Origin of the sequence: Pseudomonas sp. PvP089, assembly GCF_017875165.1 — a bacterium.
Taxonomy (GTDB): Bacteria; Pseudomonadota; Gammaproteobacteria; order Pseudomonadales; family Pseudomonadaceae; genus Aquipseudomonas; species Aquipseudomonas fortuita.
Genome location: NZ_JAGGME010000001.1, coordinates 1 through 56,382 on the forward strand (window position 1 = coordinate 1; position 56,382 = coordinate 56,382).

Consider the following 56,382-nt stretch of genomic DNA (forward strand, 5'->3'; position numbering starts at 1 on the left):
CTGATGCGGGCGCAGTTGCTGCAGTTGTTCTACTCGCTGCGCAGCGAGCGGATGCTGATGGAACAGCTGGGCTACAACCTGCTGTTCCGCTGGTTCGTCGGCCTGGCCATTGATGATCCGGTGTGGGATCACTCGGTCTTCTCGAAGAATCGTGACCGCCTCAATGCCCAGGCCGTGGCCACCGAATTTCTGAACGAGGTGGTACGCCTGGCGGAGAAGCAGGGGCTGATCTCGGATGAGCACTTCTCGGTCGACGGCACATTGCTGCAAGCCTGGGCCTCTCAGAAGAGTTTCCGTCCCAAGGACGATACGCCAGACGACCCGGGCCCCGGCCCGCGCAATGCCCAGCCAGACTTCAAGGGGCACAAGCGCAGCAACGACACCCACGCCTCGACCAGCGATCCGGATGCCCGGCTGTACCGCAAGAGCCACAACACCGGCGCGCAGCTGAGTTACATGGGGCATGTACTGATGGAACACCGCAGTGGCCTGGTGCGCAATGCTCATGTGACTCTGGCCGGTGGCCATGGCGAACGCGAAGCCGCGCTGGCGATGCTGAGCAAGCTGGGTGGTCGCCGTCGACGCACCTTGGCCGCGGACAAGGCTTACGACACGGCAGACTTCGTGGCCGCCTGTCGTGCCCTCGGCGTGACACCCCATGTTGCGCAGAACACCAATGGTCGGCGCAGCGCCATCGATGGCCGTACCACGCGCCACGCCGGCTATGGTCTGAGCCTGAAGATTCGCGCCTGGATCGAAACCCACTTCGGCTGGCTCAAGGCGGCGGCCGGGCTGCGCCAGGTGAAGCAACGCGGACTTGAGCGTGTCGACGCGCTGTTCCAGCTGGCCATGGCGGCAAGCAACCTGGTGCGCCTGCCGAAGCTGCTGGCTACAGGCTCAATGGCATGAGCGCGTTGACGGGGAAAGTGCGCCTGGAGCACGCCAAATCGGGCTATTTCCATCGATTGGCGCCCTAAACGGGAAGTAAACGAGCGCGACCGCTGCTGCCAGAAGCAGTGGATGTAATCATCGCGGCGAATTTCAACAGGCTGCTAGGTGGGTTTTACCGGTGCCTGGCCCACCGATCAGCACCACGTTCTGCGCGGTGTCGGTAAAGGCCAGGCTGGCCAGCTCGCTGATCAGGCGTGCGTCGGCGCTAGAGGCGTTGAAATCGAAGCTGGCCAGATCGCGGTGCATCGGCAGCTTGGCCATGTTCATCTGGTGGCTCACCGAGCGCATGGCGCGATCTGTGTGCTCTTGTTCCAGCAGGTGTTCGAGCAGCCACTTGGATGAGGCTGTGTTCGACTCACCCTGTGCAGTTAACTCCGCCCAGGCCGTGGCCATGCCGTGCAGGCGCAGCTCCTTGAGTTCCGCCATCAAATCACGCATGACCGACCTCCTCGGCCTGGCCACGCAGGCGGTCGTAGCGCGCCGTGTTAGCGACGGGGGCTTCCTTGAACGACAAGTGGGTTTCGACGCTGGGTGGTGGTTCGGATGCTGTCAGCCGTGCCACGACATTGAGGATGTGTTCGGCGCTCAGGCTGCCGCTCTCCAGTACCAGCTCAACGGCTACCAGCACGGCATCGAGTCCGGCGACCGGTACGGCAGCCCGGACTTGCGCCATGATCCGGTCACCGCCGGCATGACGCCCCAGACCGTGCTTAAGCTGACGCAGCGGCGCTGGCAGATCAGCAAAGGGCGCTCCGTTGCGCAGCGCACCGGGCTTGCGTTCGATCAGCGGGAGGTAGTGCTGCCAGTCATAGCTGACCTGGTCGCGATCCAGCAAGCGCGCATGGCTGGCTATCAGCGCATCATCGGCCACCACCTCGATGCGGGTCGGATACAAACGGCTGCTGACCCACTTACCCGCGTACTCACACGGCACCGAGTAGCGGTTGCGCCCGACGCTGACCAGGCAGGTGCTGGAGACCCGCGCAGGCCGCTCGACGTAACCGTCGAATGGCGCTGGCACAGGCATCAGTTCAGCGCGCTCCAACTCCAGCACTTCGGCCACACTCAGCCCGCTGTATTGAGGGTGCGTCAGCTCGTTCCAAAGCGCGCGGCAGCGCTGGCCCAGCCAGGCATTGAGTTCCTCGAAGGAGTGAAACTGGCAGTCCTGGGCGTCTAGCCAGATACGCCTGCGGCTGTCTTGCACGTTCTTTTCAACGATGCCCTTTTCCCAACCAGCGGCGACGTTGCAGAAGTCCGGATCGAACAGGTAATGCGCGCACATCACCGCAAAGCGTGCATTCACCGTCCGGCCTTTGCCCTTATTGACCTTGTCGACGGCCGTCTTCATGTTGTCGTAGATGCCCCGGCGCGGCACGCCGCCCAAGGAGCCGAACGAGCGTGTATGGGCGTCAAATAACATCTCATGGCCCTGGCTCGGATACGCCACAAGCCAGAACGCACGGCTGGCACACAGCTTCAGATGTGCCACCTGCATACGCCGGTAAATGCCGCCGACCAGCAAGCCTTCCTCGCTCCAGTCAAACTGAAACGCCTCGCCAAGAGCAAAGGTCAGCGGCACAAAGGCCTGCGACGCCTTGCCCTGTCCCCCTCGCCAGGCACGGATAAACGCGGTGAGCTGGCTGTAGCCACCGTCATAACCATCGGCTTTGATTTGCGCCAACAGCGCCTTGGCACTGCGCCGCTGTTGCTTGGGGCGCAGCGAATCGGCTTTTAGCGCCTGCTCTAGCGTGGCGTGAAAAGGGCTGAGTTTGTTAAAGATCGCGCGGCGTTGGTACACCGGCTGCTTGGCCTCAGGTGCTCTGACCCACTTGCGAATCGTGTTGCGCGCCAGCCCGGTGCGCTTGGCTATCTCATGCAGCGACAGCTTGTCGCGGAAATACATCCGCCGAATTTTGCCCATCATTTCCATACTGATCACCCTGTGTTCTCCTGCTCAAAAATTGAGCAGAAGCAGTTGAACACCTGGGTCAGTTTTCAGTCGGCAGAACAGCCTCTACTGGGTCAGTTTTCGGTCAGCGGCAACACCCTGGCCCGCTACTCGTCCCCCGAGGGACACCTGATCTGCGACTACCGCTATGGCCTGAGGGAGGCCATTGCCGACGGGGTGTGCCGCGCGCCCCGCATCGTCCTTCTCGATAACCAGAAGGTGAAGCTAACTGAAGAACTGGAGACCGAGAGCACCGTCAGGCTGTTCCCCAGCATCGCCAAGCTGCTTGGTGAATCCCCCGTCACCTTCGAAGAGCTGTTGCGCCATGACGAGGTGATCGACCAACTGCTCGGCCTGGGATGCGCCAAGCTGGATGAGCTTCGCCAGATCAAGCCGGATGCAGCCGGCCTGGTGGTCGCCACCGATATTGAGCACGCCCAGCAGATTGTCCAGGCTCTGGAAGCCAGCGGGGAAGGTTGCCGCGTAGTGACCAACCGGACTCCGAAATCCGCACCCAACAGGTGATCAATGCGTTCAGGCACAGTGATTGCCGCTGGATCGTCGCTGTTGGGATGATCAGCGAGGGTACGGATATCCCCCGCCTGCAGGTGTGCTGCTACCTCAGCCGCATCCGTACTGAGCTGCACTACCGGCAAGTCCTGGGGCGCGTGCTGCGGCGGATGGGCGAGTCCGATGATCAGGCTTGGCTGTTCATGCTGGCGGAGCCAACATTGCGGCGCTTTGCGGAGCGCATTGCGGATGATCTGCCGGATGACCTGGCAGTGCTGAGCCGGGTGAAGATGCCCGCTGCCTCTTCTGGTTCGATGGCTGGTGGGATGGGGGCTACCTGCGATATCGATGGCTGCGGTGGAGGCGAGGCCGGGCAAAGTCTTGGTGCAGGTTTGGCGGGTGCCTACTCGCTGGGGGATTTTGCTGCTGAGCCGAGCTATCAGGTCAGTTTTTCTCAGCACTATCGGCAGTTGTTGTTGGCTTGCCTCTGATGGTCGGTAAGCAGTTAGCCCCAACTAGGGTGAGGCTGCCCGAAGTCTGACCGAGCCAACACAGGCCAGTCACCAGCCTTTCACCAATTCCGCGCCGAGCGGCCCAATGCGCTCTCGGGGCGTTCAGCTATTCGCGAAAGGCATCTCTTGGCCGATAGCTGGTCCGCTTTGTGCCACAAGCGGACGTTAAGTCGGTGAGTTATCTGTCTTGGCAAATCGGTTTGGGCCTAAGCCCTCGCTACACAGGAAATGGCGGCAACAACCTGGCCAGCAATAAAAAGCCGCCTTGCGGCGGCTCTATCCCTAAAGCAGTCATGCCCAAACTGGACGGTCAAAGGGAGGGTTTCACTAAACAGGCTCTACTTATCGCTCCAGGGTTACCGGGGCCTGCGGGGCAATGTTCACCTTGAGTTCAAAGATGTCCGGCCGGGCATAATGGCCGACGACATCAAAGTCCAAGTTGGCTTGGCTAAGCAGATCCATATTGAGGTCTGCATAGATTTCTGTCTCGCAGTCGAACACCGGCCCTGCCAGTACTTCTCCGAGCGGACTTACAACCATGCTGCCCCCTCGCATCACGTAATCGTCCTCGTTGAACTCCAGGCCGAATGCATCGCGGTGCTGTTGTGGGTATTCACCAAGACGGATTGCCTGGCAGGCTGACAACACATAAACACGCCCTTCAAGAGCAATGTGCACCATGGAGCTGGCCCAGGACGGACGGTCATCTGCTGTCGGGGCGCAGTAGATCTGAACACCCTGGGCATACATGGCCTGGCGTAGTGCTGGCATGTAGTTCTCCCAGCAAATCACGCTCCCCAGGACGCCAAAATCAGTTTCTACAGGCTCGATTGTCGAGCCATCACCGAAGCCCCAAATTAGTCGTTCCTGGCCGGTGGGCATCAGCTTGCGGTGGTAACCGGCAATACCCCGGCCTGGGGCGATGGTGACCGCGGTGCAGTAAAGGGTGCGACCGAAGCGCTCGATTACACCAATCACAGTGGTAACCCCTGTGTGCTCGACACTTTCAGCAAGCAATGCCAGTTCCGGCCCATCCAGCGTCACAGCCCCATCGACATAGCGTTGGTACAGCTCACGCCCGCTGATGCTGCGATTACCCACTACGCTACCGAAAGCTATCCCCTTGGGATATCCGCCAATGAACGCTTCAGGGAATACGGCCAGCCTTGCACCTTGATCTGCTACGCGCCGCAGAATTGTGGAAGCCTTTTCAACGCTGGCTGCAGGATCATAAGGAACAGAGGCGGCCTGGATGACTGCAATTTTGGTCATGAAAAACTCCTGAGGGCAGTAAGAACCTAGAAACGTGTGATGTCGTTGTCGCGGGTTTCCGGCAAGGTCTTCCACAGCACGATGAGGCATGCCAGCGAGACGGCTGCTAGATAGGCGGCAGGGATGTTCGCGTCGCCAGTCTGGCTAATCAGGGCGGCGGCAATGAAGGGGCCTGGGCCTGCGAGTGTCGCCAGGGCCAGGTTGTGACCGAGCGCTGCTCCCGTGGAGCGGATGGACGCTGGAAAGACTTCAACCAGCAGCACCACATCCATCACCGCAGTTACAGCCACAAGTAGTCCCAGAACGATCAATCCTGCGAGGATTGCCACTGGGTTGCCGGTGTTGAGCAGCAGGAAGATTGGATAGGCCAGTACAGAGAGTGCGGCAGCAGCACTGAGCAGCAGCTTGCGTCGCCCGATGCTGTCGCTGAGCCGGCCGATCAGTGGATTGGCAATGACATAGACAACCAGCGCGATGCTGCACAGCCATAGTGCATTGCTTCGTGGTAGCCCAACGGTAGTGACCAGGTGGTTATTGGCGTAGGTGATGAAGTAGTAGAGCGAGACGCCGAACAGCGCTGAGAAGGCGAAAGTAGTGATGAAGGCGCGACGGTGTACAGACTTGCTCGGTGCTTCGAACTGTTGTGAATCGCGTTGACGTACCAGCTCTTCATACACGGGGGTATCACCCAGCTTCCGGCGGATGAAGATGGCGATACCGGTCATCACGATGGAGGCAACGAATGGGATCCGCCAGCCCCAGGACGCCAGTTGCTGGTCATCGAGTGTTGAGGTGAGGCTCGCGGCGGTGAACGTACCAAACAAGAAGGCCAAGCCAGCCGTTCCAGTGATAACGCTGGCTGCCGTCGCGCGGCGGTTGGACGGAGCACTCTCTACGATGTAGATACCTGCGCTAGACCATTCGCCCCCTACCATCATGCCTTGCACGAAACGCATGACGATCAGCAAGACAGGTGCAGCGATACCGATTGCCTCATAGGTGGGCAAAAGTCCGATGATCGTGGTGCACACACCCATACCGAAGACAGTGATGATAAGCACCGCGCGGCGACCGAGGCGGTCACCGATGGGCCCCAGAATCAATGCTCCAAATGGTCGCGATACGAAGCCTACGGCGAACACTGCCAGCGACGACAGCAGCGATACACCTGGGGCGCTAGAGGGGAAGAACAACATACCGATCACGGCAGCGAAGTAGCCGTAGATGGCGAAGTCGAACCACTCCATGAAGTTGCCGATACCCACCGCGATTGCACGCTTGCGAATGTCTGACTGCTCACCCTTGGTATGGATACTGCTTGGATTTACTTTTTTATTAATTGCGTCCACGGTGCTCCCCAGCTTTTCTTAGGTGTGTATGGGCAGCAGACTATGAATCCTCTCGGCCGCAGAGCAAACGATTAGAAAATATGAGCCGGATTAGTGTACGTAATATCTCGAGAATTGATCTGAACCTGCTGCTGACGTTCCACTGCCTGATGACCGAGCGCAGTGCCACCCGAGCCTCGGCCATGCTGCATGTGACCCAGGGGGCAGTTAGCTCGGCGTTGCGTCGTTTGCGTGAGCATTTCGGAGATGAGCTCTTTATCCGCACCGCTTCCGGAATGCAGCCAACCCGTAGGGCGATGGAGCTGGCGCCGAAGATCGCCGAGGCCCTTACGTCTATCTCAGGCGTGCTTGGGGCAGAGCCGGATTTCTCCGCACACGACTCGAGCTACATTTTCAACATCGGTCTGTCCGATGATATTGAGGCCTATCTCGCTCCGCGGATCGTTAACGCCGCAGCGGATCAGGGGCTGGGAGTGAGCTTTTCGTTCCATCAGAGCAACAGCTCACTGTGGAAACAGTCGCTACAAGATCCGGACATGGATCTAGTGATTTGCAGCGAGCCGAAAGACTTCAGCAGCGGGTATTCATCCAAGGTGCTGTTTTCCTCGTCATACTCCTGCTTGTACCTGCCTGGCGCAGACAACGCAGGCACACCTATCGGCCTGGAGGAGTACTTCGAGGCAAGCCATGTGCGAGTTTCCTATGACGGCCGCCGCGGCTTTATCGACGACATGTTCGAAGCGGCGGGCTATTCGAGGCGTGTTATAGCCTCATTCACCCACTTCAGTGGCGCGCTCACCACGTTGATCAGCAGCGGCGCGATAGCCACAATTCCCACGTTCGCCGCCGAGAGCTATTCGGCCATGACTCGGCTAAGTATTTGTCCGGCGCCGATTCCGGTTCCATCATTTCGATGCTTCATGGTTTGGGACATTGCCAAGAACAGTAAGCCTCAGCACGAATGGCTGCGGCTATTCATCGGGCAGCTGACACAGAAGCTTGCTTAGACTTGGTCGCAGGTAGCCAGGAGTTACGGGAAAAAGGGGGCGGATTTATTGGAATCATCGACCGCTTCTGACCGATTTGTGCCGGTCGTCAAGGACCGCTTCGGATCACTCTCAACCGGATCGCGGGCCAGCTGATTTGCTAAAAACCCGCGCCAAACTCAACGAAGGATTTCGCATGATCCGTTTTTTTTGGTTCTTCGCGGAGTCTGGGGGAAGAGCGAGTTGACAGTCAGGGAAGCAGGTAAATTGGCAGTCGCCAAACACACCCTTCACCTGTCCCTGCTGTCGCCGTGCATCCTATTGATCTTGCCGCTTTCTGGCCAGGCTACGACGCCGTTACCTGTCGCCCATCTACCGATAACACCCTCCTCATTGAGCTTGAACCTCAAGCCGGCTCTCTTCCTAAGTGCGGGCGTTGTGGCCAGTTCAGCCCGTTGATTCACGATCGCCGGATTCGTCTGGTGCGTGATCGTGATCTGTTCGATCAGCGCGTCCTGCTTCAACTACCAGTGCGCCGAGTCGATTGCCTGAGTTGTGGGCGGGTGACCGAGCGGATCGACTGGTTGGAGCCAGCATCTCGGCTGACCCAGCGGTTACGGATATGGCTCGAAAGCTTGCTGCGGCTGCTGCCGATCAGCCACGTCAGCCAGCTCACCGGCCTGCATTGGCACACCCTCAAAACGCTCGATAAACGACGCCTTCAAGCCGAGGTAGGCAACTTCGATTCAACCGGTGTCCGCCGCCTGGTGATGGACGAGTTCGCCCTGCACAAAGGGCATCGCTATGCCACGGTCATCATGGATGCCGAGCGAACGCGGGTATTGTGGGTCGGCCACGGCAACAGCCGCGAGGCGGTCCGCCCGTTCTTTGAATTGCTCGGCAAGCACTGCCAGCAGATAGAGGCGGTGGCCATGGACATGAACACGGCTTTTGATTTGGAGGTGAAGAAGCATTGCCCGCAAGCCGAAGTGGTGTACGACCTGTTTCACGTCGTCGCGCGCTACGGTCGGGATGTGATCGACCGTATCCGGGTTGACCAGGCCAACCTCCTGCGCGAAGACAAGCCGGCACGAAAGGCGGTCAAGCAAAGCCGCTGGCTGCTGCTGCGCAATCGCAACAACCTGAAGGACGGACAAGCCGTGCAGCTTCAAGAACTACTCGCGGCCAACCAGCCGCTGGCTACGGTCTATGTCCTCAAGGATGCGCTGAAGGATGTCTGGTTCGCCCCCAGCGTACGAGAGGGCTGGCGCCGCTGGCGAACCTGGTTGCGGCACGCCCGGGACAGCGGCCTCGCGCCGCTACAGCGCTTCGCTCGCAACCTGCGCAAATACGCCCGAGGCATCCTCGCCAGTGCCAACTTCCATATGCATACCAGCGTCCTTGAGGGCGTCAACAACCGCATCAAGGTGATCAAGCGTATGGCCTATGGTTTTCGGGACTCGGAATACTTTTTCCTGAAAATCAAGGCTGCCTTCCCCGGGAAAGCGCGATGAACCTTTTTTTTGGCGATCACGCTCGGCCTGATGGTTGGCTGCTCGTCGAGTTCAAGTGCGATCTGATCAGTGAGCGGTAGCGCAAGTGGATCGCCTCAGCCAAGCAGCGTTGTTGCCGGCGGCCGGAAGAAAGCGGCGGGAAAGCCTTGAACTAGTAGCGGAAAGGATGAAACTTTATTTTTACGATTCTCAGCATTTTCCAAGGTTGAGCGAAAATTAGGATGATACTTTAATGATTCCGGCCTCCATCCCCACAAAACGCTTGCAGATGGCAGAATTGAAATAAGTCATTGTTTTAAATGGATTTTTGCAGGAATTGCTACGTTGCAGGGTCCTGTAGTTAGGATGACACTTTATTTTCCTCCCACAAAAAGTGTTTTTAAAGAATAAAGGTTGTCACAAAAAAATAAAGGTTGTCACAAGTTAAGAAAGGTTGTCACAAGGCTCTGTCACGGCCCGTTTGTCGGGGCAGAGCCTTGTCCATGGATATAGGATCACAATCCCTTCTGCACCACAGTGACTGCTGTCCTGGCTGAGCCCGCTCTTGAATTTCTCCGCGCCACGACCTGTGTCGTTCCGATCCGATCGAGCGGGTCACTCAACGATGAGCGACTCGTGAAATGACATCTGTACCCACTGAACCGGTGAATCCAGCTAGCTCGAAGCTAATGACTCAGCGGAAAATTGATAGAAGAATACAATCGGGTCGCGGATCTGGCGTTAGAGAGTCCTATGAGCCTTGGATCAAGATTTGGGATATCCAGTCGAGCGGGGTGTCGCATCTTGTACCGGGTGTGAAATTTCATCGCAGTCATCATTTGCTATCCAACGCTGAGCGCGACTATCACCTGATCCTTGAGCATGATCCTTCCATCATCGACATTCGTGAGCAGTTCCCGCTCCTAACGCAAGCTGAGACTCAAGCGATCGCGTCAAGCCTGAATTACCGTCATCCTGTGTATCCAGGTACTCAAGTCCCAGTGGTTATGACCACTGACTTCCTCATAACTTTCATAGATTCGAAGGGCGAAGCAACCTTGGCCGCGCGCTCTGTGAAATACCGTAAGGAGTTCGAGGATGCCAGCCTCAAGGAGCAGAATCGGATGGCGGAAAAGCTTGAGATCGAAGCTAAATATTGGGCTATGAGAAAGGTAGAATGGAAACTGGTTCTCCATGAAAATCTCTCGCAAGTTAAAATAGCAAATCTTGTCATACTTAGAACTTACGCGGTCATCCATCCTTCGTTGCCGACGGAGAATAATATAAATAATCTGCTCGAATTTATAGCGGGATGTAAGACTAGTGAATTGCCACTAAAGGCACTGCTGCAAAAAGCCTCGAGGGTAATTTTTATAGAATATATTGGTGTTAAACGCCTCTTCCACCATCTTCTTTGGACGGGCAGACTGGGGGCGAGTCTAAGCGCTAAGGTAATAAGCTTATCTGAACCTTTGCATGTTTGGATTGCTGAGCCATCCTTTTCCAGCACATCAGAAATCGAGGTGCCTCGTCATGCTTAGTCTGGGAGTTAACTGCATCGTTTCTCCGGGTGAGGGATCTGAGCTGCTGAAGAAACCGGTCAGAGTTTTAGCTATAAAGGATGAGTTTGTCTTAGTCATTGAACTCGGTACAAGTCCGACGAAGCCATGGCGGGTTGGAAGCTCACTATTGATCGAAGAGATCAATAACGGAGCGGCGGTGATCAACCCTGAAATGGTACCTATGCACTTGCTTCGAAGTGACGACGAGATCAGTGAGAATGAAAAAGACAGCCGAGATAGGAACTGGGAGCTGGTACGTGGTTTGGTGGAGAATCATGGCCCCCTCGATATCTTGACGTCTAACTTTGGTTCCCTTGTTGCTAATCACGCAATGGTAGTGGGAGTTGACCGGAAGCAAATTTATCGACTTCTCTATCGGTATTGGAGCATGGGGCAGACACGAAACGCATTTTTGTGGAATACCAGCACGTGTGGAGGCCGTGGAAAGAAAAAAAGTCGGGCCTCAGGCATTGTTCCTGGCCGACCGCTTAAATATCGTGGCGTAGTTGTGGATGACGGTGGCGCAATTCTGCTCGAGTCACGGCACATCTCGCATATTCGCTTGGCCTATGGGCGCTTTGCCAGTGGCAGGTGTGGCAAGCTAAAGAAAGCCTATGATTGGATGCTCAATAAGTTTTATCGGTCGATCAAGTCCGACGGTTCAAAAGGTAACCTGGTTCGAGGTAGCTACCCGTCCATCAATCAACTGGAGTACCATGGAAAACTTTTCTTTGATGAACTCTATAGGTTGAAGAAGAGCGGCGGCGCAATCCGCTATAATAAAGACCATCGTGCGCTAGTTGGATCTGCCTCTCAAGGGTTAGTCGGTGCAAGTCATCGGTACGAAATCGATTCGACGATTGCTGATGTTTATTTGGTACATCGAGTCAATCGGTTATGGTTGATCGGCAGGCCAGTGCTGTATGTGTTGGTTGATACGTTCACCAGAATGATCGTAGGTATTCATGTCGGGCTTGAAGGGCCCAGTTGGAATGGTGCTCGACATGCCATTTATAATGCTTGCACGCCGAAGAAGGAGTTTTGCAAGCGTTATAATATTGAGATCGATGAGGTTGACTGGCCATGTTCTCATCTACCGGTTGAAATCGTCGCAGATCGCGCTGAACTTCTCAGTGAAGCTGGGGAGACGATGACAAAGACTCTTGGTACAGCCTTGAAGATTTTGCCACCGTTTCGGCCTGACTGGAAAAGTATCATTGAAAGCCGTTTCCGACTGCTCAACGAAAAGCTGGATTTGAAATTTGTCCCTGGCGGCGTAGATGCTCGGAAAATGGAGCGTGGTGATCGTGACTACCAGCTCGACGCAATTTTCGATATCGATGAGTTTACTGAGATGGTAATCCTCGGTGTTTTGGCTCACAACAAGAGCCTTCGAGTTCCTCATCTTCTGAACCGTGAGATGATCGCGGCAGAAGTGGAGCCCACGCCTATGGCCATGTGGAAGTGGTCTATGGCAAACAATCTCCTGAATTCGAAATTCGTATCACCAGCGGAGCTGAAGATTGCATTGTTACCCTCGCAGGTGTGTCGAATTGGTCGAGGAGGTATAAATTTCCAAGGTGTGCAGTACACCTGTGAAACCGCCATTCGTTCGGAATGGTTGGAGCGCTCTCACAACTTTAAAACGAGGTACGTTAGGGTTTTCTACGATCCAAACTCTATTGAGAACTGCTGGATGAAATCTGAGGCGGGTTTCGAGCCGTTGACCATTGTACCGCAGCAGCGGGTTAAGTACGGTGGGCTTCGTATGGAGGAGGTCCTCGATATTATCAAGATTTTGAATCAGGTCGCCCCAGATGCCCGGTACGAGGATGCCAATACTGGAGCGCTTCTTCAAGGCCGCCAGGAGGAGATTCTTCATCGAGCGCAAGCCAAACGCCAGGGGCAGGGAGATCCGAAATCTGACGCTGAGTTCAAGCGGGACAAGCGTTCGAAACGTGCCGTTGAAACCCAGACTGAGCGCGACTTGCATACCGCTGACCTAAATCAGCTTCGCCTTGTGGATAACTCGCCAGCCGCGGAGGAGACTTATACACCTGTAACCGTGAAACCTGTCTCGGGTCGGAGCGCCGCCTTCCTGAAATTGGTGATCAACGCGGGTAACGAGGCTAGTCATGAGTGATTCCAGTTTTGCGCCAGCAGATTACAACCCGACTGGCATGCCTCAATACGACGGTAACCCACTGATTGAGTGTCTCCCGAAGATTCTTTCGGATGTTGATGTAGTCAGGCGCATTGGGAGCGCCCCGCCCCGGCCTGACAACGTGGAGCGGGCCTTGGACCCGAAATTACGTGGTCATGGCATCAACAGGCTGAAGGATGTCGTTGTACCTTTTGAAATCCACCTCAGGCTTGAGGACCTGTTCAGTCAATTGATTCGGTACGGATACACCGGGCGCAATCCATTGCATGCGTCATCCGTTAGGCATCGCTTGCCCTCTTCTGCGGAGATCAAGGGGCACGGGTTTATGTCCACCGCTGAAACGTTGACACTGATCGGGTTGAGCGGCATGGGTAAAACGACTGCGCTGAACTCCATTGCCAAGCTTTATCCACAGGTGATCAGTCACAGTAAGTATAAAGAGCAGATCTTCATTGAGACGCAGGTGGTCTGGCTCAAGATCGATTGTCCGCACGATGGCTCGTTGCGAGGTTTTTGTACCGCATTCTTCTCTTCATTGGATGAAGCATTAGGCATAAAAAAGTACTCAGGCAGAGCTGCTACTGGCCGCAGCATCAGCGTGATGCTTCAAAATATCAGTCAGTTGTGCAAAACCTATTTCATCGGAGCTCTCATAATTGATGAGATGCAGCACCTCTGCTCATCCCGAGGCGGGCAAGACCGCGAAAAGCTTCTCAACTTTTTTGTGCAGCTGTCGAATGACGCCGGCATCCCGCTGATCTACGTTGGCACAAATGCCATGCTTCCGCTGTTTTCTGGTGTTTTGCGAAATGCTCGGCGTGCGGCAGGAATGGGGCCTATCACTTTTGACAGGTTTACCGAAGATGATCCGTTTTGGGCGCATCTGGTTTCACTGCTCTGGGCATACGACTGGACCAAAACCCCCACTCCGTTGACGGGTGAGATCCTTTCCAAAATATATGACCTCACTCAAGGAAACACGGATTTCCTGGCCAAACTTCTAATGCTGGCTCAGCGGCACGCAATCTGGGAGGGCATCGACTCGATTACACCGGCGGTTCTGCAGCAGGTGTACGACAGTCAGATGAGGCTCCTTCATAAGGCCATCGAGGCTCTACGAAGCGGGGATCCGCTGCAAATTGCTGACTTCGAAGACATGATGCCCACGAAGGACCAGGTCGCCAAGATGATGAATTACGATTTGGCGCGGCGTGCAGACAGGGCGAATCTCTCTTTAATTACCCAGGCCGCGATAGTGACACCTGTCGAGCACAGTGAAAGGGCAGCCGCAAAGCCTATTAGTAAACCGGTGGTTCCGGTTGCCAACGAGTCAGCACCAACTGCCCATTTCTCCGAAGGCGATGATGTGCAGACCCAGCTCGAGCAGAGAGGCTGGGTAGATAAGGACTCTGCTTGGTGACATGAACCGCGGGAGATCAGGTCAATGGATCGCTTGCATTGGTTTCCTCAGCCGTTCCCTGATGAGTCTCTCTACAGCCTGGCGGTCCGTTATCATAGGCTGTCGTCGAACGACAGCTATCGCCGGACAAGCCAGGAGTTGTTCGGCGCGTATTCCAGAACCTGTGGCTCTATCCTGCCGTGCTGCTTGGGTGCTCTGTCGCAACGGTTAGCATCAGCTTATTCGGTAGAGCATTTGATCGATCGCTTTACCCTTTTGCCTCTGTACGAACCTTTTTTGAATGACACGAAGAGCAAAGCCGCGCGTATCGCCATGACTGGTACCGACGGCACGGGCCTGAAAATGAGCCTGGGTCTCACAGCCTCAGGCTTCCTCAAGCACGCGTCGTTCAGGTACTGCGAGAGGTGTGTTGAAGAAGATATTCAAAACTGCGGCTCGGCCTACTGGCATCGTATTCACCAAGCAATGGGTACTTGCATCTGCCCGCTCCATGGAGAGGTGCTCTGCGGGACGATGTTTCCGGATGGAACTGACTGGCGTTGCATGCTGTTTCCGGCGGAGGCAGCGGGGTCGCCAGTGATGCGGGCTCCTGACTCTTCAGCTGCTGTGATAGGTGAAATGCAGTTTTGGGGACTTGAGCACCCAGCGGATGTACAAAATCTGCTGACCGGAAACTTCCTTCAGCATCGTCTGGATGAGATGGGGTTTCTTAAGGCTGGTCGGGTGAGGGAACAGGTATTAAGGAGCTTCCTGACGCCGCGTCTTCTCTGTAGCCCTCGCGCTAATGAGTTCCAGGAGCTCAGTTGCTCTTGGGACTGGGTGTTGGGCGTCGTGCGTCCACGCGGGGCGGTCGTACAGCCATTAAAATTCTACTTTCTTTGCTGGCTCCTTGAGGCAGACCTTGAGCACCTCAAATCCTTTCACCCGCGAGCTGATTGCGGATTCCACGCCATTCGGACACTCAGCCCACGCTGATCCGGACACCTGTTCCACGCTCATTCGGACAGGCAGTCGGAGCGCAGCGACGCAGGGGTGGCATTGTTAGTCCGGGTTGGCTGGCGTCGTCAATTTCTGCGTCCGTTTGCGCATTGATTCACCCTTCAGATTGATCCGATAAGCGTTGTGCACCAGGCGGTCGAGGATGGCATCGGCCAGGGTCGGATCGCCGATCAGTTCGTGCCAGTTGTCCACCGGCATCTGGCTGGTGACGATGGTCGAGCGCTGGCCGTAACGGTCGTCCAGTAGCTCCAGCATGTCGCGCCGTTGCTCGCCGGTGAACGGGGCCAGGCCCCAGTCGTCGAGGATCAGCAGGTCGGTCTTGGCGTAGCTGCTCATCAGCTTGGCGAAGCGGCCGTCGCCATGGGCCAGACCCAGTTCTTCCAGCAAACGTGGCAGGCGCAGGTAGCGCACGCTGTAGCCCTCCCGGCAGGCCTGGTGGGCCAGGGCGCAGGCCAGCCAGGTTTTACCGACACCGGTGGGGCCGCCGATGATCAGGTTGAGGCCGTCGCGCAGCCACTGACCACTGCTCAGTTGCAGGATCAGCGCCTTATCCAGTCCGCGCGGGCTGCGGTAGTCGATGTCTTCGAGGCAGGCGTTGTGCTTGAGCCGGGCCTGGCGCAGGCGGCTGCTCAGGCGCTTGTCATCGCGTTCGGTCAGCTCGCGGTCGACCAGCAGGCCGAGGCGTTCTTCGAAGCTCAGGCTGTCGATGTCCGGGGTTTTCAGTTGTTCATTCAGCGCCTTGAGCATGCCGTGCAGGCGCAGGGTTTGCAGCTTGTCCAGGGTCGGATGGGGCAGCATGGTGGGATTCCTTGGGGTCAGTGGTAGTAGGCGGATCCGCGCAGGTTGGCGTGGTCGTCCGGTAGTAGCGGCAGGTTGGTTTGAGCTAGCGGCAGGTTTTCCAGCCCCTGGCGCAGGATCGATTCGAGGCTCTTGTAGCTGCACGTGCCGAGGCTGATGGCGCGACGGCAGGCCAACTCCAGACGCGCCTCACCGTGGGTTTTACCCAGGCGCAGGATGCCCAGGCAGGCCCGGTAGCCCTGCTGCGGATGGATGCGCCGTTCGAGGATGTGCCGGATCACGCCGGCGGTGTTCGGCCCGGTCTGCTCGGCCCAGCGGATCAGCCGTTGCGGCGTCCACTCGGCATGCTCGCGATGGCTCTTGGGCATGTGCTCGGCCTGCGTGCTGTGCCTGCCCTTGTGCATTGAGCGCAGGTGGCTGGCCACTCGCTGGTTGGCGTGGAAAAACTCGACGGTGCGCGCCGTCAGGCGCACCTCCAGCTGCTTCTTCACCAGTTGATACGGCACCGAGTAGTAATGCCCATCGACCTCGACGTGGTAGTCGATGTGCACCCGCGCCTTCTTCCACTCGGCGTAGACGTAGGGTTGCTCCGGCAGGGGGCGCAGCGCCGGACGATCCAGGCTGTCGAAGGCCGACTGCCGGGAGCCCGGCAGCTTCTTGAACGGGCGTTGGTTGAGCCGCTCCAGCAGCCCGGCGATGGCCGTGTTGAGTTCATCCAGGGAGAAGAACTGCCGATTCCTCAGTGCGGCGAGGATCCAACGCTCGACCACCTGCACGCCGACTTCGGCCTTGGCCTTGTCGCGCGGTTTGCGTGCCCGCGCCGGCACCACCGCCACGCCATAGTGCTCGGCCAGATCGCGGTAGCTCGGGTTGATGTCCGGCTCGTAGCGGTGACTCTTGCTCACCGCGCTGCGCAGGTTGTCCGGCACCACGATCTCCGGCACGCCGCCGAGGAAGGCGAAGCAGCGGGCATGGGAGCCTAGCCAGTCCGGCAGCTGCTGCGACCAGGTGGCTTCGGCGAAGGTGTAGCTGGACGCGCCGAGCACCGCGACGAACACCTGCGCCTGGCGGATCTCGCCGCTGTGGCGATCGATAACCGGCACCGTCTGGCCGGCATAGTCGACGAACAGCTTCTCGCCGACGCGGTGCTCCTGACGCATCACCACGTCCAACTTGCCCTGCCAGGCTCGGTAGTGCTCACAGAACCAGCTGTACTGAAAGCCCTGAGGCTGGCTCAGGCGGTACTCCTGCCAGAGCAGCGCCAGGGTCACCCCGGGGCGGCGCAGTTCGGCATGCACCCATGCCCAATCGGGTAAAGGCCGCTTCTCACTGGCAACCGCCGGGGCCGGCGGGAACAGTTGCTGCTCCAACTCGGCATCGGACAACGAACAGGGCCAGGTGAGGCCGCTGGCGGCAAAACGGCAGAGGTAATCACCGGCACTGCTGTGGCCAATGCCCAGGCTGCGGGCGATCTTGCGCACGGACAGGCCGCAGTCGAACTTGAGGCGTAACACCTCTCGGATTTTACGCATGGATAAACGCTCCACAACGACCTCTCTGCTTCGAAAAAGAGATCGATGGTAGTGAATAAATCCTGCGTGGCTGCCTGCCAGAAAAGTGTCCGGATGACCGTGGAGTCGGTGTCCGGATGCTCGTGGAATGAGTGTCCGGATCAGCGTGGAATCACTGTCCGGATGCGCGTGGAATGGGTGTCCGAGTCAGCGTGGAATCCGCACTTCAGGTAGCCGGCAAGGATTTGAAGTACGCCACATAGTAGCGTCGCGGCCAGCAGGTACTGGAGTCCATGCTCTTTTACCAGCGTAACCATCAGCAGTGCCATGGCGCCTGTCGCCGCCGAGATCATTCCGGGGCGCCCGCCGACAAAGGCGATGACAGCACAGATACAGAAGGAGGCGTAGAGACCGACTTTGGGATCTACCCCGGCGATGATGGAAAAGGCGATGGCTTCCGGGATCAGCGCGAGTGCGACCACCAGCCCCGCGAGCACGTCGGCACGGACGTTGGAAAACCACGTTTGTCTAAGTTTTTGCAGCATATAAATATCCAAGGCAAAGCATCGCGCACGCCAAGGGAGTGGCGAGCGAATCGATACAAATTCAAATTTTGAGGATTTTTTGCTGTGTGCTTAAGGTGTAAAACCAGGCGTACAGCAGTGAGCACCCGCGAGCGAGGCTAGCGGAAGCAGGTTGTTGCGAGGGGGCGTAGCGCTAAGGCGGCGTAGGCTGCCAGTAGATCGTTTGGAGTACAGTCATGCTGATGTTCCTGTAGCTCAAGGGGTATGCGGAGCCGAAGTATACAATGAAGCCATCGTCGATTGCGACCCGCTGGCAGGCTCTGCATGACCTACGTCAGATACAGGCTTATTCAATGGGTATACCTGCGGGCAAGGCTTTGTTTTCCACCCGTTCTTGTCCGAGCTGGTCTGTGTGCTGAGGGGTGAGTTGGCCAGACGGTTACCCACGACCTGCCGATACCTATGCTGTAGGCATAGCGACAGGTTCTCCCCCCCGATCCATGGCGTCCTCCCCGCGTCTGACTCCCTCTTAATTTCACACCATCGTTCTGCGTAGCAGCGGGGCGATGGCACGCGGCTGGGCGCTGATCTGTCGAGGAATCATTTTCATGACTCCATAACGTTTTCAGGGACGGATCCAAGCTGAGCCTGCACAGCTGAAGGGCTTGAACGTAGGAGACAAGGTGAAATTTGGGTTCCGTATGGGGGGAAGCGTCGCGAAATCGTGAGCATTCAGAAGCAGTGATTTTCCAGCCTTAAATGATCGGGCAGGCCTTCGCACCGAGATGCTGACCACTGTCAGCAATGCGCACAGGCCTGTATGACCTGCGCAGATTCCTGCGAAGCAATGACTGCGTAAGCGAATTTCGCCAAACCTCCGCCTGCTTTCCATGCGCCTGATAAAAGATTTGGGTACGTCGATAACCGGCGTGCCTAGGGAGACAGGTAGACCGCTTATGGGCATGCGTTCTGGCAGAGCCTAGCTTGGGCAGCTAGCCAACCAAAGGCGCTGCTGTACAGATCTGGTAGCAAAGAAGCCCGCCTCGGCGGCGGGCTATCAGATGTCTCCAAGGGGAGGCTGTAGGCCAACAAGTCTCGGAGCAAGCGCTTGTAGGATACGCCTCTTGGCTCACGCCCACCAGCCAGCTCGACGGGAGCGAATGGTCCTGCGTTCTGACGGCATTTGAAGCGGCTTATGTGGGCCACGTCAATCGGCAGGGCAATCCGCCAAGACAAAGCAAGCTGGTTATCCCCAGGCGGTATACCCTCAGGGAGAGTCAAAGGCAAAGCTAGGGGTAAATCTAGCGGGTACTCACATTTGAGGGCAGAATCACCAGCTTCGCCTACATTGCACTGGGTTGAGGGGAAGGTGGTGGGAGCAGAGCTAGATCGGGTAAAGGATCGCAAAAGGAGCAGAGCGTTAATCGAAGACCTCTACCTCGACGCGAACCGAGTTTACGTAATCCACTACTCCTGCGAATCGTTTTATCAGAACGATACGGGGGAGTCGAAACGTGTGACCTCCATCGCCACACGAAACCTAAAAACCGGCCAGACCAAATCATGGTCCATCCATAAAGAAGCAGAGCTCAGCAAACAGCTCTCCAGCATGCAAGCAGAGCTCAATAAATTCGAAAAGTCGATGCTCAAAGGCTTTTTCCAATGGCTTGATAAGCACAAGGATTGCCGTTTCCTGCACTGGAATATGCGAGACGAAAATTTCGGGTTCTTTGCGCTTGAGCATCGCTTCCGGGTACTCGGCGGCAAACCCGTAGAGCTGCCGGATGACAAGAAGGTTGACCTTGCGCGTGAGCTGGTTGCGTTGTATGGAAGAAATTATGCCCCGCATGCCGATAGCAAGGGAAGGAAAGGCAGGATCATGGCATTAGCTGAACTCAACAATGCCAGCGACCAAGACGCGCTGCCGGGCGCTGATGAGGCTGCCGCCTTTGTGAACGCTGAGTACATAAAAATGCATCAATCGACCTTGAGGAAGCTCGATATGTTTGCGAACTTCTTCGAACGGACACATGACAAGTCCTTGAAGACGAAATCCAAATGGTACGAGCGGAACGGGGTGCACCCTGTTGTGTTGATTGAAATCGTCAAAGACCATCCGATCTACACGACAGTTATCGTACTGAGTGGCCTTGCCATAGCTGCCGTCAATTTCAGCCGTTTCTTGGAGCTTTTCAACTAGCTCCCCGTATCGGGTTCTGCGCTGTAGCGCAAGCGCCAGTTCACCACTCTTTGGGCCTCATTAGGAGGCCTGTAGGTGTATACGGGACTCGGGACGATTGGATTTAGAGAATTAAAACTCTCGCAGCGTTTAATTCCACGGGCTCCAGCCCGACGCCCGTAATTACCCCTTTCATTGGACCACACCTCGTCGGGGACGCAGCCGCTTGCCGTATGAAGGCAATTAGCCATAATCTTCGCCGGTGGCCGAAGCCACGTACAAAAACCAAGCATGGAGTAGCCTGATGAAAATCGTTTACCTCGTGATCGCAGCAGTCCTGTCGTTCTCCTCGGTCACTGCCTTCGCACATAGCGGCGGTACCGACTCCAAGGGTTGCCACACCAACCACAAAACGGGCGAGCGCCACTGTCACTAAGGCGGTCCGCAGGTCCTTCAGCGCTGGTGTTCTTGACCCTGAGGATGCCAGCCATAGAAGCAAAGCCAGCAGCTAAAGCAAGTTGCGAATACCCAGTAGCGCCACCAGGTGGCCGGGGTAGAACCAATAGCTCCACTGTTTGACAGGCACGACCTTGAACGGCAATGGGGCCCAGAACAGCGCCAAACCGAGCAGAGGTGCAAGAGCGGCGGTCGACAGTGCGAGGATGGCGAATGGTTCTAGTTGCGCTGCTTGCTCGAACAGGCCAGTTCGAGAGTTGGCAGCAGCACAGAGTGCGACGGGCAGTAACGCGAAAAGTTCGGGGCGCTTGATCGCGAGCACCAGAGCTGCCGGCACGAACACTCCATAAAAGCCGAACATCAACGGCTCGCTCAGCAAATAGGCAGCCAGAATCGCCCCGCCGGCCAGTACCAGGCTTTCGAGCGTCCGGTGCTGCACTCCCCAAGCGACCAGCAGACCCAACGCCAACGTGACCAGGACGTTGAATGTGCCTGAGGTGCTGACCATCCGGTATGGCACTTCTGATAGCGCCGCAAACAACACCAAAAGGGCGAGATACCGGCCATTACTCCGGATAAACAACTCACCAGGCTGGTTCCGCGAAACGTTGATGGCCACCGCCAAACAGAACAAAGGAAAGGACAGTCGGCCTAAGACAAACAGGTTACTGGTAGCCGGCCAGGCCAACCGCATGTGATCGAGCACCATCGTAATCAAGGCGATCCACTTGATCAGGTCCTGGCCCGTGTGCCGCTCTCTGTGACGGATGGGATCTGACGTCACGGCATGCTCCCGAGTACCAAAAGAGTCAGTAGCAAGTACCGCCCACCCTTGGCCAAGGTCACCAACAGTGTGAACCGCCAAAGTGGCTCGCGCATGACCCCGGCTACCAACGTAATTGGATCGCCGATAATGGGTACCCAGCTCAATAGCAGTGACCAGTATCCATAGCGCTGGTAGAAGACTTGTGCCTTCTCCAGCTTGGACTCCCTAATCGGGAACCAGCGCTTGTGCTTGAAGTGCTCGACGCCTCGACCCAAAAACCAGTTAACCACGGAACCCAGCACATTGCCGGCGGTAGCCACCGCGACAAGCGCCACGGGCAGGTACAGCTCAGACACTAGCATCGCGGCCAGCGCGGCTTCTGACTGCATGGGTAGCAGCGTGGCGGCCGCAAAAGCTGCCAGAAACAGGCCGAGGTAGCTGGTGAGCTCGAACACGGCCCTACAGGTACTTGGTAATTTGCTTGAATTCGTCCAGGGCCGATCGATCGCCCTTGCTCAAGGCTGCAACCGAGTCCTCAAGACAGTGGTCGATATGGTCCTGGATGAGCGTGCGCTTGGCCTGGCAGACGGCCTTTTCAACCGCATGCAGTTGCTGGGCAATGTCTACACACTCGCGCCCATCCTCGATCATGGCAATGATGCTGCGCAGATGGCCGTCTGCACGCTTCAGGCGCTTGATGATCGCCTCATGGCTCTGGTGAGTATGGGCATGGCCCTGTTCATCATCGTGCTGGTGATCATCGGACATATCTTGAGTCTCTGTCGGCGATACATTACGCTGGCGATGCTATCCCCCCCAGGGGGTTAGGTCAAACGTGCAACGTTGCTGTTGAATCAGCGTCATAGGCATCTGAATGTCCCGTCGTTTCCTGTCATCAGCCATCCTCGTGGCTTTGGCTATGGCCGTTATGCTGGCCTGGACGGGGCACGCCTATTCGTTGGCAGTACCGACTCAAGTCGCTGCCCAAGAAGCAGGGAACATGAAGCATGGGCATGACCATGGCGAGGCCTCATGGAGCTGCGCGCATTGCACTGACCACTATCATGCCCCGCTCACGCCCGACCACCAGCACGAGACCCCTCAGCTCTCTTCTGCTGCGCAACTGACACCTATCTTCGGCCCGTCCATGCCATTGGCCTGGTCAGGCAACTCGGTACCACACCCGCCTATCTTCCGAATCGAACGCCCACCTCGTCCTGCTTTTGCTTCCTGACCCTGGCCGCTTTGCGGCTCTCGATCACTGCAAAAAGGATTGATCCATGCGTTTACACTCGATAACGGGTGGGAGCTTGCTCGCTGTGCGTGCACGCCATCCCATCTGCCTCTTGTTCCTGTTCGTCGCGTCATTGCTTATCGGCATGCCGGAGGCATTGGCACACGCCGTAGCGGAAGGCGACAAGGGATTCATCCAGGAAAGCTCGGGGGTCATGCTGATCCCGTTCATCTACATGGGCGCCAAGCACATGATGACGGGCTATGACCACCTGCTGTTCCTGTTCGGCGTCATCTTCTTCCTCTACCGCCTCAAGGACGTGGGCCTCTACGTCACGCTATTCGCCGTTGGACATTCGGTCACGCTGCTGTTCGGCGTGCTTACTGAGATCAGCATCAGCTCCTACATCATCGACGCGATCATCGGTTTCTCGGTGGTCTACAAGGCGATGGACAACCTGGGGGCCTTCAAGCGCTGGTTCGGTTACCAGCCGAACACCAAAGCCGCGACGCTCGTCTTCGGCCTGCTGCATGGCTTTGGCCTGGCAACAAAGATCCAGGAGTACGAAATCTCGGCCGACGGCCTGATCCCCAACCTCATTGCTTTCAATGTCGGGGTTGAGATCGGTCAGTTGCTCGCGCTGAGCGCCATCCTGATCGTGATGGGCTTCTGGAGAAGAACCGGTGGTTTCTGGCGTCACGCCTACACCGCCAACGTTGCCATGATGAGCGCCGGTTTCCTGCTGATGGGTTATCAGCTGACTGGCCTGATTGTTACCGCTTGAGGATTCTGAACATGTTCAACTCCCCACTTCCTTCGGCAAACGAACTGCCGAGCAGCCGTCAGCTCATTCGATCCACCGCCATCGCCTTCGCTGCCGCGATGGGCCTTCTGGTCACCGTGGTCATGCCTTCGGAGTATGCCGTCGACCCAACAGGTCTGGGCCGAGCCATGGGTCTTACCCAGATGGGCGAGATCAAGATCTCCCTCGCCCAAGAAGCCTTGGCCGATGAGGCCGCTACGAAAGCCGCTGTACCTGCGCCGGCAATACCGGCACCGGTTCCCGAGGCTGCTCCCGCTCCGGCTCCACAAGTTGCAGCGGTGCAGCCTGCCCAGCAAGCAGTGCAGCCAGCGGCAAAAACCGACGAGGTCAGTTTGACCCTCAAGCCAGGCGAAGGGCGCGAGATCAAGCTCGAAATGCGTAAGGGAACTGTCGTTGCATATGAGTGGAATGCTTCGGGACCGGTCAACCACGACACCCACGGTGAAACCTATGACGCGGCCCAGGGCGACTTCCACAGCTACAGCAAGGGTCGTCAGGTGCAAAGCGACAAGGGTGAGCTGACTGCGCTCTTCGACGGCACCCATGGCTGGTTCTGGCGCAACCGTACCACGGGTAACGTCACCATTGTGCTGAACACGACTGGCGACTATCTCAACCTGAAGAAATGACGCGTGGTCGAGGCTCACTAGAAGTGAGCCTCGACCTATCAATTTTTTGATCTCACCACTGTGGAACCTACGACATGACCATCAAACTGCTACGTTCGCTCGCTGTAATCGGTCTCCTCGGCCTGCTCGTCGCATGCGGCGATGCCGAGCCAGAGGTGTCGAACGATAGCGCGGGCCATGGCCACGCTCACGACTGATACCCCGGTTAGAGCCAAGGAAGGCTCTATCTACCGCTCCTCAGGATGACGGTTGATACGTTCGCCAGTCATCCCGCTCGTCTCAAAAATCGCCTGCTGATTACTGGTCTCTTGTATAGGGGGGTGGGGTATGACAATCTCCGCGCCAATATACATAGGGGGAGTATGGTATGGGCCATCTCGCATCGAACAAAGAGGCGCTGCTCAAGCGCGTCAAACGCATTGCTGGGCAGGTGCAGGCAATTGAAAAAGCCCTTCAGGAAGAAGAGGACTGCGCCAAGACCCTGCTACTGGTGGCATCGGCCCGTGGAGCGATGAATGGGTTGCTGGACGAAATCATCAAGGATCACGCCAGGGCGCACGTAGCTCACCCGTCACTTACTGACGAAGAGCGCAGCAAGGGCGTAGAAGAACTCCTGGAAGCCATTCAGCGGTACTCAAAATGACTTCGGACATCCAAGCTATGAGCACGACGGCAACCACCCATGACCATGTTTTTCTCGGTGCCTCCCATGAAGAGAATGCGAAGCGCACGCTCTGGGTCGTGTTGCTGACCGTTGTAATGATGGTGGGTGAGATTGCCGCAGGCTACATCACCGGATCGATGGCCCTACTCGCCGACGGCTTCCACATGGCCACACACGCTGGTGCGCTCGGCATCGCGGCCGCTGCATACGCGTATGCCAAGCGACACGCCACCAACTCTGGGTTCAGTTTTGGTACGGGCAAGGTCGGCGATCTGGGTGGGTTTGCTTCGGCGCTGATCCTGGGACTCGTTGCCCTGGCAGTGGGTGCTGAGTCGATCGTCCGTTTGTTCCAACCGAATGAAGTGCAATTCAGCATCGCGATTGGTATCGCGATAGTTGGCTTGCTGGTGAACATCGTGAGTGCGTTGCTGCTGGGCCACGGGCACAACCATGATCACGGGCATGACCACCACCATCACCACGATCATGGCCACGGGCACGGCGACAACAATCTGCAATCGGCCTATGTGCATGTCCTGGCCGATGCACTGACCTCGGTCCTTGCGATCGTCGCACTGCTGGCGGGCAAATACCTTGGATGGGTCTGGCTCGACCCTGTGATGGGCATCGTCGGCGCCGTTGTTATCGGGCGCTGGTCCTGGAACCTGATGAAAGTGACTGCCGGCGTCCTTCTGGACAAAACTGATGATCACGTAGCGCAGGAAATCCGCGAGTTCATTGAGCAACCGGGTGACGTCCGCATCTGCGATCTTCACGTTTGGCGCGTAGGCCCCGACGCCCACGCCGCTATCGTCAGCGTTGTTGGCAAAGCCGCAACCAGTGTTGAAAGTATTCGTGAGCGGCTGTTGCCGGTTCATGAAATTCGGCACCTGACCGTCGAAATTCACCAAGCCTAATCTGTGGATGCGGGCCGCTGAGGCGGCCTGCACTCACGCGCCACAATCCCGCCCACAGGTAACTCATCCATGGCTTCGCAGATCGAGAACCCTTGTATTTCACTCTGTCAGTTGAAGGGCGATCTCTGTGTAAGCTGCGGACGGTCGAAAGATGAAATCCGCAAGTGGAAGCGCATGAAACGTCCGGAGAAGATGGCCGCCGTACAGAAAGCCAGTGCGCGGCTGAAGGCGCTCAAGAAATAGCACCGACCCAGCGACTCTCCACCGCCCTGGATGGAGGGCGCTATCGCCGTGGCCATTTCCGGTGGAGCTCATCAATGACAAACGAGTGCGCATGAGATTTTCCATCAGCGACATGAGGATGATCTTCCGAAAGATCGTCGTGCTGATGCGACACAACCTCGTGCTCATGGTCGGGATGCCAGATCCATTTGCTCAGTGTCCACGCAAACCCAGCGAGTAGACCTAGGCCAACGAACGCAGCAGTGAGGCTGACGCTGGCTCCCAGCCACCCGGCCAGCGGGTAGGTAATCAGCCAACAAGCATGAGACAAGGCGAACTGCGCCGCGAACAGCGCTGGTCGATCCTGAGCCGAAGAAGATCGACGCAAGATCCGCCCCGACGGCGTTTGTGCCAGGGAATATCCAGCGCCCAGCACCACCCACAGAACAACCAAGGCCGAATAACTGGAGACGAAAGCCCCGATCAGCAAACCAGCCACCAGGATCGCTCCGCCGGCAAGCATGGCCTTACGATCGTCCAGACGCTCAAGAAGTCGCGGAAGCAGCATGGCCACCACCATCGAACCGCCACCGAAAGCCATCAACGCCATGGCCATCGCGCTCTGATCCAGCCCAAGCTTCGCCTGAACCAACACGACCGTATTCACGATAACCATCGCGCTGGCTGCAGCAATTGCGAGGTTCAAGGCCAGGAGGCCGCGCAGGCGCGGGGTACGCAGGAAGATCCGTAGGCCTTTGGTCGTCCGCTCGTAGATGCTCCGCTTGGGCCCGCGAACGGCTACCGGCAATACCGCTGAAACCACCATCGCAGCTGACACGAGGAAACCCACGACGGTGCCACCGAACAGGCTGTGGAAGCTGACCACGGTCAACAGGGCTGCCGCGAGCATCGGGCTAATAACACTCTCCAGGTCATAAGCCAGGCGCGAAAGTGATAGCGCCCGGGTGTACTCACGCTCGTCAGGGAGGATGTCAGGAATGGTGGCCTGGAACGTTGGCGTAAACGCGGCAGATGCAGACTGCAGCACGAAAATCAGCACGTAGATCTGCCAGATCTCGGTGACAAACGGGAGTAACAGCGCCACGGCTGCCCTGACCAGGTCGAGGGAGACCAGCATGGCTTTTCTGGGTAGGTGTTCGGCAAACGCACCGGCAATCGGCGCCACGCCAATGTAGGCCACCATCTTGATCGCGAGCGCAGTGCCCAAGACGGCGCCGGCCTGCGCGCCGGCTAGATTATAGGCCAGAAGCCCAAGCGCTACGGTCGCCAGGCCGGTGCCGATCAAGGCAATCACCTGAGCAATGAACAGGTGCCTGTAAGTGCGGTTTTTCAGGACAGATAGCATGGCACCTCCGTGCACGGCTGGAGGCGATCTCTATCGCCTGAACTTCATCAGATCGACAACAGCGTATCCCCCCCAGGGGGATATGGTCAACGCGATTCCATACGGCTCGACACGCTCGATGAATACCCGTTGCATTTGGACGAAACTGGCTTAATGTAGGAAAAGATACATTTTATGTTGAGTTTTCTACATGATTAGCTGGTCGCTATTGATTTTGGGACTGCCGACAGCAAACGCCACCGAACGAATGCGCGCCTGGAGAACGCTGAAGGCCTCTGGCGCCGCCGTGCTACGCGATGGTGTGTACTTGCTGCCGGAACAAAGCGCGGGCCGCGAAACGTTCGAAGCCGTGGAGCGAGATGTGCTAGCCATCAACGGCACGGCATTTCTGCTGTCGTTGCCAGAACGCGAGGAGCGCTTCAGCGGGCTATTCGACAGAAGCGATGAATACGCCAAGCTGATGGAAGAAATTGCAGGCTGCCGAGCTGACCTATCCCCGGATAATGCGTTGCTGACAGCCCGACAGGTGCGCAAGCTCAGGAAGGCCTTCGGCCAGTTGGCAGCGATCGATTTCTTCCCAGGTGTACTCAAGACCCAAGCCGACGCGGCCCTGCAGGAGCTTGAGACCGCGATTAGCCGCGCTCTGTCTTCTGATGAGCCGAGTGCGCACGATGAGGCGATCAACCAGCTGGAGCGCAGCGAATACCAAGGTCGCCGATGGGCAACGCGAAAACGTCCTTGGGTAGACCGGTTGGCCTGTGCCTGGCTGATCCGTCGCTTCGTTGATGCCGATGCCCAATTCATTTGGTTGGACAGTCCCAGCGACTGCCCAAGCGATGCGCTCGGCTTTGATTTTGATGGGGCCCGATTCAGCCACGTTGGCCAGCGGGTTTCCTTCGAAACCCTCATCGAGAGCTTCGCCTTTCAGCAGCCAGGCCTGGCACGCCTGGCGGGTGTCATCCACTACCTGGATGTGGGAGGCGTACAACCTTCCGAAGCACCCGGTATCGAGCGTGTCCTCGCCGGATTGAGAGAGAGCATTGGCGATGACGATCAACTGACAATGGTCGCAGGAGGCATCTTCGATGGCCTGCTGACGGCTTTCGCAAGCGAGGAAGCCCAAAATGGTTGATACCACCTCCGCAGTAAGTGAACAGCCGCCATCGCAAGCGTCTCAGCAGCCGATCGGTCTGTATGAAGCCTTCCTGTTCTGGCTCAAGTTAGGCTTCATCAGCTTTGGCGGGCCTGCCGGACAGATCTCAGTCATGCATCAGGAGTTGGTCGAGCGTAGGGGGTGGATCAGCGAGAAACGGTTTCTACACGCGCTGAACTACTGCATGTTGCTGCCCGGCCCCGAGGCTCAGCAGCTCGCAACGTATATCGGTTGGCTCATGCACCGCAGCTGGGGTGGGGTAATTGCCGGCGCATTGTTCGTGCTGCCTTCACTGTTCATCCTGATCGGTTTGTCCTGGGTCTATGTCGCCTTTGGCGAGGTGCCGGTAGTCGCGGGCATTTTCTATGGCATCAAGCCGGCGGTCACCGCCATTGTCGTCCACGCTGCACACCGGATTGGTTCACGAGCCCTCAAGAACGGCTGGCTGTGGGCTATGGCCGGCGCCTCGTTCGTCGCTATCTTCGCCCTCAACGTGCCGTTCCCGCTGATCGTGCTGGTGGCCGCCATCATCGGCTATGTGGGGGGCCGCTTCGCACCCGGCAAGTTCGTGATCGGCGGCGGTCATGGGGCCGCGAAGAACAGCTTCGGTCCGGCGCTGATCGATGACGACACCCCAACCCCTGAGCATGCCCGTTTCAGCTGGGGACATCTGGTACACCTGCTGCTGGTCGGTGGAGCGCTGTGGGTGCTGCCCATGGGGTTGCTAACGCTGTCGTTTGGCTGGGACGGCAGCCTGACGCAGATGGGCTGGTTCTTCACCAAGGCTGCACTGATGACGTTTGGCGGGGCGTACGCGGTGCTGCCTTATGTCTACCAGGGCGCTGTCGGTCATTACGGGTGGCTGACGCCAACCCAAATGATCGATGGCCTCGCTTTGGGGGAAACCACGCCAGGGCCACTGATCATGGTGGTTGCCTTCGTCGGATTCATCGGTGGGTACGTGCATCCGATGTTCGGTGCGGAGCACCCGTTCCTTGCCGGTGCAGTCGCGGCGAGCCTCGTGACCTGGTTCACCTTCCTGCCTTCCTTCATCTTCATCCTTGCCGGTGGCCCAGTGGTGGAGTCGACTCACAACGAGATGAAATTCACTGCACCGCTGACAGGCATCACCGCGGCTGTGGTGGGGGTGATCCTGAACCTCGCCATGTTCTTCGGCTACCACGTACTTTGGCCAAAAGGCTTCAGTGGGGCGTTTGACTGGCCTTCAGCGATGATAGCGGTTGCTGCAGCAATTGCCCTATTCCGCTTTAAGCGGGGTGTCATTCAGGTTCTATTCGCTTGCGCCCTGGCAGGCCTGGCAGTCCACATGTTGCGTGGTTGAAACCAACTGCCGGCCGACATCATCGGCCGGTGTTTCATGACCCATCGCCTGCCGGCGGTGGGGTGTCCAATGAAATGGGTAACGCGTGAACGTCCAAAGATCGATCGGATCGCCTGTCCTTGGCTCATCCAGCGCTTCATCGATACAGTCCCGGTTTTCCGCTACGTCCCCAGCAGCGAGGTCTTGCGCGTGGCAAGTGATGAAGGTGCCACGCTCTATGACATTCTAGGGGTAGACCTGAGCCATGTCGGGCCGTTAAGCAGCTTCGACGCCTTCCTCAAGAAGTACCAGCTCGATGATCCCACTCTGGCCAAGCTCGCCGAAATCGTCCGTGGCGCGGACACGTCCAGGCTGGATCTCACGCCCCAGTCGGCGGGGCTTTACGCCATTTCTTTGGGGCTGTTTCGCTGCTACACGGATGACCACGAAATGCTCAAACATGGCCGGATTCTGTAAGACGCCCTCTTTGCATGGTGCCGTGACTGCCACGGTGAAACGCACACCAGGCCACCGCAGATGTAAGAACTCAGCTTGCCGGGCAATGGAAATTTCTTCTGATGACGTATCGGTGGGGCTGCGTCATGAGCTCGCTGTACTGGCCCTTTGCTTGTTTCGCCGCGCAGCCGAGAATCGCTTCCAACCGGACTGTAAGGCCCGATCTAGGACTGTGTGCTGGCAGAGTGAAGAGGGGGCATGAGACAGACTTAGTACCTGTGAACAGGAGAAGCTCGTACCGATTACCTCTGTGTACAAAGATACCATCATAATTTTTCCGGGGTTTTTGCACGATATATCCTTGTGATTTTTCTTTGGCTGAACCTTTGCTGTGACAACCTTTACTGTTGTGACGACCTTTATTAAACGGAAAAGCCCAAGAATTTTTGAAAGATTATGCTTTGTGACAACCTTTATTCTCTCTTCTCCAGGATCAGCGCCCCCGCTCGGCCGCGGAATCCAAGAGCTTTTGTGACAAAGTTTATTAATCCGTAACAAAAAGCCCTCCATATGGAGGGCTTTTTGCTTAATGATGATCAGGCAATAGCGCCCCAGGACATATGATTCGAATGCCTTGGGGAGCGAGGGGTACTGTCAGATCTGCATCGCCATGCCGTCCACATTCATCGCTGCCTGGCGCAAGGCCTCGGAGCGGGTCGGGTGGGGGTGGCAGGTCAGGGCGATGTCTTCTGCCGAGGCCGAGAATTCCATGGCCACACAGAACTCACCGATCATCTCGCTGACGCTTGGGCCCACCAGGTGCACACCTAGCACTTCATCGGTTTGGGCATCGGCGATGACTTTGGCGAAGCCTTCGGTCTCGTGGTTGATCTTGGCGCGGCTGTTGGCGGTGAAGGGGAACTTGCCGACTTTATAAGCACGCCCTTCGGCTTTGAGCTGCTCTTCGGTCTTGCCCACGGTGGCCAACTCCGGGCGGGTGTAGATCACGCCAGGGATGAGGTTGTAGTTGACCTCGTGGGGCTTGCCGGCAATACGCTCGATGCAGGCTACGGCTTCGTCTTCGGCCTTGTGCGCCAGCATCGGGCCGGAAGTGACGTCACCAATCACCCACACACCGGGCACAGAAGTGCGGTGGTGTTCGTTACCGAGCATGCCGCGCTTGTCGGTTTCCAGGCCCACGCTCTCAAGGTTCAGCCCCTTGGTATAAGGGCGGCGGCCGATAGCCACCAGCACGTAATCGGCCTGCAGCGATTCTGCGGTGCCGCCGGCAGCAGGCTCCAGCGTCAGGCTCACACCCTCGGCACTTGCAGTGGCTTGAGTCACTTTGCTGCCCAGCTTGAACACCATGCCTTGCTTGGCGAGTGCCTTTTGCAGGGTCTTGGCGGTTTCCGTGTCGGTACCTGGGCAGATGCGATCAAGGTATTCGATGACGGTGACTTGGCTGCCCAGGCGGCGCCAGACGGAACCCAACTCAAGGCCGATCACGCCGGCACCGATGACGACCAGATGCTTGGGCACTTGCGGCAGCGACAGTGCGCCGGTCGAGTCGATGATGCGCTGGTTATCGATGGTCACCCCCGGCAGAGGGGTGGGCTCCGAGCCGGTGGCGATGACCACATCCTTGGCTTGCAGCGCAGTTTCGCTGCCGTCTTCAGCCTTTACTACAACCTTGCCGACGCCGTCCAGGCGGCCCCAACCTTTGATCCAGTCGACCTTGTTCTTGCGGAACAGGTATTCGATACCTTTGGTCAGGCCGGTCACGCTCTCGTCCTTCTGTTTCATCATCTGGGCGAGGTTAAGGGTGGGCTTTACTTCGATACCGAGGTGGGCGAACTCTTCACCGCTGGCGGCCTCGTACAGCTCGGACGCATGCAACAGTGCCTTGGAGGGCATGCAGCCCACGTTCAAACAAGTGCCGCCCAAGGTCGAGCGGCCTTCCACGCAGGCAACACTCAGGCCAAGCTGGCCAGCGCGGATGGCTGCGTTGTAGCCGCCAGGGCCACCGCCGATGATCACCACGTCATAGGATTTCATGGGTTCAACTCCAGGATGTAGAAGCGCGAGAGGGGCACAAGGTTAAGCTGAGATGCGAGAATTGTATACAATCTGCTGTATGGATAAGATCAGTTGGTTCTAGACCTTGGTCTCGTTTAGAGGAAACCTCCCACCAATGAACTACTCTGATCCGACGACGTTCGAAATATCAGGCGTTGTAGCCAGAAACGGATAGGGAGGGTTGTTCATGCTCGCGCAACTTCCACCTGCACTGCAGAGCCTGCATCTGCCGCTGCGGCTGAAATTGTGGGACGGTAACCAGTTCGATCTGGGGCCTAGCCCGCAGGTCACCATCCTGGTCAAAGAGCCACAGTTGATCAGCCAGTTGACGCACCCGAGCCTGGAGCAGTTGGGCACAGCGTTCGTCGAAGGCAAGCTGGAGCTGGAAGGCGACATCGGTGAAGCCATCCGGGTATGTGATGAGCTGAGCGAGGCGCTGTTGCCTGATTTTGAAGAGGCTTCGCCGGCGCGGCTTGCTCACGACAAAAGCACTGACGCTGAAGCCATTTCCTATCACTACGATGTTTCCAACGCGTTCTATCGGCTGTGGCTGGATCAGGACATGGCCTATTCGTGCGCCTACTTTCGCGAGCCTGATAACACGCTCGATCAGGCACAGCAGGACAAGTTCGACCACCTGTGTCGCAAGTTGCGCCTCAATGCCGGCGACTACCTGCTGGACGTGGGCTGTGGTTGGGGTGGCCTTGCGCGCTTCGCTGCACGGGAATATGACGCCAAGGTATTCGGCATCACCTTGAGCAAGGAGCAGCTCAAACTTGGCAGGCAGCGGGTCAAGGCCGAAGGGTTGGCCGACAAGGTCGACCTGCAGATTCTCGACTACCGTGACCTGCCTCAAGACGGTCGCTTCGACAAGGTTGTCAGCGTTGGTATGTTCGAGCATGTCGGGCATGCCAACCTGGCGCTGTATTGCCAGAAACTGTTCGGCGCCGTGAGGGAAGGGGGGCTGGTGATGAACCACGGGATCACCGCCAAGCATGTCGATGGCCGCCCGGTCGGACGTGGCGCAGGTGAGTTCATCGACCGCTACGTGTTCCCCCATGGCGAGCTGCCTCACCTGTCGATGATCAGCGCCAGCCTCTGCGAAGCGGGACTGGAGGTGGTAGACGTGGAAAGCCTGCGCCTGCACTACGCCAAGACCCTGCATCACTGGAGCGAAAACCTGGAGAATCAGCTGCACAAGGCGGCGGCGCTGGTGCCGGAAAAAACCCTGCGCATCTGGCGCCTGTACCTTGCAGGTTGTGCCTATGCCTTTGAGAAGGGCTGGATCAACCTGCACCAGATCTTGGCAGTGAAGCCATACGCCGACGGGCACCATGACCTGCCCTGGACGCGCGAAGATCTGTATCGCTAAGCATGTAGATGCGGATTTTGTGGGAGCGGCCTTGTGTCGCGAGAGGGCCGCAAGGCCGCTCCCACACTCATACTGCTTAGCTTAAAGGATTGGCGAAATCAGCCGTGCAATCCGCATCCCCAACTGCTGCAGTCGATGAGTGTCCAGGCTGTCCTCTGCAGTGATTTCCCGCGACTGTTCAAAGTCATTGATCAGCATCTTCTCCACCTGGTCGGCGAAGCTGCGGTCGACGGTGAGCAGGGTGATCTCGAAATTCAGACGGAACGAGCGGTTGTCCAGGTTGGCACTGCCGATCGCGCTGACATCATCGTCCACCAGCACCACCTTTTGATGCAGGAAGCCCGGCTGATAGCGGAACATGCGCACACCCGCGCGCACCGCTTCGAAGGCGAACAGGCTTGAGGCGGCATAGACCACACGATGGTCTGGTCGTGACGGGATCAGCACGCGTACATCGACCCCACGCAGCACCGCCAGGCGCAAGGCGGCGAACACCGCCTCGTCCGGGATGAAGTAGGGGCTGGTAATCCACACCCGGCGGGTAGCGGAGTGGATTGCTTCGAGGAAGAACAGCGAGCAGGTTTCCTGCGGGTCGGCCGGGCCGCTGGCCAAGGCCTGGCACAGCACGCCGTTGTCCGGGTAGGTATCCGGCAGGATCAGCGGCGGTAGCTGGCGCGTGGCCCAGTACCAGTCTTCGGCGAACGACTCCTGCAGGCAGGCCAGCACCGGCCCGCCGATTTGCACATGGGTGTCGCGCCAAGGGGAAAGCTTCGGGTGCTCACCGAGGTATTCATCGCCCACGTTGTGCCCGCCGATGAATCCAATCAGGCCATCCACTACCACGATCTTGCGGTGGTTGCGGAAGTTTACCTGAAAGCGGTTGAACCAACCGCGGCGGGTGGCGAAGGCATGAATCTGCACACCGCCGTCGCGCAGCTGCTGGCTGTAGCGGGCTGGCAAGGCATGGCTGCCGACGCGGTCATAGAGCACGAATACCTGCACCCCTTCGGCGGCCTTACGGAGCAGCAGTTGTTGCAGTGCCTTGCCGAGGTTGTCGTCATGGATGATGAAGAACTGCACCAGCACCACATCGCGGGCTTTGTCGATGGCGGCGAAGATGGCATCGAAGGTGGCCTTTCCATCGATCAGCAACTTCACCTGGTTGTTCGCCAGGCAGGGCATGCGGCCCAGCTTGGGCATGGCGCGCAGGGCTGTGTAGCTTTCTGATTCCCGGGCGGTGAGGGCTTCTTCCACCCAAGGCCGCCAGTTGAGATTGGCCATGGCCACGTGCATTTCCTGGTTGGCCTGGCGCCTGGCCTTGATGTAGGCATAGAACGAGCGGGCGCCGAAGATCAGGTAGGGGATCAAGGTAAGGTAGGGGATGAAAAACAAGGGCATGGCCCAGGCGATGGCGCCTTGGGCGGTACGCACGGTAAAGATCGCGTGCAGCGCGGCGACGATACCCAGTAAGTGAATCAGTCCGAGTAGGTAACCAAAAAAGTAGGGGCTGTGGTAATCCATATGCATCCTGCTTGCCGAGTACACTTGAGGTAACAGAACACGTTCCCGGTCCGCCTTGCAACCTGAAGGTGGATTTGGCGTCCAAGTTTCAGCCCGGCCCGCTTGGCCGGTTTTTTCAGGAGCGATCGTCCATGAAGATTCGTCTGCCACTGTTGGCGTTGGCCCTGGCCATGAGCAGCCCACTGGTGCATGCCCAGATGCTGCAACCAGGTTTGTGGGAGCTGACCACCAGCAATATGCAGGTCGATGGCAAACCGTTACCCGACATGCAGTTCATGCTCGGTCAGTTGAAAAATCTACCGCCAGAGCAACGCGCGATGATGGAGGGGGTATTGGCGAAACAGGGGGTAACTGTCGGTGGCAATGGTGTGCGTTCGTGCCTGACGCCAGAGCAGGTGGCCACCAACGATATCCCACTGCAGGATCCGAAATCGGGCTGCACTCAAAAGATTACCGACCGTACCGGTAATGTGTGGAAGTTCCAGTTCAGCTGCCCCAAGGCACAAGGTACTGGCCAGGCTACCTTCCTCAGCGACCGGGAGTTCACTACTCAGGTCAGTGGTACCTTCAACGCTTCGGGTGTGCAGCAGCAAGGCAGCATGAACACCCGTGCGGTGTGGCTAGGTAATGACTGTGGCACGGTCAAACCGCGCAGCTGACGTCCCATTGCCATTGGCTGGTAGCGACGGCGTCGTGGGCATGCAGGCTTTCTGCATGTTCCACGCGCAGCTTGAAGGCCGTGCTCCATTCCATTTGCCGCAGTGAGTTGTGCAGGCGTCGTGCGGCGTCTTCGCAGAACATCAGGTTCTGCCCGTTGGCCAAGGCGAAGGCTTGTTCGTCTGCACGTTTCACAGCAGTCTGCACAGCGGTCCCCAAGCTTCCCTCTACGCAGTTAATCAATTCGGTGATGGGTAGATCCTGCTGAGTGCCGCGCAGCCGTACCTGAATTTGCGCGGTACTGCGTTGGCTATGGGGCGTCGCCACAATGCCTTTGGCGCTACCCAGCCACTGCAATATGGCGGATTTTTCGACCTGCTGCTCGCTGAAATCGTCCAGGAACTGCTGCTGAATCAGTTGCCGTGCAAGTGCAGCCGAGCACGGGCAGGTGGAGGAGTACGGAACGGAAACAGATAGTTCCACGTGGAACATTTCATTTTCTATCCTTGCATCGACTGTTACCGCATAGCTTTTCCAGCCTGCCAATGGGCTGATCAAAGCCGGCCGTTTCAGCATGTGCTCGAAGCGCAGGCGCAGGTAGGCTGCCGAAGAAAGGCCCTCATGGCTGCTCAGGAAATCAGCCAGTAGCTGCCTGATTGCCAGCGGAGTGAGGGGCTGGTGCTCCAATGTCTCAAGGGCAAGGTAAAGCCGCGACATATGGATACCGCGTGAACTGCCGTCAACCAGGCTTACCCCTGCATCGATTTTGGCGGCTGCGGTGCGCCCTTCGAATTGCACAGGCAAGGCGATGCCGCACATGCCCACCCAGTCCAAAGGCAAGGTGTACTCCAGGGCTTGTGCTGCGATGTCGGGGAGCTTGAGCTGGGTCATCTGGCTTTCCAAACAAAAAGAGGCATCAGTGGCAAGCGCCGATCAGGCTGCAATGCAGCTTGAAGCGCTGCCCACTGGAGCTGGATACGCGGTTCAGAGTGGTCCAGCCAACGCGACGGCTGTAACCCACCCAGGCTTCGCCATCGCTGGCCAGGCCGGTAAAAAAGGTCAACGTGCCATAGCGGCTGTTGGTTTGTGCCCATAGGCGCCGGCTGGTGAAGTCGTAGCCGCGCAGGTAGAACATATTTCCTTCGTTGCGCACGCTGTAATAGCTGCCTTTGCCGTCCTGGCAGGCAAGCAGTGTCGCGCTGCGTGTACACATCGCCATCGGGCTGTTCTTCGGCATGGCGAACAGCGAAGTAGGCATGGCGAGCAACAGCAACACCATGGCGCGCAGCAGATTCATTTTTCATCCCCGGTGAATACTCGTCTGTCGAGAACGGCTTGGCGAAATTGTATTGTTACTTTATAACATTGTGCAATGCATCGTTTCGAATGCGCTCGCCTGAAGAGGTTTCGCCATGTCCAATCGTCTCCCTGTCACCGTGCTGTCTGGCTTCCTTGGCGCCGGCAAGAGCACTTTGCTCAACCATGTGCTGCGTAACCGCGACCACCTGCGGGTCGCGGTCATCGTCAACGACATGAGTGAAATCAACATCGACGCCAGCGAGGTGCAGCGCAACGTCAGCCTCAACCGCGCTGAAGAGAAACTGGTCGAGATGAGCAACGGCTGCATCTGCTGCACACTGCGTGAAGACCTGCTCGAAGAGGTTGCGCGGCTGGCCGAAGAAGGCCGCTTCGATTATTTGCTCATCGAGTCCACGGGCATCTCGGAGCCGCTGCCGGTTGCCGAGACGTTCACGTTTCGCGACGAGCAGGGCCGCAGTCTTTCCGACATGGCGCGGTTGGATACCATGGTCACTGTGGTCGATGGCCTGAATTTTTTACGCGATTACCAGGCAGCAGACAGCCTGGCCAGCCGTGGTGAAACCTTGGGCGAAGAGGACGAGCGTTCGATCAGTGATCTGCTGATCGAGCAGGTGGAGTTCGCCGATGTGTTGTTGCTGAGCAAGATCGACCTGATCAGCCAGCACGAGCGCGAAGAACTCATGGCCATTTTGCGCAGCCTCAACGCCCGGGCGCAGATCGTGCCCATGGTCATGGGCCAGGTGCCGCTGGCGCGCATTCTGGACACTGGCCTATTCGACTTCGACCAGGCTGCTCAAGCGCCTGGCTGGTTGCAAGAATTGCGTGGCGAGCATGTGCCGGAGACTGAAGAGTACGGCATCGCGGCCACGACCTGGCAGGGGCGGCGGCCACTTCATCCACAGCGCTTTTTCGATTTTATCCACAAGCCCTGGAGCAATGGTCGGCTGCTGCGTTCGAAGGGTTTTTTCTGGTTGGCCAGCAAGTACCAGGAAGCCGGTAGCTGGTCCCAGGCAGGTGGCATGATGCGCCATGGGCTGGCGGGCCGTTGGTGGCGTTTCGTGCCGCGCGAGCAGTGGCCCCAGGATGTGGATAACACTGCCGATATCTTGAAACACTGGCACGCCGAAACCGGTGACTGCCGGCAGGAATTAGTGTTCATTGGTCAGAATATCGACTTCAAAAAGTTATCCACAGAGCTTCAGGCCTGCTTGTTGACGGATGAAGAAATGGAGTTGGGGCCTATGGGCTGGTTGCGTCTGGCTGATCCATTTGGCCCTTGGCACGAGGAGGCAGCAGCATGAACCAGGCGCTCAAGCCTGTGGATATCTTCCAGGTGTTTGGCGAAACGCCGCTGGTGTTGACCGACGTGCTGCAGGACGGCGTGAACCTGGCGGTCTGGCGCCGGCGCTTGCCGCCACAGCTGGAGGATTTTGCCGAGCTGGTAGTCAGCCTTGGGCAACCCCTGTCAGATCAGTGGGTAATGGATGTGGACGAGCAGCAGATGCCGGTTATGTCGGATTTGCTACGCGAAGCGGCGGACCTGCAGGGTTACGAAGCGTTCGTGGCCGATGTAGCCTGGCTGGTGGCGGCATATACCTGCCTGGTTGGCGCGCGGCGGGTCGGTTTGCGCCTGCGGGTGCTGACCGGGCCCATGTGCCCGCGCTTTCATGTGGATAACGTGCCGTTGCGATTGCTCACCACCTATGCGGGCCCGGGTAGCGAGTGGTTGCGAGAGCAGGAGAGCCCACGCGGGGAGTTACACACAGCTCAAGTGCCTGTGAATAACATTCAGAAACTGCACGTCGGTGAAGTGGCTGTACTCAAGGGCGAGAAATGGCAGGGCAACGAAGGTGCAGGGCTGGTGCACCGCTCGCCCTCGGGCCAGCAAGGGCGCCTGCTGCTCAGCCTTGACTGGCTAGCCTGACGGCGCATAGTGAGCCTTCACCCCGCCTGAAGCCATCCCATGCTGCAGAACATTCCCACCCATGTCATTGCCGGCCCCCTGGGCGCCGGCAAGACCACCCTGATCCGCCATCTGCTGGCCCAGCGCCCGCGCAACGAACGCTGGGCGGTCTTGATCAACGAATTCGGCCTGGTTGGCCTGGATGCGGCGTTGCTCAGCCGTGACGAAGATGGCATCGCCATCGGCGAGGTTGCAGGTGGCTGCCTGTGTTGTGTCAACGGCATGCCGTTTCAGGTGGGCCTGGGCCGGTTGTTGCGCAAATCCCGGCCTGACCGGCTGTTTATCGAGCCGTCTGGCCTGGGTCACCCGTTGCAGCTGCTTGCTCAGCTGAAACAGGCTCCGTGGGCTGGAGTGCTGACAATTCAGCCATTGTTGATGGTTGTCGATGCGCAATCCATGGCGCGAAACGAGCCGCTTCCGGACGCCCAACAGCAGGCTTTCAACGTGTCTGAATACGTGCTTTTCAACAAGTCGGAGGCTGTGGATGAAAAATCTAAGTTGTTGATAACTAATAGATTTAACGACAAGAATGTGATGTGGTCGGTACAGGGCCAGGTGCCGCTATCAAGCCTTCCTGGCGCCCTGGTAGAGATTGTCGACAGCCCATTTCAGGAAAACCAGATTGTCGACAATCTTGGGGGAGCCCCAACAATATTGTGGACAGACCCCAGCCAGCCGATCTGTCTTTCGCAGGAGGGGGAGGGAGGTTGGAGCATTGGCTGGCGCTGGCATCCCGCACAGCAGTTTTATCCACAGCGCCTACTGGCGTTCTTGCGGACCTTGCCATGGCGGCGTGCCAAAGGGGTTATCCACAGCGTGGAAGGTTGGAAATCATTTAATGGGCTCAAGGGTGACATGCCGATATGGCAGCCCAGTGAATGGCGCAGGGATAGCCGTATCGAGCTGATTTTTGATCAGCCGCAATCGCAACCCACGCTGCAAGCGGGGTTGAGCGAATGCCGCGTCAGCTGATCAGTTGCGCCAGCGATTGTGTTCCTGACGCCACTGCTGCATCTCGATGACATTGTCGGTGCGTGGTGGTGTCTTGATTTCAAACGGGTAGGGCGCCAGCTCGATCTGCACGCTGTGCGCGCCGAACTGGGTCACAGTACCCGGGTGGCGTTGCTCGCCGGTGACGGTGAACTCAAAGGCATAGATGCGTGCCAGGCGCTTGCGGCCATTGGCGTCACGGACAAAGGCGATGCGCTTGAGTGCGACGGCATCGTCGAGCAGCTCGAGGTCGAGCTTGGCACAGTGCTGTTTGACCCGTTCCAGGGCTTTTTCGCGCAACCCATGGTTGTGCCACAACCAGCCGCCTGCCGTGGCCAACAGCATCAGGACGAAGACGTTCTCCAGGGTCAACATTTGCATATGCTCCAAACAGGTAGATCCAGCTTAACTGCGTCCCTGGCCTGTCGTACAGGTGGCAATCGAGTTCATACTGCGCTGCGCACAATCCTTGAAACAGCTTTGGAAACCTCCCGCATGAAACGTACCCCGCACCTGCTCGCCATTCAGTCCCATGTGGTGTTCGGCCACGCCGGCAACAGCGCCGCGGTGTTTCCCATGCAGCGTATCGGGGTCAATGTCTGGCCGCTCAATACCGTGCAGTTCTCCAATCACACACAGTATGGCCAGTGGGCGGGTGAAGTGCTTGCCCCGGCGCAAATTCCTGCGTTGGTGGAAGGTATTTCCAATATTGGCGAGCTGGGTCACTGCGATGCTGTGCTTTCCGGCTACCTGGGCAGTGCCGAGCAGGGGCGAGCGATCCTGGCTGGCGTCGAGCGGATCAAGGCGGTGAACCCAAAGGCTCTGTATCTGTGTGACCCGGTCATGGGGCACCCGGAGAAGGGCTGCATCGTGCCGCCGGAGGTGAGCGAGTTCCTGCTCGACGAGGCGGCGGCCCGGGCCGACATCCTGTGCCCCAACCAGCTGGAACTGGACAGCTTCTGTGGGCGCCGCGCACAGTCGCTGGAGGATTGCGTGAACATGGCGCGCAGCCTGCTGCAGCGTGGCCCGCAGGTGGTACTGGTCAAGCACCTGGTTTACCCCGGGCGGGCCGAAGACCAGTTCGAAATGCTGCTGGTGACTGCCGAGCACAGCTGGCACCTGCGCCGCCCGCTGCTGGCGTTCCCGCGGCAGCCGGTGGGGGTGGGTGACCTGACCTCAGGCCTGTTCCTGGCGCGTGTGCTGCTCGGCGACAGCTGGGTGCAAGCCTTCGAATTCACCGCTGCAGCCGTGCATGAGGTGCTGCTGGAAACCCAGGCCTGCGCCAGCTACGAACTACAACTGGTGCGGGCCCAGGACCGCATCGCCCATCCGCGGGTGCGCTTTGAGGCGCAGCCGCTGGCGCTTTAGATCGCGTCGGTTTTCAGGTCCTGGTAGCGCTTCTCCAGCTCTTGGCGGATCTGCCGACGCTGCTGGCCTTGCAGGAAGCGGCGCTTTTCTTCGCTGCTGTGCGGCTGGCGCGGCGGCACCGGCACCGGGCGGCGGTTGTCGTCGACCGCGACCATGGTGAAGAAGCAGCTGTTGGAGTGGCGCACCGAGCGCTCGCGGATGTTCTCGGTCACCACTTTGATGCCGACTTCCATCGATGTATTGCCGGTGTAGTTGACCGACGCCAGGAAGGTCACCAGTTCACCCACGTGCACGGGCTCGCGGAAGATCACCTGGTCGACCGACAGGGTCACCACATAGCTGCCGGCATAGCGGCTGGCGCACGCATAGGCCACTTCGTCGAGGTACTTGAGCAGGGTGCCGCCATGTACGTTGCCAGAAAAGTTGGCCATGTCCGGGGTCATCAGGACGGTCATGCTCAGCTGGGCGTTTCCAGGTTCCATAGTGTGCTCACGGTGAGGTTGCGCTGAATCGGGCGAATGGGGGGCGTTATCTGCTGACACTTCTGTTCCCCTCTTTTGAATTTGCCTTGTTGGTACGGGACGTTGGCTGACGCGCCATCGTCACGCTGATCATGCCATCAGCGGCGCTTTTCCAGCCGATCTGTTTCTGCATATTGCACCGGCTTTTTGCGGCGGGGTGCGATGTTAACCTGAGTACGCCCATGCAACATGGGCATTCCTGCATTCAATACAGTATGTACTTGCTGCTCGCTCAGGTTTGCCTTGGCAGAGGAGCGGTCTGCCCAGGCATTCAAAAAAAAGACGAGAAAAGGAGTATCACGCCATGCATGCCATCAGCTTTATCCAGGACCTGGCAGTCATCATGCTGGTCGCTGGCGTGGTCACCATTCTCTTTCACCGCCTCAAACAGCCCGTCGTACTGGGCTATATCGTCGCCGGCTTCATCATCGGCCCGCACACCCCGCCATTCGGCCTGATCCATGACGAAGAAACCATCAAGACCCTTGCTGAACTGGGAGTGATCTTCCTGATGTTCTGCCTGGGGCTCGAATTCAGTCTGCGCAAGCTTTTCAAGGTTGGTGCCACGGCGTTCATCGCGGCCTTCCTGGAAATCGTGCTGATGATCTGGATCGGCTTCGAGATTGGCCGCTGGTTCGGCTGGAACACCATGGATTCGCTATTCCTCGGCGCGATCCTGGCCATTTCCTCGACCACCATCATCGTCAAGGCACTGAATGACCTGAAGATGAAGAACGAGCGCTTTGCCCAGTTGATCTTCGGCGTGCTCATCGTGGAGGACATCCTTGGTATCGGCATTATTGCCCTGCTGTCAGGCATCGCTGTCAGCGGCACGGTCAGCTCGGGCGAAGTGTTCTCCACAGTGGGCAAGCTGTCGCTGTTCATGATCGTTGCCTTGGTTATCGGGATTCTGCTGGTGCCGCGGCTGCTGGCCTATGTGGCCAAATTTGAAAGCAACGAAATGCTGCTGATTACCGTGCTTGGCCTGTGCTTCGGCTTCTGCCTGTTGGTGGTAAAGCTGGAATACAGCATGGTGCTGGGCGCCTTCCTGATTGGCGCGATCATGGCCGAATCACGTCAGTTGCTGAAGATCGAACGCCTGATCGAGCCGGTACGCGACCTGTTCAGTGCCATCTTCTTTGTCGCCATCGGCCTTATGATCGACCCACAAGTGCTCGTCGATTACGCCTGGCCGATCGTGGTCATCACCCTGGCGGTGGTATTGGGCAAAATGCTCTCCTGCGGCATGGGGGCGTTCATTGCCGGTAATGACGGGCGCACATCGCTGCGGGTGGGCATGGGGCTTTCGCAGATTGGCGAGTTTTCCTTCATCATCGCCGCGCTGGGCATGACGCTGCAGGTGACCAGCGACTTCCTTTACCCGGTGGCGGTCGCGGTATCGGCAATTACCACGCTGCTGACGCCCTATCTGATCCGTGCGGCCGACCCGCTGTCGCAGAAACTTGGCAATGTGGTGCCCAGCCGCCTGGCGCGGGTGCTTTCGTTGTATGGCGAGTGGTTGCGCAATATACAGCCGCAGGGCGAGAGCGCCATGCTGGCGGCGATGATCCGGCGCATCCTGTTGCAGGTGGGGGTGAACCTGGCGCTGGTGATCGCCATTTTCTTCAGTGGTGGTTACTTTGCAGAGCGCATCGGCAACTGGCTCAGTGAGTGGGTCAGCGATGCCAGCCAGCAGAAGGCGGTTATCTGGGGCGCGGCGTTATTGCTGTCGCTGCCCTTCCTGATCGCTGCCTATCGCAAGCTCAAGGCACTGTCGATGCTGCTGGCAGAAATGGGCGTGAAGCCGGAAATGGCCGGGCGCCATACCCAGCGAGTGCGCCGGGTGATCGCCGAGGTTATCCCGCTGTTGTCGCTGCTGGTGATTTTCCTGCTGCTGTCGGCATTGTCGGCGAGCATTCTGCCCACCAACGAGTTGCTGTTGGTCATTGCCGTGGTGGCGGCGGTGGTGGTGGCCTTGCTGTGGCGCTGGTTCATCCGCGTGCACACGCGCATGCAGATCGCCTTGCTGGAGACGCTGGAAAACAGTCGGGAGAATACGCACTGAAGGGCGCAATGCTCCCTGAGCAAGATTTCATCGTCGTTCGCGGGGACTGAGCGGTAGCAATGTCGCCAGGCGCAGAAAGCCTGGCGATTCTAGCCACATTGATGGCACCGGGCCGTAAACTTCCTGTGCCTGTACCGGCCTCTACCCGGGCTTGCCCGCTCCCACAGGTACCCCACAGGAGCTGGAGGCGATGGTGTTCCTGTGGGGGCAGAGATTGAAATCAGCTCTCAAGCCAGACATCCCGCGCCCAGTGCCACACTGATTCCCAGCTGTCTTCACCGGCAATTTCCTCTTCGGCGTCCCACAGCACCACGGTGCCGTCTTCTTCGACGCAGTAGTAGTTGTCGCCATCCTGGCACAGCGGAATCAGGTCACGCGGCACGCCGGCGTCCCAGGCGTTGGCGGCAACGTCAGGCAGGTAGGTGTGCGATTGTGGGTCGGTGACGGTTACCGGCTCCAGCGAGCCATACACCACGTCGCTGACGGTCAGTAGAAACTCTTTGAACACGAACGGTATGTTGATGAACAGCTCTTCTTCGATTTCGACCAGCTGGTCCTCGTCGGGAAGCTCAAGGGGCACCGGCACTGGCTGATTGGCTTCACGGAGTTGTTCGATCACTTCTTCCACGGTTCACTTCCTCTGACCTAGATGACAACGCTGCGCGTTATACCCTAGTAGGCCACTCTGGCAAAAGCAAAAACCCCGGGACAGGCCCGGGGTTTTTTATGTAGCACGCAGCGGTTAGCCGTTTTGACGGATACCGGCCACCAGCCAAGGCTGGTTCTCGCCTGGGGCGCGAACCATGTGCCAGCTTTCGCTGAACACTTCGCCCTGGTCGAAGCGCGAGGTTTTCGACACGCCGCGGAAGGTCAAGGTGGCGTCCGTGCGGTCGGCGCGGTCGTCGATACCGTCCAGCTGTACTTCGAGGTTGTCGATGTAGGTGGCCTGGAAGCCGTCACCCAGCTCAGCACGCTCACGCTTGAGGAACTCGAGCATTTGCGGGGTAACGAACTCGCTGATCTTGTCCATTTCGTTGGCATCCCAGTGCTGCTGCAGCGACTGGAAGTGGTTACGGGCGGCAGCCAGGAAGCTTTGCTCGTTGAACCAGGCCGGGGCGTTGATCACCGGAGCGGCGGCAGGTGCGGCCGAACCACCAAAGACCGATGGCTGTGCTGGCTGGTTGTGGGCTTCACGCTGCATCGGCGCATGGCCTGGCATAGCCATTTGCGGCTGCTGCTGGCGGCGGCGCGCTGCAATGAAGCGGAACACCAGGAAGGCGATGAGCGCCACGATCAGGAAGTCCATGATCTGGAAACCTTCGAAACCGTCGCCCATGAACATGGACGCCAGCAGTCCACCGGCGGCCAGGCCGGCCAGTGGGCCCAACCAGCGCGAAGCACCGCTGGCGGCAGCCGGGGCACGGCCAGGTGCGGTCGGTGCGGCTGCAGGCGTGGTTGGCGTGGCTTGGCGGGTCTGGTGGATAGGCGCGGAGCCCGAGCTCTTGCCGCCGCCGAAACGTTTGGCGTTGGCGTCCAGGCTCAGCGTCAGGCCGACGCAGAGCGCCAGTGCGATGCTAAGAAAACGTTGCATAAGTGGGATATCCCCTGTTGTGGATTGCACGCGCGTCATGTTGCACAGGTTCCCGTGCACATGACCAGTGACATAGTGTTTCGAGCTTTTGCCTGAATGTTACAAGGCCGCCCGGCAGAGCGGCCCAGTACATCAGATGGCTTCGAGCTTCGCATACCCCAGCATCAGCCACTTGCTGCCTTCGGCAAAATTCACTTGTACCCGTGCCTGGGCGCCCGAACCCTCGAAGTTGAGGATCACGCCTTCGCCAAACACCGCATGTTGCACGCGCTGGCCGAGGTTGAACGCCGTCTGTGGAATATTGGCATTGGCAAACAGGTTACTGTTGGTGGCCGTCTTGGCCCCACTGAACGGGCGACTGACGCTGTTGGACAGACGCACCTCCTGAATAAGGCCTGCGGGAATTTCACGTACGAAACGCGACACCTTATTGTAGGTTTCGCTGCCATACAGGCGACGTGTTTCGGCGTAGGTCATGACCAGCTGGCGCATAGCCCGTGTAATTCCCACATAGGCCAGGCGGCGCTCCTCTTCCAGGCGGCCGGGTTCTTCCAGGCTCATCTTGTGCGGGAACAGGCCTTCTTCCATGCCCACCAGGAACACATACGGGAACTCCAGGCCTTTGGCGCTGTGCAAGGTCATCAGCTGGACGCTGTCTTCATGCTCATCGGCCTGGGTATCGCCGGCTTCCAGCGAGGCATGGCCGAGGAAGGCCGAAAGCGGCGAGAGATCGGCGTCTTCTTCGGTGGACTCGAAGTTGCGCGCCGCGCTGACCAGTTCCTCGAGGTTTTCTACCCGTGCCTGGCCCTTTTCACCCTTTTCTTCCTGGTGATAGGTGATCAGCCCGGATTGTTCGATGGTGGTCTGGGTCATGGTATGCAGCGGCATGTCCGTGACCTTCGTGGCCAACCCCTCGATCAGCTCGATGAAGGCACCCAGAGCGCTGGCGGCGCGGCCTTTCAGCGCCTTGGCAGCCAACAGCTGGCACATGGCTTCCCACATCGACACCTGGCTGTGGCGGGCATGCTCGCGGATGGCTTCGACGGTTTTCTCGCCAATGCCGCGTGGCGGCACGTTGATCACCCGCTCCAGGGCCGCATCGTTGCCACGCCCTTCGATCAGCCGCAGGTAAGCCATGGCGTTCTTGATTTCGGCGCGCTCGAAGAAGCGCTGGCCACCATAGATACGGTACGGGATACGCTCGCGCAGCAGGGCCTCTTCCAGCACCCGCGATTGGGCGTTGGAACGGTAGAGAATGGCGATTTCGTTACGCGCATTGCCCTGCTTGACCAGGCTTTCGATGGTTTCCACCACGTAGCGCGCTTCGTCGTGCTCGTTGTAGGCCGCGTACAGCGTCAGCGGTTCGCCTTCACCCATGTCAGTCCACAGTTCCTTGCCCAGGCGCCCGCTGTTGTTGACGATCAGGGCGTTGGCAGCCTTGAGGATGCCGCCGGTGGAGCGGTAGTTCTGCTCCAGGCGGATCATTTCGGCGTCGGGGAAGTCGGCGGTGTACTGGTGAATGTTCTCGATTTTGGCGCCGCGCCAGCCGTAGATCGACTGGTCGTCGTCGCCCACCGCCATCAGGCTGGCACCACCGCGCGCCAGCAGGCGCAGCCAGGCGTACTGCACGGCGTTGGTGTCCTGGAACTCGTCTACCAGTACATGTTGGAAGCGCCGCTGGTAGTGCTCAAGCAGGCCCGGGTGGTCGCGCCACAGGTCCAGTGCACGCAGCAACAGTTCGGAGAAGTCGATGACCCCCGCGCGCTCACAGGCCTGTTCGTAGGCGGTATACACCTCGCGCATGGTCGCCAGGAACAGGTCGCCCCCCGCCTGTATATGCTGCGGGCGCAGGCCTTCATCCTTCTGCCCGTTGATGAACCACTGGGCCTGGCGTGCCGGCCACTTCTGCTCGTCCAGCCCCAGTTCACGCATGACCCGCTTGATCAGGCGCTGCTGGTCATCGCTGTCGAGGATCTGGAAGTTCTGCACCAGCCGTGCTTCCTGCCAGTGGGCCCGCAGCAGGCGATGGGCCAGCCCGTGGAAGGTACCGACCCACATGCCTGCCGGGTTGATCCCCAGCAGTTGCTCGATCCGATGGCGCATTTCTGCCGCAGCCTTGTTGGTGAACGTCACCGACAGGATTGAGTGCGGCGATGCTTGTTCCACCTGGATCAGCCAGGCGATGCGATGCACCAGCACGCGGGTTTTACCGGAGCCGGCGCCAGCAAGCACCAGTTGACGCCCGAGCTTGGCCGCGACGGCCTGGCGTTGAGCATCGTTGAGGGAGTTCAGCAGGAGGGAGAGGTCATCTGTGTGCATCGGGCCATTCTAGGGCGGGGCAAGTGCCGGGTAAATGGTACTGTATAAATAATCACCCTCTTACGCTGCCGTTCATCAGTGCAGCCCGGTTGCAGCAGTGGGCCGGCCGAACCTGATCACGTCCTCGTTCTGCCGGCCTGGTGCTTAAGGCGCTACTCAGGGGGTCTCAGTCGATGGTCACGATTTTCAGCCTGCCCTCGCAGCCCTGGATTTCCAGGTCGGTCCAGGGGCTGATGCCCGCTTGCTCGTAGGCAACCGGCTTGGTCGTCATCACAGCCATGGAGGGGGAGTCAGGCTCAATCAGATCAAGACGAAGCACTTCCCAACCGCCGCGGTGGCGGGGGGATGGGGTGCTCAGTACCGGTTCGATTCCTGGATTGGCGACCGTTACGGTGCCGAACACGCGAAACGCCTCCTTGCCGGGGCGCTTGTCGTTGATTGCTACGAAGTTGTCGATGTCGATTGTCATGATTTGAGCCTCTGATGAAAGATGGGGTGCCTCGCGGGGCACGCACCACTTTCATATCGCGCAGGCCAGACTGAAATCGGGAACGGCTTCAGCTATGCCAGGCTCTTCCGCGGTGGGCCAGCAGGCTGTTGGCCTGCTCCGGACCGTTGTTGCCAGCCGGATAGTGGCGCGGCGCCTGGAAGTGTTCTTCCCAGCCCTTGAGGATCGGGTCGATCCAGGCCCAGGCTGCTTCCACTTCGTCACGCCGCATGAACAGCGTGGAATCGCCCTCCAGGATATCCAGCAGCAGGCGTTCGTAAGCGTCCCAGCGGCGGGTCTGGCCGAACACCTGCGCCAGGTTGAGGTTCAGGTCCACCGGCTCCAGCCGCATACCTTTGCCTGGGCTCTTGGTCATCATGCGCAGGCTGATGCGCTCATCTGGTTGCAACTGGATCAACAGTTGGTTGACCTGACCACCGCTGAACAGCTCGTGGGGTACAGGCTTGAACTGAATGACGATCTGCGACGAACGCCGTGCCATGCGTTTGCCCGTGCGCAGGTAGAAGGGCACACCTGCCCAGCGCCAGTTGTCGATGTGCGCTTCGATGGCCACGAAGGTTTCTGTATCGCTGTCGTTGTCGACGTCCTTTTCGAAGTAATAGGCAGGCACCTCCTGGCCGCCGATGTGTCCGGCACCGTACTGACCGCGCACGGTCTTGTCCTGCACGTCCTGGCCGGTGATCGGTTTGAGGGCCCGCAGTATCTTCACTTTTTCGTCGCGCACCGCTTCAGCCTCGAACTGCGCAGGCGGCTCCATGGCCACCAGGCACAACAGCTGCAGCAGGTGGTTCTGCAGCATGTCGCGGGTTGCCCCGGCACGGTCGTAATAGGCGCCGCGGTTCTCTACCCCGAGGGTCTCGCAAACGCTGATCTGGACGTGGTCGACCTGATTGTTGCGCCACACCGGCTCCAGCAGGGCATTGGCGAAGCGCAGGGCCATCAGGTTCTGCACGGTTTCCTTGCCCAGGTAGTGGTCGATGCGAAAGACCTGGTTTTCGTCGAACACTGCGCCAATCGCTTGGTTGATGGCGGTGGCCGAGGCCAGCGAGTGGCCAATCGGTTTTTCCAGCACGATACGCGCTTCGGGGTCGGCCAGGCCGGCGTTGCGCAGGTGGTTGGCAATTGGCACGAACAGGTTGGGAGCGGTGGCCAGGTAGAAGATGCGCGTCAGCCCGCCGGGCTCGCCCAGGTAGCGTGCCAGGCGGCCGAAGTCGGCACTTTGCGAAGCATCCATGGCGAAATAGTCCAACCGGGCGGAAAACCGCTGCCAGACCTCTTCGTCGAAGTCACTGCGGGCAATTTGTGCCCGGCAGTGGCGTTCGGCGAGCTTGAGGTAGTCGTTACGTGGCAGGTTGCGCCGCGCCAGCGCGATGATGCGCACAGCATTGTTCAGGCGGGCCTCGCGGAACAGGTGGTAGAGCGCGGGAAGCAACTTGTGCAGCGCCAGATCGCCGGTGCCACCGAACACCAGAATGTCGCAAGGAATAGTCAAACCGCCACTCTCCACGTTCGTTTAACTGGGCGGGTTGGCGTCCATGTAGTATAACTACAAGAAAGCTACAACCCGGCCAGCCGATCATAACCGAGTCCAGCCCGTGAATCTGTTGCAACACATTGCCCAATCGCGCCACTTGCTGCGCAAATCGGAACTCAAAGTGGCCGACCACGTGCTGCTCGACCCGGCTGCGGTCATGCACAGCTCCATGGCCGACCTGGCGCACAGCGTGGGTATCAGTGAACCGACCATCGTGCGTTTCTGCCGGGCAATCGGTTGCTCGGGGTTCCAGGACCTGAAATTGAAGCTGGCGCAGAGCCTGGCCGCCGGGGCCAGTTTTGGCCAGTTCGCGATCCATGAAGATGACTCGGTTGCCGACTACAGCCTGAAGATTTTCGACACCACCCTGCACACGCTGATGGAAGTGCGCGAGCACCTCGACCCGCATGCGCTGCAACAGGCCGTGAGCGCCATGGCCCAGGCGCAACGCGTGGAGTTCTATGGCTTTGGCGCATCCGGCGCGGTAGCGGCGGATGCCCAGCACAAGTTCTTCCGCCTGCTGCTCAGTGCGGCCGCGTATTCCGACCCGCACATGCAGGCGATGTCCGCGGTTACCTTGAGACCTGGGGATGTGGCGGTGTGCATTTCCCAGTCGGGCCGTTCCAAGGACCTGCTGATTACCGCCAATCTGGTGCGTGAGAGCGGTGCCAACCTTATTACCTTGTGCCCAAGCCAGACGCCGTTGGCCGAGCTGTCGACCGTGAACCTGGCAATCGACGTGCATGAGGACACCGAAATCTACACCCCGCTGACCTCGCGTATCGCCCACCTGGTGGTGATCGATGTGCTGGCCATGGGCGTGGCCATGGCGCGCGGCCCGAGCCTGGTCAACCACCTGAAGAGCGTAAAGCGCAGCTTGCGCAGCCTGCGTTTGTCGCCCAAGTCGATCAAGGCTACAGACGACTGAATCCAACCTGTAGCGGCCTCTTCGCCGGCTTGCCCGCGAAGAGGCCGCTACAGGCAGTAAAAATTCACGATTCTGTCACCATCCCACAGCCAAACCGTAAACCTTCAAGGCCAGTCTGAAAGTCCCGCATCCTATCTGGGAGACAGGCAATGGCACGTGACCACGACGGTATCTACCAACCCAACGCCAAGGCTCGCAAGCAGCAGGAAAAGGATCAGCGCCGCATGGAATACCGCCGCGCGATCGAGACCTATTGCGACCAACGTCAACTGCTGCGCGAGCTGGTGGACTACCCCGAGTTGCAAGCACTTACAGTGTGGCAGTCTTCAGTGGCAACTTCCCCGAAAAACGCTCAACAAGCGCACTGATCAGCGCACGTTCGCTGCGGATGAACGCCAGAAACGCCAAGGCCACCGGCGACTGCCGCTTGGCCTTGGCCTGCACCACGCACCAACTGCGGTACAGCGGCAGCTCTTCTACCGGTAACTCTTTCAGTGCGCCTGTGGCCAGTTCCAGATTGACCGCATGGCGAGTCAGCAGGGCAATCCCCAGGCCGGCGATCACACACTCGCACTGGGCATCGGCCGAGGCCACTTCCAGGGTCTGGGTGAAATGCACGCGCTTGTCCTTGAAGTACTCCTCGCAGGCCTTGCGTGTGCCTGAACCCTGCTCGCGTACCAGCAAGGTATGAGGCTCCAGGTCTTGCAGGCGCAATTGCTCCAGCTTGCACAGCGGATGCTCAGGCGGCGCCACTGCGATGATCGGGTTGTTGAGGAACGGCAGAAATTCCAGGCCCATGTCCTGCGGCACCATCGACATGATGATCAGGTCGTCGCGGTTGTCCGAAAGGCGGCGGATGGCTTGGGCGCGATTGACCACCGTCAGGGTCAGATTGACCTCCGGGTGACGTTGCTTGAAGGCGGCGAACAGGTGTGGCACGAAGTACTTGGCGCTGGACTCGATCGCCAGTCTCAGCTGCCCTTGCAGTGAGCCCTGCATGTCCGACAGCTGCATGTCCAGGCTCTCGAGGCGGCCGAATATATCGCGGCTGGCACGTTGCAGCGCCTCGGCCGCTTCGGTCAGGTACAGCTTCTTGCCCACGTACTCGAACAACGGCTGCCCAATCAGCTCTTCGAGCTGACGAATCTGTAGACTAACGGCGGGTTGCGTCAGGGACATTTCTTCCGCTGCACGGCTGTACGAGCGCAAATCACACACCTCATTGAAGATCTGCAATTGACGCAAAGTCATACGCATCAAGGACTTACGCATTTATAACCCGCCCTTCGGCAATACCTTGTTACCGCACTATAAGCTTTTGCTAATACTGCATCTAACAAATATTGATTTTTGTTTATCGACCTACAGCGCTAGGGTGAATACGCGACTGGCCAGCAACGCCTGGTCACGCGCCGACCGGTAGAACCGGCTCGACTGTTCCTACGGCTTTGGGAAGACTCCAGTGATAAAAAAAATCCTGATCGCCAACCGAGGTGAAATCGCAGTTCGGATCGTGCGTGCCTGCGCCGAGATGGGCATACGCTCGGTAGCGATCTATTCCGACGCCGACCGGCATGCCTTGCACGTCAAGCGCGCCGACGAAGCACACAGCATTGGCGCCGAGCCGCTGGCCGGGTACCTGAACCCGCGCAAGCTGGTGAACCTGGCTGTGGAAACCGGCTGTGATGCCCTGCACCCGGGCTATGGTTTCCTATCGGAAAACGCTGAACTGGCAGAGATCTGCGCTGAACGCGGGATCAAGTTCATCGGCCCGGCCGCCGACGTCATTCGCCGCATGGGCGACAAGACCGAAGCGCGCCGCACCATGATCGCCGCTGGTGTGCCGGTAACCCCGGGCACCGAAGGCAACGTTGCCGATATTCATGAAGCCCTGAGCGAAGGTGAGCGCATCGGTTACCCGGTGATGCTCAAGGCCACCTCCGGTGGTGGCGGCCGCGGTATTCGCCGTTGCAACAGCCGCGAAGAGCTGGAGCAGAACTTCCCGCGAGTGATTTCCGAAGCCACCAAAGCCTTTGGTTCGGCCGAAGTGTTCCTGGAAAAGTGCATCGTCAACCCCAAGCACATCGAGGCACAGATCCTCGGTGACAGCTTCGGCAACGTGGTGCACCTGTTCGAGCGTGACTGCTCTATCCAGCGCCGTAACCAGAAGCTCATCGAAATTGCCCCAAGCCCACAGCTCACGCCCGAGCAGCGCGCCTACATCGGCGACCTGGCGGTGCGTGCGGCCAAGGCGGTGAACTACGAGAACGCCGGTACCGTGGAGTTCCTGCTCGCCGATGGCGAGGTGTACTTCATGGAAATGAACACCCGGGTGCAGGTGGAACACACCATCACCGAGGAAATCACCGGTATCGACATTGTCCGTGAGCAGATTCGCATCGCCTCGGGCTTGCCGCTGTCGGTCAAGCAAGAAGACATCCAGCACCGCGGTTACGCGCTGCAGTTCCGCATCAACGCCGAAGACCCGAAGAACAACTTCCTGCCCAGCTTCGGCAAGATCACTCGTTATTACGCCCCCGGTGGCCCGGGCGTGCGTACCGATACAGCGATCTACACCGGCTACACCATTCCGCCGTTCTACGACTCCATGTGCCTGAAACTGGTGGTGTGGGCGTTGACCTGGGAAGAGGCCATGGACCGCGGCCTGCGAGCCTTGGACGACATGCGTGTGCAAGGGGTGAAGACCACTGCCGCCTATTACCAGGAAATTCTGCGCAACCCGGAATTCCGTAGCGGGCAGTTCAATACCAGCTTCGTCGAAAGCCACCCTGAACTGACCAACTACTCGATCAAGCGCAAACCCGAAGAGCTGGCCTTGGCCATCGCCGCCGCCATCGCCGCCCACGCAGGCCTGTGAGGAAACCTATAATGTCCAAGAAAATTCACGTAACCGACACGATCCTGCGCGACGCCCACCAGTCCCTGCTGGCCACCCGCATGCGTACCGAAGACATGCTGCCGATCTGCGACAAGCTCGACAAAGTCGGCTACTGGTCGCTGGAAGTCTGGGGTGGCGCCACCTTCGACGCGTGCGTGCGCTTCCTCAAGGAAGACCCGTGGGAGCGCCTGCGCAAGTTGCGCGCAGCCCTGCCCAACACCCGCCTGCAAATGCTGCTGCGCGGCCAGAACCTGCTGGGTTACCGCCACTACAGCGACGACGTGGTCAAAGCCTTCGTCGCCAAGGCAGCGGTCAATGGCATTGATGTGTTCCGCATCTTCGACGCCATGAACGACGTGCGTAACCTGCGCGTGGCCATCGAAGCGGTCAAGGCTGCCGGCAAGCATGCCCAGGGCACCATCGCCTATACCACCAGCCCGGTGCACACCATCGAGGCCTTCGTGAACCAGGCCAAGCAGATGGAAGCCATGGGTTGCGACTCGGTGGCGATCAAGGACATGGCCGGCCTGCTGACCCCGTTCGCCACGGGTGAACTGGTCAAGGCGCTGAAGGCTGAGCAGTCGCTGCCGGTGTTCATCCACTCCCACGATACCGCCGGCCTGGCCGCCATGTGCCAGCTCAAGGCTGTGGAAAACGGCGCCGATCATATCGACACCGCCATCTCCAGCTTCGCCTGGGGCACCAGCCACCCGGGTACCGAGTCGATGGTTGCTGCGCTCAAGGGCAGCGAATTCGACACCGGCCTGGACCTGGAGCTGCTGCAGGAAATCGGCTTGTACTTCTACGCCGTGCGCAAGAAGTACCACCAGTTCGAAAGCGAATTCACCGCCGTGGACACCCGCGTGCAGGTCAACCAGGTGCCCGGTGGCATGATTTCCAACCTGGCCAACCAGCTCAAGGAACAGGGCGCGCTCAACCGCATGAACGAAGTGCTGGCCGAAATCCCGCGTGTGCGTGAAGACCTCGGCTTCCCGCCGCTGGTGACGCCGACCTCGCAGATCGTCGGCACCCAGGCGTTCTTCAACGTGCTGGCTGGCGAGCGCTACAAGACCATCACCAACGAGGTGAAGCTGTACCTGCAAGGCGGTTACGGCAAGGCCCCGGGTGTGGTCAACGAGCAGCTGCGCCGCCAGGCTATCGGCAGCGAGGAAGTGATCGATGTGCGCCCGGCCGACCTGCTGAAGCCAGAGATGACCAAGCTGCGTAACGACATCGGCGCCTTGGCCCGCTGTGAAGAAGACGTGCTGACCTTCGCCATGTTCCCGGATATCGGCCGCAAGTTCCTCGAAGAACGCGAAGCCGGCACCCTTACTCCGGAAGCCCTGTTGCCAATTCCAGAAGCTGGCGCCGTTTCTGCTCCAGGCGGTGAAGGGGTACCGACCGAGTTCGTCATCGACGTGCACGGCGAAACCTACCGCGTCGACATCACCGGGGTGGGTGTTAAGGCCGAAGGCAAGCGCCACTTCTACCTGTCTATCGACGGCATGCCGGAAGAAGTGGTGTTCGAGCCACTCAACGAGTTCGTCGGTGGCGGCGGTAGCAAGCGCAAGCAAGCCACCGATCCAGGTCACGTCACCACCACTATGCCGGGCAACATCGTTGATGTACTGGTCAAGGAAGGGGACGTGGTCAAGGCTGGCCAGGCCGTGCTGATCACCGAAGCCATGAAGATGGAAACCGAAGTGCAGGCGGCCATTGCTGGGAAGGTCGTGGCCATCCACGTGGCCAAGGGCGATCGCGTGACGCCGGGTGAGATCCTGATCGAGATCGAGGGCTGAGATAAGCCCTCATCTACAAGCGGTTAACCTCTGGGGAGCGGATGCTCCCCTTTTTTGTGCTGTATTTGCCGGCCTCTTCGCGGGACAAGCCCGCTCCCACAGGTTTACCACTGCACTTGAGGGCAGTGCAGTACCTGTGGGAGCGGGCTTGTCCCGCGAAGAGGCCAGTGAGACCCATACAGCTATCAGCCGTTGCGGCATGCCTCAAGTGTATTCACCTGCCCCTCGGGCCGCTGGTTTTCCTGGCCCAACCACCGCTCGAAGCCGGCAGCCACCGCTGGCCATTCATCATCGGTAATCGAATACCACGCCGTATCGCGGTTATGGTCCTTCACCACCAGGTGCTTGCGGAATACGCCTTCGTAGACGAAGCCAAACCGCTCCGCTGCGCGCTTGGAGCGGGCATTGGCGTTGTTGCACTTCCACTCCAGCCGACGGTTGCCCAGTTCGAAGCCCAGCTTGCCGAGCAGGTACACCGCCTCGGTGCCCTTGGGGGTGCGCTGCATGGCGGCGCCGAAGGCGATGTGGCCGATTTCAATGCGCCCGTGGTCGGGCACGATCGACATCAGGCTGAGAATACCCTGGGCCTGGCCGCTGGCGCGGTCGATTACGGTGTAGAACAGCGGGTCGCGCCCTGCGGCGTTGCCCTGCAGCCAACGGTCGAATTCGGCCCGCTCGGTGAACGGGCCATAGGGCAGGTAGTCCCACAGCACTGGGTCGGACGTTGGGCCTTGCAGCACTTGCCAGAGGTCGTCGCCATGGCGCG

At 58.7% G+C, this 56,382-nt stretch carries 51 protein-coding genes and 3 pseudogenes (1 of these 54 only partly in view); 30 read left to right on the forward strand and 24 right to left on the reverse strand.

The features are described 5' to 3' along the window. On the forward strand, positions 1-909 hold a 909-nt coding region (locus J3A71_RS00005; RefSeq protein ID WP_210021979.1), incomplete at its 5' end, for an IS5-like element ISPa8 family transposase. 141 nt (positions 910-1,050) lie between these two features. Here J3A71_RS00005 and istB (J3A71_RS00010) read toward each other — a convergent pair. Both istB (J3A71_RS00010) and istA (J3A71_RS00015) read right to left on the reverse strand, forming a co-directional pair. Continuing rightward, positions 1,051-1,389, reverse strand: a pseudogene (istB, locus tag J3A71_RS00010) (IS21-like element ISPst3 family helper ATPase IstB); the annotation flags it as partial. Continuing rightward, entirely contained in the window at positions 1,382-2,881 is a 1,500-nt protein-coding gene (gene istA / locus J3A71_RS00015; RefSeq protein WP_128683791.1) for an IS21-like element ISPst3 family transposase, read from the reverse strand. The gene istA (J3A71_RS00015) and the pseudogene istB (J3A71_RS00010), both read right to left, overlap by 8 nt. 117 nt (positions 2,882-2,998) lie before the next feature. Here istA (J3A71_RS00015) and J3A71_RS00020 point away from each other — a divergent pair. Next, a pseudogene (locus tag J3A71_RS00020) lies at positions 2,999-3,900 on the forward strand (helicase-related protein); the annotation flags it as partial. Between the two features lie 363 nt (positions 3,901-4,263). On the opposite strand, the gene J3A71_RS00025 reads toward J3A71_RS00020, so the two are convergent. After that, the gene (locus J3A71_RS00025; protein WP_003464945.1) at positions 4,264-5,193 is read right to left on the reverse strand and encodes a carbon-nitrogen hydrolase family protein; all 930 of its coding nucleotides are present in this window, start codon (positions 5,191-5,193) and stop codon (positions 4,264-4,266) included. Between the two features lie 26 nt (positions 5,194-5,219). Next, entirely contained in the window at positions 5,220-6,542 is a 1,323-nt protein-coding gene (locus J3A71_RS00030; RefSeq protein WP_003464942.1) for an MFS transporter, read from the reverse strand. An 80-nt stretch (positions 6,543-6,622) separates the two neighbouring features. Here J3A71_RS00030 and J3A71_RS00035 point away from each other — a divergent pair, with 80 nt between their 5' ends. From J3A71_RS00035 to J3A71_RS00060, 6 genes are all read left to right on the forward strand, one after another. Next, a complete protein-coding gene (locus J3A71_RS00035) occupies positions 6,623-7,549 on the forward strand; it encodes a LysR family transcriptional regulator (RefSeq protein ID WP_003464940.1) in 927 nt (308 codons plus the stop codon). A 290-nt stretch (positions 7,550-7,839) separates the two neighbouring features. After that, complete coding sequence (locus J3A71_RS00040) at positions 7,840-9,042, forward strand: ISL3 family transposase (RefSeq protein WP_003464938.1); 1,203 nt, start codon at positions 7,840-7,842, stop codon at positions 9,040-9,042. A gap of 668 nt (positions 9,043-9,710) precedes the next feature. After that, positions 9,711-10,562: a TnsA endonuclease N-terminal domain-containing protein gene (locus J3A71_RS00045; RefSeq protein WP_016489905.1), complete on the forward strand. Its 852-nt coding sequence runs from the start codon at positions 9,711-9,713 to the stop codon at positions 10,560-10,562. Continuing rightward, complete coding sequence (locus tag J3A71_RS00050) at positions 10,555-12,726, forward strand: Mu transposase C-terminal domain-containing protein (protein WP_012316940.1); 2,172 nt, start codon at positions 10,555-10,557, stop codon at positions 12,724-12,726. Before J3A71_RS00045 ends, J3A71_RS00050 begins: the two co-directional genes overlap by 8 nt. Continuing rightward, a complete protein-coding gene (locus J3A71_RS00055; RefSeq protein WP_016489904.1) occupies positions 12,719-14,167 on the forward strand; it encodes an ATP-binding protein in 1,449 nt (482 codons plus the stop codon). Before J3A71_RS00050 ends, J3A71_RS00055 begins: the two co-directional genes overlap by 8 nt. 24 nt (positions 14,168-14,191) lie before the next feature. Then, positions 14,192-15,142 carry a TniQ family protein gene (locus J3A71_RS00060; RefSeq protein WP_209953604.1) on the forward strand — a complete coding sequence of 317 codons (951 nt, stop codon included), beginning with the start codon at positions 14,192-14,194 and terminating at the stop codon, positions 15,140-15,142. 66 nt (positions 15,143-15,208) lie between these two features. Here J3A71_RS00060 and istB (J3A71_RS00065) read toward each other — a convergent pair whose 3' ends face one another. The 3 genes from istB (J3A71_RS00065) to J3A71_RS00075 all read right to left on the reverse strand — a co-directional run bounded on the left by istB (J3A71_RS00065) (position 15,209) and on the right by J3A71_RS00075 (position 18,020). Continuing rightward, a complete protein-coding gene (gene istB / locus J3A71_RS00065) occupies positions 15,209-15,964 on the reverse strand; it encodes an IS21-like element ISPpu7 family helper ATPase IstB (protein ID WP_019437637.1) in 756 nt (251 codons plus the stop codon). A gap of 17 nt (positions 15,965-15,981) precedes the next feature. After that, positions 15,982-17,496 (reverse strand): IS21-like element ISPpu7 family transposase, encoded by a 1,515-nt coding sequence (istA, locus tag J3A71_RS00070; protein WP_019437638.1) that lies wholly within the window; start codon positions 17,494-17,496, stop codon positions 15,982-15,984. 140 nt (positions 17,497-17,636) lie between these two features. Beyond that, on the reverse strand, positions 17,637-18,020 hold the full coding sequence (locus J3A71_RS00075) for a SulP family inorganic anion transporter (RefSeq protein WP_348635372.1): 384 nt from the start codon (positions 18,018-18,020) through the stop codon (positions 17,637-17,639). A gap of 1,495 nt (positions 18,021-19,515) precedes the next feature. Between J3A71_RS00075 and J3A71_RS00085 the strand changes: the two genes are divergently transcribed. Together J3A71_RS00085 and J3A71_RS00090 are read left to right on the forward strand one after the other, a co-directional pair. Further along, entirely contained in the window at positions 19,516-20,199 is a 684-nt protein-coding gene (locus tag J3A71_RS00085) for a hypothetical protein (RefSeq protein ID WP_177336881.1), read from the forward strand. A 283-nt stretch (positions 20,200-20,482) separates the two neighbouring features. Beyond that, positions 20,483-20,614, forward strand: coding sequence for a YHYH domain-containing protein (locus tag J3A71_RS00090; RefSeq protein ID WP_016489890.1), 132 nt, complete (start codon positions 20,483-20,485; stop codon positions 20,612-20,614). Between the two features lie 72 nt (positions 20,615-20,686). Here J3A71_RS00090 and J3A71_RS00095 read toward each other — a convergent pair whose 3' ends face one another. Genes J3A71_RS00095 through J3A71_RS00105 form a run of 3 tightly spaced genes read right to left on the reverse strand, consistent with a single transcriptional unit; the run spans position 20,687 to position 22,168 of the window. Then, the gene (locus tag J3A71_RS00095) at positions 20,687-21,418 is read right to left on the reverse strand and encodes a TraX family protein (protein ID WP_012316919.1); all 732 of its coding nucleotides are present in this window, start codon (positions 21,416-21,418) and stop codon (positions 20,687-20,689) included. Continuing rightward, entirely contained in the window at positions 21,415-21,855 is a 441-nt protein-coding gene (locus tag J3A71_RS00100; protein ID WP_012316918.1) for a YqaA family protein, read from the reverse strand. The genes J3A71_RS00095 and J3A71_RS00100 overlap by 4 nt, the downstream gene beginning before the upstream one ends. 4 nt (positions 21,856-21,859) lie before the next feature. Continuing rightward, a complete protein-coding gene (locus J3A71_RS00105) occupies positions 21,860-22,168 on the reverse strand; it encodes a metal-sensing transcriptional repressor (RefSeq protein ID WP_012316917.1) in 309 nt (102 codons plus the stop codon). Between the two features lie 512 nt (positions 22,169-22,680). Here J3A71_RS00105 and J3A71_RS00110 point away from each other — a divergent pair. The 6 genes from J3A71_RS00110 to J3A71_RS00130 all read left to right on the forward strand — a co-directional run bounded on the left by J3A71_RS00110 (position 22,681) and on the right by J3A71_RS00130 (position 25,910). Then, positions 22,681-23,418 (forward strand): HupE/UreJ family protein, encoded by a 738-nt coding sequence (locus J3A71_RS00110; protein WP_012316916.1) that lies wholly within the window; start codon positions 22,681-22,683, stop codon positions 23,416-23,418. An 11-nt stretch (positions 23,419-23,429) separates the two neighbouring features. After that, positions 23,430-24,086, forward strand: a complete 657-nt coding sequence (locus J3A71_RS00115; RefSeq protein WP_012316915.1) for a hypothetical protein — start codon at positions 23,430-23,432, stop codon at positions 24,084-24,086. A gap of 74 nt (positions 24,087-24,160) precedes the next feature. Further along, positions 24,161-24,283 (forward strand): hypothetical protein, encoded by a 123-nt coding sequence (locus J3A71_RS31650; protein WP_016489889.1) that lies wholly within the window; start codon positions 24,161-24,163, stop codon positions 24,281-24,283. A gap of 170 nt (positions 24,284-24,453) precedes the next feature. After that, positions 24,454-24,729 (forward strand): metal/formaldehyde-sensitive transcriptional repressor, encoded by a 276-nt coding sequence (locus tag J3A71_RS00120; RefSeq protein ID WP_012316914.1) that lies wholly within the window; start codon positions 24,454-24,456, stop codon positions 24,727-24,729. Continuing rightward, complete coding sequence (gene dmeF, locus J3A71_RS00125) at positions 24,726-25,667, forward strand: CDF family Co(II)/Ni(II) efflux transporter DmeF (RefSeq protein ID WP_012316913.1); 942 nt, start codon at positions 24,726-24,728, stop codon at positions 25,665-25,667. Before J3A71_RS00120 ends, dmeF begins: the two co-directional genes overlap by 4 nt. A gap of 69 nt (positions 25,668-25,736) precedes the next feature. Next, positions 25,737-25,910: a DUF1289 domain-containing protein gene (locus J3A71_RS00130; protein ID WP_012316912.1), complete on the forward strand. Its 174-nt coding sequence runs from the start codon at positions 25,737-25,739 to the stop codon at positions 25,908-25,910. A 40-nt stretch (positions 25,911-25,950) separates the two neighbouring features. Here J3A71_RS00130 and J3A71_RS00135 read toward each other — a convergent pair whose 3' ends face one another. Continuing rightward, positions 25,951-27,255, reverse strand: a complete 1,305-nt coding sequence (locus J3A71_RS00135; RefSeq protein WP_012316911.1) for an MFS transporter — start codon at positions 27,253-27,255, stop codon at positions 25,951-25,953. Between the two features lie 190 nt (positions 27,256-27,445). On the opposite strand from J3A71_RS00135, the gene J3A71_RS00140 reads away from it, so the two are divergent. From J3A71_RS00140 to J3A71_RS00150, 3 genes and pseudogenes are all read left to right on the forward strand, one after another. Next, positions 27,446-28,387, forward strand: a complete 942-nt coding sequence (locus J3A71_RS00140) for a chromate resistance protein ChrB domain-containing protein (protein WP_012316910.1) — start codon at positions 27,446-27,448, stop codon at positions 28,385-28,387. Beyond that, positions 28,380-29,750, forward strand: a complete 1,371-nt coding sequence (gene chrA, locus J3A71_RS00145; protein WP_012316909.1) for a chromate efflux transporter — start codon at positions 28,380-28,382, stop codon at positions 29,748-29,750. Before J3A71_RS00140 ends, chrA begins: the two co-directional genes overlap by 8 nt. 69 nt (positions 29,751-29,819) lie before the next feature. Beyond that, positions 29,820-30,272: pseudogene (locus tag J3A71_RS00150) on the forward strand (chromate resistance protein ChrB domain-containing protein). A gap of 567 nt (positions 30,273-30,839) precedes the next feature. On the opposite strand, the gene lpdA reads toward J3A71_RS00150, so the two are convergent. Further along, positions 30,840-32,240, reverse strand: coding sequence for a dihydrolipoyl dehydrogenase (gene lpdA, locus J3A71_RS00155; RefSeq protein WP_016489887.1), 1,401 nt, complete (start codon positions 32,238-32,240; stop codon positions 30,840-30,842). Between the two features lie 208 nt (positions 32,241-32,448). On the opposite strand from lpdA, the gene cfaB reads away from it, so the two are divergent. After that, positions 32,449-33,633 (forward strand): C17 cyclopropane fatty acid synthase CfaB, encoded by a 1,185-nt coding sequence (gene cfaB / locus J3A71_RS00160; protein WP_016489886.1) that lies wholly within the window; start codon positions 32,449-32,451, stop codon positions 33,631-33,633. 81 nt (positions 33,634-33,714) lie between these two features. Here cfaB and cls read toward each other — a convergent pair whose 3' ends face one another. Next, complete coding sequence (cls, locus tag J3A71_RS00165) at positions 33,715-35,154, reverse strand: cardiolipin synthase (RefSeq protein WP_016489885.1); 1,440 nt, start codon at positions 35,152-35,154, stop codon at positions 33,715-33,717. Between the two features lie 131 nt (positions 35,155-35,285). Between cls and J3A71_RS00170 the strand changes: the two genes are divergently transcribed. Continuing rightward, positions 35,286-35,813, forward strand: coding sequence for a DUF3617 domain-containing protein (locus tag J3A71_RS00170; RefSeq protein ID WP_016489884.1), 528 nt, complete (start codon positions 35,286-35,288; stop codon positions 35,811-35,813). On the opposite strand, the gene folE2 is transcribed toward J3A71_RS00170, so the two are convergent. After that, positions 35,797-36,702 carry a GTP cyclohydrolase FolE2 gene (gene folE2 / locus J3A71_RS00175; RefSeq protein WP_096426920.1) on the reverse strand — a complete coding sequence of 302 codons (906 nt, stop codon included), beginning with the start codon at positions 36,700-36,702 and terminating at the stop codon, positions 35,797-35,799. The genes J3A71_RS00170 and folE2 overlap by 17 nt on opposite strands. Positions 36,703-36,727: 25 nt before the next feature. Further along, positions 36,728-37,108 (reverse strand): hypothetical protein, encoded by a 381-nt coding sequence (locus J3A71_RS00180; RefSeq protein WP_023048553.1) that lies wholly within the window; start codon positions 37,106-37,108, stop codon positions 36,728-36,730. 115 nt (positions 37,109-37,223) lie between these two features. Between J3A71_RS00180 and zigA the strand changes: the two genes are divergently transcribed. Genes zigA through J3A71_RS00195 form a run of 3 tightly spaced genes read left to right on the forward strand, consistent with a single transcriptional unit; the run spans position 37,224 to position 40,066 of the window. After that, positions 37,224-38,432, forward strand: a complete 1,209-nt coding sequence (gene zigA, locus J3A71_RS00185) for a zinc metallochaperone GTPase ZigA (RefSeq protein WP_023048552.1) — start codon at positions 37,224-37,226, stop codon at positions 38,430-38,432. After that, entirely contained in the window at positions 38,429-39,055 is a 627-nt protein-coding gene (locus J3A71_RS00190) for a DUF1826 domain-containing protein (protein ID WP_016489880.1), read from the forward strand. The genes zigA and J3A71_RS00190 overlap by 4 nt, the downstream gene beginning before the upstream one ends. A gap of 39 nt (positions 39,056-39,094) precedes the next feature. Beyond that, the gene (locus J3A71_RS00195; RefSeq protein ID WP_096426919.1) at positions 39,095-40,066 is read left to right on the forward strand and encodes a CobW family GTP-binding protein; all 972 of its coding nucleotides are present in this window, start codon (positions 39,095-39,097) and stop codon (positions 40,064-40,066) included. On the opposite strand, the gene J3A71_RS00200 is transcribed toward J3A71_RS00195, so the two are convergent. Then, entirely contained in the window at positions 40,067-40,459 is a 393-nt protein-coding gene (locus J3A71_RS00200; protein ID WP_016489878.1) for a DUF3301 domain-containing protein, read from the reverse strand. Between the two features lie 120 nt (positions 40,460-40,579). Between J3A71_RS00200 and pdxY the strand changes: the two genes are divergently transcribed. After that, positions 40,580-41,452 carry a pyridoxal kinase PdxY gene (pdxY, locus tag J3A71_RS00205; RefSeq protein ID WP_016489877.1) on the forward strand — a complete coding sequence of 291 codons (873 nt, stop codon included), beginning with the start codon at positions 40,580-40,582 and terminating at the stop codon, positions 41,450-41,452. Here the strand turns inward: pdxY and J3A71_RS00210 are convergent. Then, entirely contained in the window at positions 41,449-41,934 is a 486-nt protein-coding gene (locus J3A71_RS00210; RefSeq protein ID WP_003253263.1) for an acyl-CoA thioesterase, read from the reverse strand. The genes pdxY and J3A71_RS00210 overlap by 4 nt on opposite strands. 343 nt (positions 41,935-42,277) lie before the next feature. Here J3A71_RS00210 and J3A71_RS00215 point away from each other — a divergent pair, with 343 nt between their 5' ends. After that, complete coding sequence (locus tag J3A71_RS00215) at positions 42,278-44,038, forward strand: cation:proton antiporter (protein WP_016489875.1); 1,761 nt, start codon at positions 42,278-42,280, stop codon at positions 44,036-44,038. Positions 44,039-44,258: 220 nt separating this feature from the next. Here J3A71_RS00215 and J3A71_RS00220 read toward each other — a convergent pair whose 3' ends face one another. The 5 genes from J3A71_RS00220 to zwf all read right to left on the reverse strand — a co-directional run bounded on the left by J3A71_RS00220 (position 44,259) and on the right by zwf (position 49,948). Continuing rightward, a complete protein-coding gene (locus tag J3A71_RS00220) occupies positions 44,259-44,666 on the reverse strand; it encodes an SMI1/KNR4 family protein (RefSeq protein ID WP_016489874.1) in 408 nt (135 codons plus the stop codon). Between the two features lie 114 nt (positions 44,667-44,780). Further along, positions 44,781-45,629, reverse strand: coding sequence for a TIM44-like domain-containing protein (locus tag J3A71_RS00225; protein WP_016489873.1), 849 nt, complete (start codon positions 45,627-45,629; stop codon positions 44,781-44,783). A 132-nt stretch (positions 45,630-45,761) separates the two neighbouring features. Then, entirely contained in the window at positions 45,762-47,948 is a 2,187-nt protein-coding gene (gene uvrD / locus J3A71_RS00230) for a DNA helicase II (RefSeq protein ID WP_016489872.1), read from the reverse strand. Positions 47,949-48,114: 166 nt separating this feature from the next. After that, positions 48,115-48,417 (reverse strand): hypothetical protein, encoded by a 303-nt coding sequence (locus tag J3A71_RS00235; RefSeq protein WP_016489871.1) that lies wholly within the window; start codon positions 48,415-48,417, stop codon positions 48,115-48,117. 88 nt (positions 48,418-48,505) lie between these two features. Continuing rightward, positions 48,506-49,948, reverse strand: a complete 1,443-nt coding sequence (zwf, locus tag J3A71_RS00240) for a glucose-6-phosphate dehydrogenase (RefSeq protein ID WP_016489870.1) — start codon at positions 49,946-49,948, stop codon at positions 48,506-48,508. Positions 49,949-50,051: 103 nt separating this feature from the next. Here zwf and hexR point away from each other — a divergent pair, with 103 nt between their 5' ends. Together hexR and J3A71_RS00250 are read left to right on the forward strand one after the other, a co-directional pair. Further along, entirely contained in the window at positions 50,052-50,918 is an 867-nt protein-coding gene (gene hexR, locus J3A71_RS00245; RefSeq protein ID WP_016489869.1) for a transcriptional regulator HexR, read from the forward strand. Positions 50,919-51,067: 149 nt separating this feature from the next. Continuing rightward, entirely contained in the window at positions 51,068-51,286 is a 219-nt protein-coding gene (locus J3A71_RS00250; protein WP_080641095.1) for a hypothetical protein, read from the forward strand. Here the strand turns inward: J3A71_RS00250 and J3A71_RS00255 are convergent. Beyond that, positions 51,228-52,190: a LysR family transcriptional regulator gene (locus J3A71_RS00255; protein WP_281068306.1), complete on the reverse strand. Its 963-nt coding sequence runs from the start codon at positions 52,188-52,190 to the stop codon at positions 51,228-51,230. The genes J3A71_RS00250 and J3A71_RS00255 overlap by 59 nt on opposite strands. Before the next feature lie 190 nt (positions 52,191-52,380). On the opposite strand from J3A71_RS00255, the gene J3A71_RS00260 reads away from it, so the two are divergent. Both J3A71_RS00260 and oadA read left to right on the forward strand, forming a co-directional pair. Continuing rightward, entirely contained in the window at positions 52,381-53,796 is a 1,416-nt protein-coding gene (locus J3A71_RS00260) for an acetyl-CoA carboxylase biotin carboxylase subunit (RefSeq protein WP_016489867.1), read from the forward strand. An 11-nt stretch (positions 53,797-53,807) separates the two neighbouring features. Continuing rightward, complete coding sequence (gene oadA, locus J3A71_RS00265; protein ID WP_016489866.1) at positions 53,808-55,616, forward strand: sodium-extruding oxaloacetate decarboxylase subunit alpha; 1,809 nt, start codon at positions 53,808-53,810, stop codon at positions 55,614-55,616. Positions 55,617-55,801: 185 nt separating this feature from the next. On the opposite strand, the gene J3A71_RS00270 is transcribed toward oadA, so the two are convergent. Beyond that, positions 55,802-56,382, reverse strand: partial view of a GNAT family protein gene (locus J3A71_RS00270; RefSeq protein ID WP_016489865.1) — the 3' portion only. 91 nt of this gene lie beyond the right edge of the window; the window shows 581 of its 672 coding nt (coding positions 92-672); its start codon lies beyond the right edge, outside the window — the gene reads right to left on this strand; its stop codon occupies positions 55,802-55,804.

What these genes read in the sequence shown, in the direction of transcription:
- istA (WP_128683791.1), bottom strand. Translation starts at nt 2,881, where the DNA reads ATGGAAATGATGGGCAAAATTCGGCGGATGTATTTCCGCGACAAGCTG.
- J3A71_RS00025 (WP_003464945.1), bottom strand. Translation starts at nt 5,193, where the DNA reads ATGACCAAAATTGCAGTCATCCAGGCCGCCTCTGTTCCTTATGATCCT.
- J3A71_RS00035 (WP_003464940.1), top strand. Translation starts at nt 6,623, where the DNA reads ATGAGCCGGATTAGTGTACGTAATATCTCGAGAATTGATCTGAACCTG.
- J3A71_RS00045 (WP_016489905.1), top strand. Translation starts at nt 9,711, where the DNA reads ATGACTCAGCGGAAAATTGATAGAAGAATACAATCGGGTCGCGGATCT.
- J3A71_RS00050 (WP_012316940.1), top strand. Translation starts at nt 10,555, where the DNA reads ATGCTTAGTCTGGGAGTTAACTGCATCGTTTCTCCGGGTGAGGGATCT.
- J3A71_RS00055 (WP_016489904.1), top strand. Translation starts at nt 12,719, where the DNA reads ATGAGTGATTCCAGTTTTGCGCCAGCAGATTACAACCCGACTGGCATG.
- J3A71_RS00060 (WP_209953604.1), top strand. Translation starts at nt 14,192, where the DNA reads ATGGATCGCTTGCATTGGTTTCCTCAGCCGTTCCCTGATGAGTCTCTC.
- istB (WP_019437637.1), bottom strand. Translation starts at nt 15,964, where the DNA reads ATGCTGCCCCATCCGACCCTGGACAAGCTGCAAACCCTGCGCCTGCAC.
- istA (WP_019437638.1), bottom strand. Translation starts at nt 17,496, where the DNA reads ATGCGTAAAATCCGAGAGGTGTTACGCCTCAAGTTCGACTGCGGCCTG.
- J3A71_RS00075 (WP_348635372.1), bottom strand. Translation starts at nt 18,020, where the DNA reads ATGCTGCAAAAACTTAGACAAACGTGGTTTTCCAACGTCCGTGCCGAC.
- J3A71_RS00090 (WP_016489890.1), top strand. Translation starts at nt 20,483, where the DNA reads ATGAAAATCGTTTACCTCGTGATCGCAGCAGTCCTGTCGTTCTCCTCG.
- J3A71_RS00105 (WP_012316917.1), bottom strand. Translation starts at nt 22,168, where the DNA reads ATGTCCGATGATCACCAGCACGATGATGAACAGGGCCATGCCCATACT.
- J3A71_RS00110 (WP_012316916.1), top strand. Translation starts at nt 22,681, where the DNA reads ATGCGTTTACACTCGATAACGGGTGGGAGCTTGCTCGCTGTGCGTGCA.
- J3A71_RS00115 (WP_012316915.1), top strand. Translation starts at nt 23,430, where the DNA reads ATGTTCAACTCCCCACTTCCTTCGGCAAACGAACTGCCGAGCAGCCGT.
- J3A71_RS31650 (WP_016489889.1), top strand. Translation starts at nt 24,161, where the DNA reads ATGACCATCAAACTGCTACGTTCGCTCGCTGTAATCGGTCTCCTCGGC.
- J3A71_RS00120 (WP_012316914.1), top strand. Translation starts at nt 24,454, where the DNA reads ATGGGCCATCTCGCATCGAACAAAGAGGCGCTGCTCAAGCGCGTCAAA.
- dmeF (WP_012316913.1), top strand. Translation starts at nt 24,726, where the DNA reads ATGACTTCGGACATCCAAGCTATGAGCACGACGGCAACCACCCATGAC.
- J3A71_RS00130 (WP_012316912.1), top strand. Translation starts at nt 25,737, where the DNA reads ATGGCTTCGCAGATCGAGAACCCTTGTATTTCACTCTGTCAGTTGAAG.
- J3A71_RS00135 (WP_012316911.1), bottom strand. Translation starts at nt 27,255, where the DNA reads ATGCTATCTGTCCTGAAAAACCGCACTTACAGGCACCTGTTCATTGCT.
- J3A71_RS00140 (WP_012316910.1), top strand. Translation starts at nt 27,446, where the DNA reads ATGATTAGCTGGTCGCTATTGATTTTGGGACTGCCGACAGCAAACGCC.
- chrA (WP_012316909.1), top strand. Translation starts at nt 28,380, where the DNA reads ATGGTTGATACCACCTCCGCAGTAAGTGAACAGCCGCCATCGCAAGCG.
- lpdA (WP_016489887.1), bottom strand. Translation starts at nt 32,240, where the DNA reads ATGAAATCCTATGACGTGGTGATCATCGGCGGTGGCCCTGGCGGCTAC.
- cfaB (WP_016489886.1), top strand. Translation starts at nt 32,449, where the DNA reads ATGCTCGCGCAACTTCCACCTGCACTGCAGAGCCTGCATCTGCCGCTG.
- cls (WP_016489885.1), bottom strand. Translation starts at nt 35,154, where the DNA reads ATGGATTACCACAGCCCCTACTTTTTTGGTTACCTACTCGGACTGATT.
- J3A71_RS00170 (WP_016489884.1), top strand. Translation starts at nt 35,286, where the DNA reads ATGAAGATTCGTCTGCCACTGTTGGCGTTGGCCCTGGCCATGAGCAGC.
- folE2 (WP_096426920.1), bottom strand. Translation starts at nt 36,702, where the DNA reads ATGACCCAGCTCAAGCTCCCCGACATCGCAGCACAAGCCCTGGAGTAC.
- J3A71_RS00180 (WP_023048553.1), bottom strand. Translation starts at nt 37,108, where the DNA reads ATGAATCTGCTGCGCGCCATGGTGTTGCTGTTGCTCGCCATGCCTACT.
- zigA (WP_023048552.1), top strand. Translation starts at nt 37,224, where the DNA reads ATGTCCAATCGTCTCCCTGTCACCGTGCTGTCTGGCTTCCTTGGCGCC.
- J3A71_RS00190 (WP_016489880.1), top strand. Translation starts at nt 38,429, where the DNA reads ATGAACCAGGCGCTCAAGCCTGTGGATATCTTCCAGGTGTTTGGCGAA.
- J3A71_RS00195 (WP_096426919.1), top strand. Translation starts at nt 39,095, where the DNA reads ATGCTGCAGAACATTCCCACCCATGTCATTGCCGGCCCCCTGGGCGCC.
- J3A71_RS00200 (WP_016489878.1), bottom strand. Translation starts at nt 40,459, where the DNA reads ATGTTGACCCTGGAGAACGTCTTCGTCCTGATGCTGTTGGCCACGGCA.
- pdxY (WP_016489877.1), top strand. Translation starts at nt 40,580, where the DNA reads ATGAAACGTACCCCGCACCTGCTCGCCATTCAGTCCCATGTGGTGTTC.
- J3A71_RS00210 (WP_003253263.1), bottom strand. Translation starts at nt 41,934, where the DNA reads ATGGAACCTGGAAACGCCCAGCTGAGCATGACCGTCCTGATGACCCCG.
- J3A71_RS00215 (WP_016489875.1), top strand. Translation starts at nt 42,278, where the DNA reads ATGCATGCCATCAGCTTTATCCAGGACCTGGCAGTCATCATGCTGGTC.
- J3A71_RS00225 (WP_016489873.1), bottom strand. Translation starts at nt 45,629, where the DNA reads ATGCAACGTTTTCTTAGCATCGCACTGGCGCTCTGCGTCGGCCTGACG.
- uvrD (WP_016489872.1), bottom strand. Translation starts at nt 47,948, where the DNA reads ATGCACACAGATGACCTCTCCCTCCTGCTGAACTCCCTCAACGATGCT.
- J3A71_RS00235 (WP_016489871.1), bottom strand. Translation starts at nt 48,417, where the DNA reads ATGACAATCGACATCGACAACTTCGTAGCAATCAACGACAAGCGCCCC.
- J3A71_RS00250 (WP_080641095.1), top strand. Translation starts at nt 51,068, where the DNA reads ATGGCACGTGACCACGACGGTATCTACCAACCCAACGCCAAGGCTCGC.
- J3A71_RS00255 (WP_281068306.1), bottom strand. Translation starts at nt 52,190, where the DNA reads ATGCGTAAGTCCTTGATGCGTATGACTTTGCGTCAATTGCAGATCTTC.
- oadA (WP_016489866.1), top strand. Translation starts at nt 53,808, where the DNA reads ATGTCCAAGAAAATTCACGTAACCGACACGATCCTGCGCGACGCCCAC.